The following is a 56900-nucleotide window of genomic DNA, read 5'->3' as shown; positions in this document are numbered from 1 at the left end:
ACCTCGACATCCAGGTCGACGAATTGTGTTTCGCCGGTGTCGATATCGCGGCGGGCCAGCACGTCGAAGCGGCTCACGGTGACGGGGCGGGCCGCCAATTGCACGTCCTCACCGGCGCGGGCGCGGGCGTAGGCGCGTTCACCATTAACCTTGATGGCGCTGACAGTGGCCGGGACCTGCTGGATGTCGCCGGTCAATTCGGCTACCACAGCGGCGATTTCGGCATCGGTGACGTGTCCGGCGGGAGTGGTGGCGGTGGTCTCGCCCTCGGCGTCGTCGGTCACGGTGGATTGGCCGAGGCGGATGGTCGCCGTGTACGCCTTGCTGGTCAGGATGAGCTGGCCGAGCATCTTGGTGGCGCGTTCCACACCGAGCACCAGCACGCCGGTGGCCATCGGATCCAGGGTGCCCGCATGCCCGATCTTCTTGGTGCGCAGCAGCTTCCGCCCCTTGGCCACGACATCGTGACTGGTCCAGCCACCATCCTTGTCGACGATCAGCAGGCCGCCGAGCGCATCGACCAGCGGAGTCTTCTTCTCGCTCATCAGCCCTCCACGATCGCGGTCAGGATCAGTCCGTCGGTGATCACCCAGCGGCCGTCGAAGAACTTCAGCGGCGCGCCGCCGTCGGTGGTCTGGCCGGGGATGAGCAGTTCGGTGTGGAAGGTGCCGGAGCCACCGGCAGCGGACTCGTCCTCGACGGTGAAGGTGATGTGCGCGTCCTCGAAACCGAGCCAGCGGCCGGTCAGGGGCCGCCAGGTCTTGTAGGTGGCTTCCTTGGCGCAGAACAGCAATCGATCCAGATGCAGGCCGGTGCCGGGCAAGGCCGCCCGCAGCCAGGTGCGTTCCGCGGGCAGGCTCACCGAATCCAGCACGCCGTCGGGCAACTGCTGATGCGGTTCGGCGTCGATGCCGACGGAACGGAATCGCAGCTTGTGCGCCAGCACCGCCCCCTTGTACCCCTCGCAGTGCGTGAGGCTCCCGACGATGCCGCGCGGCCATATCGGTGAGCCGTCCTCGTTCTTGCCGATGGCCACGGCGGGCTCGCCGAGCTCGGCGAGGGCCTGCCGTGCGCAGTACCGTGCGCCGATGAAATCACGCCGCCGCTTCTCCACGGCCCGCTCGATCAGATGCGCCTCACCCGGATGCGGCTTCAGGTCCTCCGGGTACGCCACCAGTTCGGCCGCGGCCACCCCGCTGGGAAGAATCCTGCTGATCAAGCGCGCCGACTCCGTCGCCGCGACTGCCCGCTCCTCGATGACCGCCTCCTGCTCGCACCACACCACTTGCCGCATCGAGACTACCGGCCCGGCGTGATCGCGAATGCCCGCGCATGCGGGTCCGGCGTTCGCCACGCGCACTTCCTCGATGATTGCTAGGCTTTTGCTGGTTCATGGCCATGCGCAGTCCGGCAACCATCGCGATATCCCTGCGGATTCGTGAGGCGAGGAGGCGGGGTAATGACGATCGAGTCTTCGAGAAATCGGACCGGGATGTCACCGGCCGAGTTCATCGGGCCATGTCGCACGATGAGCACGCTTCGAATCAATGGGCACGACTATTACGCGGTGCTGGAAGCGCGCACCAGTCTGCTCGACGCACTGCGCGAGCATCTACAGCTCACCGGCACCAAGAAGGGCTGCGATCAGGGCGGCTGCGGGGCCTGCACGGTGTGGATCGACAACCGGCGAGTACTGGCCTGCCTGACCCTCGCACTCGCCGCCGAGGGCCGCGAGATCACCACCATCGAAGGGCTGGCCGACGGTGAGGTCCTGCACCCGGTGCAGCAGGCATTCATGGAGTCCGACGGCTTCCAGTGCGGCTATTGCACGCCGGGGCAGATCATGTCGGCCGTCAAATGCATCGAGGAGGGGCACGCCGAATCCGATGCCGATATCGCCGAATGGATGAGCGGCAATATCTGCCGGTGCGCGGCATATCAGAACATTCGGGATGCGGTGCGGGACGGCCGCGATGCCATGCGCCAGGCCGAGGGAGAATTGCCGTGAAGCCCATCGCCTATGCCCGGCCGACCAGCGTCGAACAGGCCGTCAGCACCGTAACCGCCAGGCCGCGAACGGTTTTCCTGGCGGGCGGGACCACGCTGGTGGACATGCTCCGGATCGGCTCCATGGAACCCGACAATATTGTCGACATCACCTGGCTGCCGCTGGGCGGCATCGAGCACACCGCCGGTGGCGGACTGCGGATCGGCGCGCTGGCCAAGATGAGCGAAGTGGCCGCCGAACCCGGTGTGCTGGAACGCTATCCGTTCCTGTCGGTGGCGCTGTGGAAGGGGGCGTCTGCGCAGATCCGGAATATGGCGACCATGGGCGGCAATCTCATGCAGAAGACGCGCTGCGCCTACTTCCGGGAGCCCGGAACCGCCTGCAACAAGCGCGATCCCGGCTCGGGCTGCGCGGCCATGGACGGAATCCACCGCGGGCACGCGATTCTCGGGACGAGTTCGAATTGCTTCGCCACCCATCCCTCGGATGTGGCGATCCCCCTGGTGGCCCTGGACGCGACGGTCACCGTGTGGGGGCCGCGCGGGGAGCGGACCATCGCCTTCGACGACTTCTTCCTGCTGCCGGGGAACACTCCGCACGTGGAACATCCCTTGGGCGAAGATGAGCTGATCACGCGAATCGATGTGCCGCCCTTGCCATTCGCCAAGAATTCGCACTACCTCAAGGTGCGTGACCGTGAGTCCTACGAGTTCGCCCTCACCTCCGCCGCCGTCGCCATGAATGTCGCCGACGGCACGGTCGTCGATGTGCGGATCGGGCTCGGTGGCGTGGCGACCAAGCCGTGGCGGGCTCGCACCGCCGAGTCCCTGCTGATCGGAAAGTCCGCCACCCCGGCCAATTTCGCGAAGGCGGCGGCCGCCGAACTGGAGGCCGTCGACTCCTCGCATTCCATGAACGTCTTCAAGGTCGAGCTCGCCCAGCGCACCATGGTGCGCGCACTGGAAGCGGTTCGGCCGCAGGTGAATCCACTGGGAGGCACGCGATGACCGCCACCGTCCCCCGCCCGCTGATCGGCCGGGGCTTCGATCGGGTCGACGGCCGCGCCAAGGTGACCGGCGCCGCGCACTACACGGCCGAGATTCCACTGCCCGGCGTGGCACACGCGGTCCTCGTCGGCGCGCAGATTGGCAGCGGCACAGTGCTTTCCATCGATACCGCGGCCGCCATGGCCGCCGGGGCCGTCGCCGTCTTCACCCACGAGAATCTCCCGAAGGTCGCGGCCATCCCGCCGCTCTTGCCGTCCGGAATGGGCGGAGCGGCACCCGGACAGACCTTCTTCCCCATGCAGGACAATACGATTCACTACTTCGGTCAGCCCATCGCGGTGGTGCTCGCCGACACCTTCGAGGTGGCCCAGTACGCGGCCGAACTCGTCACCGCCGACTACGAGCGGCGGGAGCCGCTGATCGACCTCGCGGACGGCCGCGACGACCAGTACCAGCCCGAACGGATCTTCTGCGATCTGGTCCCGTCCGCCCAATCGCGCGGGGATTTCGCCGCCGCCGCGAAACAGGCCGCGCACACCATCGACGCCACCTTCCATTTCGCCGCAAACCACCACAATCCGATCGAATGCTCGGCGACCGCCGCGGTCTGGGACGGCGACACCGTGACGGTGTACGACGCCACCCAGGGCGTCACGGCAACCCAGGCCACCGTGGCCGCCTACCTCGGCATCTCCCCCAGCAATGTGCGGGTGATCGCCCACTATGTCGGCGGTGGCTTCGGAGCCAAGGCCATGATCTGGCCGCACGTGACACTCGCGCCCATGCTCGCCCGGGAATTGGGCCGACCGGTCAAGGTGGTGCTCGACCGGGAGCAGATGTTCTATGGCACCGGGCTGCGCGAGGAACAGGAGCAGCACGTCACGCTGGTCGCCGACGACGCGGGCACGTTCACCGGCCTACGGCACCACAAGCTGTCCGTCACTTCGCCTTTCGACGATTGGGCCGAGCTGTCACTGGGCGTGGCTGGGCAGGCGTACGGCATTCCCAACTGGGACGCGCAGTACAAGCTGATCCGCGGCAACACCATGACGCCCACCTTCATGCGCGGGCCCGGCGAGGCCTCCGGCATGGTGGCGATGGAATGCGCCGTCGAAGCCATGGCCGACCAGCTGGGCATGGACCCGATGGCCCTGCGGCTGCACAATCACGCCGCCATCGACCCGGAGAGCGGGCATCCCTGGAGCTCCGACGGTTACGTGGACTGCGTGAACCTGGCCGCCGAACGCTTCGGCTGGTCGGCCGACGCGTATCGGGACGGTCCCCGCACCGACGGGAACTGGCTGATCGGCTGGGGCATGGGTACCGCGGGGTATCCGGTCTTCACGCCGGGGCAGCCGCAGCGCGCGCACGCCCGGCTGCTGGCGGACGGATCGCTGATCGTGCAAGCGGGCACCCAGGATTTCGGCACCGGTGTCGCGACCACCATGGCACAGGTCGCCGGAGACGCGCTGGGCATCGAATTCGACCGCATCCGAGTCGATATCGGCGATACCGACTACCCGAATATCGCCGCGGCGGTCGGCTCCATGGGCGCGGGCATGATCAGCGCCGCCGTCCACACCGCGTGCACGGATCTGCTGGCACAAGTGGTTTCGCTTGCCGTCGAGGATGCGGATTCGCCGCTGCGCGGGTGCGCCCCGAGCGATATCGAGTGTGACGCGGGCGCGCTCCGGGCGCGCACGAATCCCGCTCTCCGCGAGGACTATTCGACCCTGCTGCAACGCAATCACCTGAACGATATCGAGGCTATCGGCACCTGGCAGCCGCCCGCCCAGGATGAGCCCTACGGCCGCATCAGTTTCGGCGCGCTGTTCGCCGAGGTGGCCGTCGATCCGGAGCTCGGACTGGTGCGAGTGCGCCGGATGGTGGGCGCGTACGCGCCGGGCCGGGTGCTCAATGCCAAGCTGGCGCGCAGTCAGGTGCTGGGCGGCATGAATTGGGGACTGTCACAGGCGCTCATGGAGGCCACGCTGCCCGATCCCCGCGACGGCAGCTGGGCGAATCCCTCACTGCTGGAATACCTTTTGCCGGTCAATGCCGACGCACCCGAGGTCGACATCTCCTTCGTGGAGGTCGAGGATCGGGTGGTCAATCCACTCGGGGTCAAGGGCCTCGGCGAACTCGGCATGGTCGGTGCGGCGGCGGCCATCCTCAATGCCGTCTCGCACGCCACCGGCAAACGCATTCGTGAGATTCCGGTGCGCATCGAACACCTGATCTGAGCATCAGTGGTGAATCGGGCCGTTCGTCTCGGCGAGCGGGCGGCCCGACGCACCCCCGGCCTCGGCAATGATCTGCGCGGCAATGGCCACCGCGGTCTCATCGGGCGTAGAGGCATTGAGATCGAGCCCGATCGGGCTGCGTAGCCGCCGTAGATGCTCGGGGCCGATACCGGCCGCGATCAGGCGTTCCATCCGATCGGTATGAGTACGCCGGGAGCCGAGCGCGCCGACGAATCCGATGTCCTCGATCCCCAGCGCCTCGGCCAGCATCGGCACATCGAACTTGGTGTCGTGGGTGAGCACGCACACGACGGTCCGGCCGTCGATGCGCCCGCTCTCGAATTCGGCACGCAGATACCGGTGCGGCCAATCCACCACCACCTCGTGCGCGGCCGGGAATCGCGCTGCGGTGGTGAAGGTTTCGCGCGCGTCGACCACGGTGACGCGATAGCCGAGCTGTGCGCCGAGTCGGCTGAGCGCGCGCACGAAATCATTGGCTCCGGCCAGGATCATGCGGGCGGGCGGTCCGAAACTCTGGACGAAGGCGCGCCGCGGCAGCACCGGCTCGCATTCGTCGGAGCCGACCGTGCCGGTGCGCCCGGCCCATGCCAGATGCAGTGCGTCGCGGCTGATCTCGGCGGCCACCGAGCTGTCGGCACTCCGGGATCGGACGAGTTGCCACGCGGGTGCGCCGGTCAGCGTGGTCACCAGGGCGACCGAGCGACCGTCGTCGATATCGTGGGACAGGGTCTCGAGGTCCGCGCACCGTCCCCGATCGACGGCCTCGATGAAGACTTCCATCTCACCGCCGCAGGTCAGTCCGATGGCGAACCCATCCGGATCGGCGATCCCATAGCGCTCGAGCACCGCGTGCCCGGTCGCCAGCACCGTGCCCGCCGATTCCACTACGGCCGCCTCGACGCAGCCGCCGGACAGCGATCCGATGACTTCGCCCGACCCGGTGACCAGCATGGCCGCTCCGACCGATCGGGGTCCGGCCCCGGTCACCGCCACCACGCGAGCCAATGCGACCGGGCCCTCCCGGACCCGATCGATCAACTGGGGCAGCACATCACGCACCCTGCCATCATCACAGTTCAGCGCCCGATATGCACGTTTCGCACGAAGTTGGCTACATCAGGGCAACTGCAGTCGTCCGGCCCGGCGATCAGGCCAATCCGCGCCGCTTCTGCGCCTGCTCACGCATCTGCATGGCCGCCTCCGCCATCTCCGGAGTGACCTTGAAATGGCCGCCCCACTCATTGAGCGTGTCCCCGTAATCCGGCACCGGCAGGATCTGGCGCAGCAGCTTGTCCGGCAGCCCGCGACGCTGCCACTCACGCGGATAACCCAGCGACACCTCTTCGAAGCGGACGCCGTCATACCAGGTCGTGCGGGGAATATGCAGGTGCCCGTAGACCATGCACACCACGTTGTAACTGGTGTGCCAGTCGGCGGTCAGCTCGGTGCCGCACCACAGGGAGAACTCCGGGTACCACATCATGTCGACCGGCTTGCGCAGCAGTGGGAAGTGATTGATCAGCACCACCGGGGTCTCGGCGGGCAGATCGTCGAGGCGGCGCTGGGTGTACTGCACGCGGGCGTGACACCAGGCATCGCGGGTGAGATACGGCTCGGAGGAGAGCAGGAATTCATCCGTGGCAACAATATTGCGATCCCTGGCAATGGTCAGCCCCTGCGCCTTGGTGGTGGCCCCTTCGGGCAGCCACGAATAGTCGTAGAGCATGAACATCGGCACCAAGGTGACCGCGCCGCCGTACTCCTCGGCACCCGCGCCTGTCCACACCGGGAACGGATCCTCGGGCGTGACCACATCCACGTCCCGGCACAGCGAGACCAGGTAGTCGTAACGGCCCGCACCGTGCATCTGCACGGGATCCTTTGCCGTGGTCCACAATTCGTGATTACCGGGCACCCAGATGACCTTCGCGAACTTGCTGCGCAGCGTCTCCAGGGCCCACCGGATATCGTCGGTCTTCTCCCCGACGTCACCGGCGAGGATCAGCCAATCCTCGGGTGAATCCGGCCGAATCGCCTCGACCACCGGTTTATTACCCTGATGCCCGACATGGATGTCGCTCACCGCCATCAGTTTCGGAAGCACCCAGTTCCGCCTCTCTGCTCAAGACCAGTTCCCGCAACAACGCCGTGTCATGCGAACCGCACCGTCATGTGAACTGCACCGGCCGCACACAGATTCCCATGCGGCATCGGACCCCTCGCGGGCAGGGAGTTACTACAGCCGTCAGCCCACCCAGCGATGAGTATCGGGGGCGAACCCTGCGGCCACGGCCAAGGTCCGCCGCTTAACAGGGCGCGACCGGGAGACGACAATCGCGCGGGAGGTCAGCCCACCCAGCGAATGCGGGCATCGGGGGCGAAGCCCGCGGCCACGGCCAGCGTTCCGGTGGCATCCCGCTTACAGGATGCGACCGCGAGATGACATGGGCGCGGCAGGTCCGCCGGAATCCGCGCGCCGCCGTCGATCTGATAGCGACTATTGGTGACCTTCCATTTGCGGGCCTGCGGATCATCCGGCTCGGTGGGCGGGGCATCGGCGCGGGCGACCAGCATCACCTCGGTGATGCCGGTGGGCCATTCGAAGGTCAGCAGGCCATCGCGGACGGTCAGGCGGGTGACGGTCGGCATGCCGCTGAGGTTCGGAGCGCCGGGCGCGGCGGGCGGAGCCACCTCCGCGCGCGAATCCCCATCGGAGCGGCGCACTTCCGAATTGCGGCCCGAGACCGAGGCCACCACGCCGTAGACGGGCACCGGCCCGGTGACCGTTCCCCCATCCTCGAGCGCGGTGCCGCGAGTGCGGCCGACCACGCGCCAGGAGCCGTCCGTCAGTAAACGGGTGACGCGGTACTCCACCTGCTCGGTGGCCGACGGCGTCCAGGTGATGACCACGGTGCCATCGGGTTTGCGGCTCGCCGTCACCTGTCCCGGAGCCGTGACCGGGAGTTCGGCCAGCGCCGCAATGGCACCGGCATGATCGGTGCACGCTTCGAGAACCGCCAGCAGAGCGCGCATGCGAGCCGCCGGTGGCGTGGCCGGGGCCGCCGCGAACTGCCGATCCGCGTCCGCGAGCGCCCCACGCGCCTGGGTGAGCAACTGTTCCAGCTCCGGACCGCTCCCGGCAGGGTTGGGCACATCGGAGGCCTTGCGCTGCAAGAACTCCAGATGTTCCAGCACCTCCATGAAGCGACGTCCGGCAATGCCGGAGGTGGCACCGCGCCAATGCGCGGCGGCCTCCGCGAGGATCCGATCCACCTCTTCGGCCATCGGCCGCACCGAGGTCATGCCGAGGCTGTCGCCCCCAACATTCCGGCGCGCCAAATCCACATGCCGTGCGGCCTCGCGAGGATGCCCGGCGCGCAAGGCAGCACGCGCCGCCCGCAGCGGCGCTTCCCAGGGCCTGGACTGCGGCCTGCTCCGATCGATCGTGCCGCCCGCGGTCGAACCGCCGCGCGAGGTGGAACCCGCGCCCGAGTCATTGTCACCACCGTAAGCACCGGCCCGCTGACCGCCTGCGGTCGAACCAGCGCCGCCCTGTGCCGGGCCCGATGTCCGACCGGTGGTGTCCGAGCCTGCGCGTGAACCCACTCCACCGGGACCATCCGTGCGCGTGGACGCACCTGAATTCCGTTGCGCCGAGCCGGAACCCGCGAGGTGCTCGCGCCCCTCCACGGTGGTGCCGAGCTCGTCGGTGAGGCCGATGAGCACCCGTTCGGCGGTGGCACGATCGAGTCCTGCCGCCATGCCCTCACCGAGGAGATAGTCGAAATCCGCTGCGACGAGGTGATCTTCGACCAGTACCGCGGCGGCCACTTGGGGGCGCAGCATCTCGGTCACGTCGTCGGTGACGGCCCGCAGGTAGTCGTCGACCGCGCTGCCACCGGCTTCCAGCAGATCGCTGATGTGCACCAGCAGCTCGTCCAGCACCACCCGCGTGCGCCCGGGCGGCAGTTCACGAGCGCGGGCCCGCAAGGCTTCCGCGCGTAAACGGATCTCGCTGGTCTCGCGGGCCTTGCTGAAATCCAGCCGCAGCAGTGCGAGCAGGGTCGGCACGGGATCGCCGGGTTGCAAGCGCTCGAATTCGGCGAGCAGCTTCCGAATCTGCTGCCGCCGTTGGGTACTCACACCCGCGGCGGCGGGCACCGGGGCGGCCTGCACCTCGTCGATGATCCGATGCCGCCGCACGCGCGCCGCGATTTCGGAGGCGGACAGCCCGCTCATCTTGCCGATGTCCTCCAGCCCGGGAACCTTCCCGGCCGGGATTCCGCCGTGCCGCTCGACGAGGCGGTCGATGGCGGTGTCGATCATCTCGTAGCGCTCGGCATCGCGGCGGGCGCGAATCTGCGTGACCCGCTCGGCTTCCACACGCCGCGAGGAGGCCGTGCGCAGCGGTGCGGACAGCTCATCGTGCTCGTCCACCAGCAGCCCGACCAGCACCCGATACTTCGGATGGTCCCGCTGCTTCTGCCAGAAACCCCAGACCTCCTCGACGCGCGCCGCGATCTCGGCATCGCTCAGCCGGGCGGCTTCCTCGAGCGGAATGTCATAGAGCTCGAACACATCCGAGTGCTCGATGCCGCCGCGGCGTTCCACGGCGGCGAGCACTCGCTTGCGATAGTCATTGGGGTCGAAGGCGCGCATGGGAATTCAGACGGTAGTCGCTCAGGCGGTTCGACGCCTAGTGCGCTGCAACTGATCCAGCTCGCGCGCCACATCCGCCTGCGACAGGGTCGCGCCGGTCTGCACCGACAGGGCCAGCGGCATGCGGGCGTCCACGTGGAAGCAGGTCACGTGCAGCACCCCGTCGAAGCCCATCTCGAAGGTCACCTGCACTTCACTGCCGGCCGGATATCCGGGCGGAATATCCCGAATTCGTCCCTCCATCAAGACTTTCGAATCCTCGGGACGAGTGGAGGCCGCCTGCCCCTGCTGTTCGACAATGGTCAGCTCGATCTGATCCTGATCGGCGCGCACGGTGCCGTAGGACTTGCGCACCTTGATCGGCAGGGTCTGGTTGCGATGCACCAGCCAGCTCGCGGACAGGCCATTGAACGGGTCCAGGGCGAGCACGCCGAAGCCACGCGACACCACGGTGTCGACCTGGATCTCCAGCATGCGGCGCACCAGGCTCACCGGCTGACCGAACGAGGCCGCCACCCGGGCGAGGGACTGCTCCAGCTCGCGCGGATCGGCGTCGCGCAGTTCCGCGCCGTCACGTAGTCGGCCGCGGGTCACCAGATCCGCGAGAACGAGCCGCTCCATTTCGAGCTTCTCGCCGTACAGGGCCGCGCCGCGCGCCACCGAGAGATCCGGATCGCGCAGTTCACCGAAGAGCCCAAGTTCCTTCTGTAGCTGTTCGGCCACCATCGGCATGCGCGAGGATCCACCGACCAGCAGTAGCCGGTCCACATGCTGGATGCCGCGCTGCCCGGCGGCGGTCACCACGGCCTTGGTCAGATCGATGGTGCGGCGCATGAGCGAGGCCGTCATGGCCTCCATCTCGGTGCGGGTCAGCGTGATGACGGCGCGTGCGCCATCGTGCGCGACAACCACTTCGGTGCTGTCGGCGGTGGTGAGCTCCATTTTGGCGCGCTCGGCGGCCAGCACCAGCATCTGCGATCCGGCCGAATCGTCCAGGGGATCCTCGGCATCCGGATTGGCGGCGCAGAACTGCTGGGAGAGATGCAGTGCGATGCGCTCATCCCAATCGGCTCCGCCGAGCTGATGGTCGCCCTCGACCGCCAGCACCGAAATGCGCCGATCGGCCAGCTCGATCACCGTGGCATCGAAGGTGCCGCCGCCGAGGTCGTAGACGAGCACGGTCTCCCGCGCCCCGCCCTTCCCGATTTCGACGCTGCCGTCCAGGCGTCCGAACCCGTAGCTCAGGGCCGCGGCGATCGGCTCGGACAGCACGCCCGCCACATCGAATCCCGCATAGGTGCCGGACTGAATCGTGGCCCGGCGTTCCTCATCACCGAAATACGCGGGCACGGTGATGACCACGCGCTGCACGGTCTCACCCCCGCCGAACTCCGCATCGGCCGCGAGACTCTTGAGGATCAGCGAGGACACCGCCGGCGCCGACCACATCTGGCCGTGCGCGGCGAACCGCCACTCCGCATCACCCATGCGCCGCTTCACCAGGGAGCACACATGCTCCGGATCCAGCCGCGACTGCCGCCGCGCACCCTCGCCGACCACATGGTCGTGCGCGGACGCGAACAACACCACCGACGGGACCGTCGGCTCACCATTCATACCGATCAGGACTTCGGGACGGCCGTCCGCGTCGATGCGCGCAATGGCCGAATTCGTTGTGCCCAGGTCAATTCCAAAGACCCCCATGGCGGCGATCGTAGCAGCCTGCACCGACCGCCGGGGCTATGGTTCGAGCATGACCGAACCAGCCGCAGCGACCGGCGATTCCGGCACCGCAGCCGAGCCCGGCATCGATGCCCCGCCCGCGCCGGACACCGAACCGGACACCGCGCAGCTCGCCGACCGGATCACCGAACGCCTCGACGATCTCACCCGAGTCATCGCCCGCCAGGCCGCCACCATCGACCGCCTCGCCGACGATGCCAAGGCCCGTGCACAACGCGAACGCGCGGGCGCGGACGTGCCCTTGGTGGTCGAACTGTTCTCCCTCTACGGCGAGGCCCGAGCATTCGCGTCGACGGCCCAGTCCGAGGCCGAGCAGACCGCATTCGACACCTTCGCCAACCGAGTGGAGCGCCTGCTCACCGGCCGCGGCGGCCAGGTGGTCGAACCGAAGCCCGACACCGTATTCGACGCCCTGACAATGGAAGCCGCCGACACGATCACCGCCGACGCTCCAGACCTGGATCGCACCGTCGATTCCATCGTCACGCCGGGCCTCCTCATCGCCGATCGCTCGGTACGCCCGGCGCGAGTCGTCGTCCGCCGGTACAAGGCAGCCCCCGCGGAAGCGGCTCCGGTGCAGGAGGACGACGCCGCCACGCGACAGCACCCGCCTCAATAGATCTGAGCGCGGGCAGAACTCCCGGCCGCCATCCCTGCACGCCCAGGGCCGGGATCTCCGATAGCGGCGCGGATTCCGGCGACGGCCACGCCGGAATCACGCGGGGGAGAACTCCGGCCGGACGCTCTGCTGCCGGATCAGTTCCCGTATTGCTTCGTCTCCGGGCGCTCGATCAGCAGCACATGCGCGGGCTCGTCGGCGACCGGCCGATGCTCGACTCCCCTGGGAACGACGAACATCTCACCGGCCGTGAGGACGACCGGCGACCGGCCCTCGAGCTCGATCCGGAAAGTGCCGTCCCAGCACAGGAACAGCTCGTCCTCATCGTGGTGATGCCACGGGAATTCGCCCAGCAGCTGGGCGACCCGCACCACGGTGTCATTGACGACCGTCAGATCCTGCGGCTGAAAGGGGCCCGACAGTGCGGCAATCGCGTCGGTGATGGAAACGGTTGGGGTGGCTGTCTTTTCGGTCATACCGGCAATCCTTCGCGTCGCCGACTCGCGGGGACAGAGCCAATCCGGCAGAATTGGTTTGGTCATGGAGCCAATTGATGTACCGGAACGGTTGGGCCGATGGTCCTCGGGCCGGGGACCGCTGTATGTATTACTGGCCGCCCGCTTACGCCAGCTGATCGACGATGGTGAGCTGCCGCCGGGCACACCGCTGCCTCCGGATCGGGTGTTCGCCGCCAATCTCGCGGTCGGCCGCAGCACGGTGGTCGCCGCCTACGATCTATTGGAGTCCGAGGGGCGGATCGTGCGCCGCCGGGGCAGCGGCACTCGCGTCGCCGGAGCACCGGCCTCGACTCCCGATACGACCAGCGCGCCGATGTTCCTGCACCTGCTGGAACCGCAGCCCGATGTGATCTCACTGGCCTGCGCCGCACCGGAGTGCCCGCCGACCGAGGTCACCGACGCGTACGCCGCGATCCTGCCCGTGCTGGCTTCCATGACGGCCGATATCGGGTACCACCCCGCCGGAATCCCGCAGCTGCGCGAAGCCATCGCCGACCGCTACACCCGGTTCGGAGCGCCGACGCACGCGGATCAGATCCTCGTCACCAATGGCGGGCAGCAGGCCCTCTCGCTACTCGCCCGCGCTCTGCTCCGCCCCGGCGATCACGTGCTGGTCGAAACCCCCACCTACCCAGGCGCATTGGAGGCGTTCCACGAAGCCTCGGCGGTGCTCCACCCGATGCCCTTCGGCCTGCCCGGACTCGCGGCGGTCGCTCGCGCGCATCATCCGAAGCTCGCCTACCTGACACCGACCTTCCACAACCCCACCGGCGCAATACTTCCCACCTTGCTCCGGCGCGGAATCGCGGAATCGGCCGAGGCAGCGGGCATTCCGCTTATCGCCGACGAAGTCGTGGCCGATCTCGGCTTCCCGGGCGAGCAGCTTCCCCGCCCCTTCGCCGCCGATGCGGACAGCGTCATCTCGGTCAGCTCACTGAGCAAGAACATCTGGGGCGGCCTGCGCATCGGCTGGGTCCGTGCGACCCCCGCACTCATCGCCCGCCTGACCCGCCTGCGCGCGGTCCACGACCTCGGCGGCAATATCCCCGCTCAACTGGCCGCCGCCGAACTGGTCCCGCAGATCGAATCGATCTGCGAAGCCCGTGCGGGACAGCGGAAGTCATGCCACGACCAGGTGATCGCGGCCCTGGCCCGCGATCTACCCGACTGGGTCGTGCCACCCGTGCCCGGCGGCCAAACGCTGTGGGTGCGCCTCCCGTACGGCGACGGCGGCTCCTTCGCGCAGACGGCGCTGCGCCACGGCGTCGCGATCCTGGCGGGCAGCGGGCTCGACGCCTCGGGCGGCAGCGAGGAGTACATCCGCATCCACTTTCGCCATCCACCGGATGTCTTGGCGCAGGCCGTGGAACGACTCTCGGCCGCATGGCGCGCCTATCACCCACCCGTGCGATCCACCGCCACACCGCCGCCTCTCGCCATGTGAGCCCAGAGTCCGGGTAATCCCCAAACCTTGTCGATTTAAGCGTTAACGCTTAATCTCGGCCCATGAGCTCCTCCACCGCGATCGTCACGGGCGCTGCCTCCGGAATCGGGCATGCCCTCGTGACGCGGCTACTCCAGCGCGGAGACCGGGTGTACGCGATCGACCGAGACGCGGAGCGGCTCAATGGCATGGCCTCGCCCGGGCCGGGCACGCTCACGACGGTGGTCGCCGATGTATCCGACCGCGATGCCATGGCGAAGGTCGTTGATCGGGCGGTCGCCGAGACCGGGCAGCTCGACCTCATGTTCAACAATGCGGGCATCGTGGTCGGCGGCGAATTCGCGGAGATGACCGATGCGGCGTGGCAGAAGATTGTCGACGTCAATTTCTGGGGTGTCGTGCACGGCAGCCACGTGGCCTACGCGCGCATGCTCGAGCAGGGCTCTGGACACATAGTGAATACCGCCAGCAGCGCGGGCGTCATGCCCGTCGCGCGGTCGACGGCGTACGCGGCCACCAAGCACGCCGTGGTCGGCCTGAGCACCTCATTGCGCATCGAGGCGGCCGAGCGCGGGATTCGAGTGAGCGTCGTGCTGCCCGGGGTCGTCGATACCGGAATCTTCGACAGCGCGGTCAATCTCGACGGTTACGACTATCGCCGCACGATCGACAAGCTGCCCTTCGCAAAGGTGAAGCCCCTCGACGCGGCCGACGCCATCCTGCACGGCGTCTCGAAGAACAAGCAGTACATCGCTTTTCCGGCCTACAACCGGATTCTGATCGGCCTGAACCGGCTCATGCCCGATGTGATGGCGCCGATAATCAATCGCGGAGGACGCAAATGACCACGCATGCCACACACCAGATCCGGACCATCGATGTCGGAGAACCGATCACCCGCTTCGCGCGCGGCTGGCACTGCCTAGGCCTGGCCGACACATTCCGGGACGGAAACCCGCACTCCGTACAGGCTTTCGGCACCAAGCTGGTGATCTGGTCCGACAGCAAGGGCGAGATACACGCCCTCGACGGCTACTGCCGACATATGGGCGCGGACCTCAGCTACGGCAGCGTCAAGGACGACAATATCGCCTGCCCCTTCCACGATTGGCGCTGGCGCGCTGACGGCAAATGCGCCGGAATCCCTTATGCCAAGCGGGTTCCGCCGCTGGCCCGCACCCGCGCCTGGATCACCTGCGAGGAGAACGGCCAGTTCTTCGTCTGGAACGATCCCGAGGGCAATCCCCCGCCGCCCGAGGTCGCCATCCCGCATATCGAGGGCATCGAAACCGACGAGTGGAGCGACTGGAGCTGGAACTCCCTGCTCATCGAGGGCGCGCATTGCCGCGAAATCATCGACAACAACGTCGATATGGCGCACTTCTTCTACATTCACTTCGCGTATCCGGTGTTCTTCAAGAACGTCTTCGAGGGCCACGTCGCCACCCAATTCCTGCATTCCAAGGGCCGTCCGGACGTGCACTCGAAGTCCAATTACTCGACCGAAATGCAACTATTGCGTTCGGAGGCAAGCTATTTCGGCCCCTCCTATATGATCAACTACCTGCACAATGACTTCGGCGACAACACGGTCGAGGTGGTCCTGATCAACTGCCACTACCCCGTGAGCCCGAACTCCTTCGTCCTGCAGTGGGGCGTCAGCGTCCAGCGCATCCCCGGCCTTCCGCCCGAGAAGTCCGCCAAGCTGGCCACATCCTTCGGCAAGAGCTTCGGCGTCGGCTTCCTGCAGGATGTCGAGATCTGGAAGCACAAGACCCGCATCGACAACCCCCTCCTCACTCAGGAGGACGGTCCCGTCTACCAGCACCGCCGCTGGTACGAACAGTTCTACGTGGATGTGGCCGATATCAAGCCGGATATGACCGCCCGCTTCGAATTCGAGGTCGACACCACCCACGCCAATGAGAATTGGCAGGCCGAGGTGGCCGCCAACCTCGAAAAGCAAGCGGCCGAGCAGGATTAGCGTCGACCGGGCTCAGGCCGCCCGCCGAGGCACCTCGGAACCGACCTGAGCCCACCGCCCCGACAGCGCCCGCCAGCAGACGGCGGCCAGTCGCAACACCATGAATGCGACCAGCCCCGTCCAAATCCCGCCGATCCCCCAGTCGTAGGCCAGCGACAGCCAGATCGCGGGCAGGAATCCGAGCAGCGCCGACCCGAGCGTGGCATTCCGCAAGAACGCCGCATCCCCCGCGCCCAGCAGCACCCCGTCGAGCGCGAACACCACGCCCGCGATCGGGATGATCCCCACGAAGAACCACCACACCACATGCGTGCGATCCAGCACCGAAGGATCATCGGTGAACAACCGTGGAATCACCCGATACCCCGCCGCGAACACCACGGCCAGCACCACCGCGAACATCGTGGACCACCCGGTAATCCGCCGCGCCAGCCCCTTCGCCCCTCGCGCATTCCCCGCTCCCAGCGCCGCCCCTACCAGCGTCTGCGCCGCAATAGCCAGCGAATCCAGCGTCAACGCCAGGAAATTCCAGATCATCAACACCAGCTGATGCGCTGCCACGGACGCCGCCCCGAACCGCGAAGCCACCGCCGCAGCCGAAACAAAGCACGCCTGAAACGCAAGACTCCGAGCAATCAAATCCCGCCCGAGCACCAACTGCGCCTTCATGATCTCGATATGCGGAGCCAACGGCACCCGCTCCCGAACCAACGCACTCACGAACAACCCCGCAGCCACCACCTGCCCCGTCACATTGGCGACGGCGGACCCCTCCAACTCCAGCCGCGGCGCACCAAGCAACCCATGCACCAAAACGGGACACAACACCCCCGAAAGTGCCAGCCCCGCAACCACATACATCAAAGGCCGCCGAGTCTCCTGCACCCCCCGCATCCACCCATTCCCCGCCATCGACAACAAAATCAACGGCACCCCGAACGACGCAATCCGCAACCAGGGCAAAGCCTCCCCCGCAATCTCCTCCCCACCCGCAATCCCCCGAGTAACCGGCCCCGCAAACACCTGCACCACAACCAGAATCGCAACCCCCACCCCCATCGCAATCCAACTGGCCTGCACCCCCTCCCCCACGGCCCCCCGCTCATCCCCCGCCCCATGCCGCCTCGACGCCCGCGCTGTCGTCCCATAACTCAAAAACGTCAACTGCGAACTGACCTGCGCCAAAATCAACCCCCCAACAGCAAGCCCCGCCAGCGCCAGCGCCCCCAACCGCCCCACCACAGCCATGTCGAACAACAAATAAACCGGCTCGGCAACCAACACCCCCAACGTAGGCACCGCAATCCCCAAAATCCGCCGAGCCCCCACACTCCCCACGTCGACAGGCCCCGCCACCCGCTCATCACTGTGCACCCGATCACAATCGCACACCGCACCGTCAACTCCTTTGATCCCGTCAGCCGTAGATGCCACGCCAGCGGCGAGGGAGCACTGGTGGCGGAAAAACGCCCGAATTCCCGCCACCACAGCTCCCTGATCTTGATCCAGCTCCCCTGCGCAGATGTCTGCCACGCCGCATACGTCTCGAGGCGTACGTCCACTGTCGCTTCTCGGCGGATGTGTGCCGGTGGCATGCCCACGCAGGCTGAGTTCGTAAGGAACCCAGCGCAATTGGTGGAGGAAACCATCTATGTCGACTACAGGTCTCGTATCGGAGTTGCGGCGTCCGCGGATCGCCGCGTTCGCCGGAACCTGCTACGTACTTTTTTTCATCGTGTCCCAGTTCGCGCCCGCGATTGTGGGGCAGCAGCACAATGGCCCGATCATCACGCCGTATTCCTCCGACGAGGTCGTCGCGCGCTACTTGGCCGAGACAAGCCATGACCTGATCGCGGTCGGAGCCTTCTGCCAGGGGATCGCGGCGATCGCGTTGTTGATCTTCGTGCCGTACGCGGCAGAGTATGCGCGCCAACAGGTTCCACACGGCCTGGCACCCGATCTGATTCGAGCCGCAGGCACGGTCGCCGCCGGGTTGTTGTTGCTGTCGTCCTCCCTGCAATGGGTCCTTTACCGACCCAGCGTCGCCGACGACCTGCACACCTACCGGGCCGTGCTGGACATGGTCTTCATCACCGGCGCCGCCCCGCAGGTCGCGACGACCGGACTCCTCGTCGGCGCCATCGCCACCGCCGCCCGCAGTGCTCGTGCCCTGCCCGCCTGGCTGAACTGGTTCGGGCTCCTCGTCGCGGCATTCTCGCTGGCATCGATGCTGTCGCTGCTGTTCGAGCCGGCCACCCTGTTCATTCCCCTGGGCCGGTATTTGGGGATGGTGTGGTTCCTCGTGCTCGCCGCGATGTTGTTGCTGCGCCGCACCCCCGCACGGACCGACGGCACTCACCCCACGGAACCTGTTGCGCGCCGGTGAGATTGCCGATCAAGGAGATCTGTGGTGCGTCGCTGGTTGTTATGGTCCTGGCTCGGTGTTCTCGGGCCGCTCACGGGTTCGCAGGCAATCGGTGGAGCCCTTCCGCCTCACCAGCGCCATCGTCTCGGTGGCTGCGATCGCCGTGTCCTTCGTGGCGCTGATCATCATCTCGGCGATCAGCGGGATGCGGGCCGGTCGGCGAAGTCTGGCGTACCGCGCCGCATCAGGCGGCGAATGACTGTTCACGCGCAGGCCGGTCGTAGGCCTTCGAGGATGTAGCCGACCAGCTCGGCGCTGGCGCGTACCTCGTCGTCGGGGGCGCCGAGCAGGTAGCGGTAATAGACTGGCCCGTACAGCATTTCGACCATGGCGCGGGTGGGGATGTCGTCGCGGATCTGTCCCAGGGCGATGGCGTGGTCCAGGCGCTGGCGACACGCGGTGATGCGGGGTTCGACAATGGTGTCGCGGACGGCGGCGGCGATGCGGGGGTCGGTCTGGGCTTCGGCGATCACGCCGCGGTAGATCGCGCCGATGTCGCCGGTGAGAGCCTTGGTGAGACTGGCGATCTGGGTTTGCAGATCGGCGACGATATCGCCGGTGTCGGGGAAATCGGTGGCGGGGTTCATCCTTTCGTTGACCGCGTCCAGAGCGACCGCCGCCTTCGACGGCCACCAGCGGTAGATGGTCTGTTTGCCGACTCCGGCCGCGGCGGCGATGGTGTCGACGGTGAGTTTCGCGTATCCGCTGCGCACCGATAGCTCGTAGGCGGCATCGAGGATCGCGCGGTGCGAGCGCGGGTTCCGCAGCTGAGGGTTCGGTGTGTTGGCCACGGGGCGAAAGCCTACCCCGAACGAGACAATTCGTCTCGTCTTGACGTGGTCCGATCGGCAGGCTAGCTTGAGGAGACGAGACGAATTGTCTCGTTCGCTTCGCCGCAGCTCACAGCCAGAAAGAAGCCCGCATCATGACCAGTTCCGTCCTGTCCACCGACATCACCGCCATCGACGATCGCTACCAGCGCGGCCTGGCGCTGCTGGCCACCGTCGGTGGCAACGCGTCCACCGCGGCGCTCGACCCCATCGCCGAACTCGCACCGGACCTGGCCCGCCTGACTGTCGAATTCGGCTACGGCGACATCTACGCCCGCCCCGGCCTGACGCTGCGCCAACGACAGCTCATCAATGTCGCCGCCCTCACGGCCATGGGCACCGCGGCCCCGCAGTTGCGCTTCCACATCGACGGTGCCCTCAATGTCGGCGTCACCCCCGCCGAGATCGTCGAGACGATCATCCACATCACCGTCTACGCCGGAGTCCCGGCCGCCCTCAATGGCATGGCAGTTGCCAAGGCCGCCTTCGCCGATCGCCCCGACGTGGCCGACCCGATCATCACCATCGGCCCCGCCGGTGAGGAGACCGCCCGTCAACGCTACGAGCGTGGCCTGGAAGGTATCGCCCGGATCGACGGCGAAGCAGGCGAGCAAGTCGTCGCCGCACTCGAAGGCATCGCCCCCGACCTGGCCCGGTACCTCATCGAATTCGCCTTCGCCGACGTCTATTCCCGCCCCGGGCTGGACCTTCAGACCCGCGAGCTCGCCACAGTCGCAGCCACCACCGCCATGGGCACCGCCGCCCCGCAACTACGAGTGCACCTACACGGCCTACTCAACGTCGGCGGCACCCGCGAACAAGCAATCGAAGCGATCACCCAAATGGCCGTCTACGCAGGCTTCCCAGCCGCCCTGAACGGAATCGCCGCTGCCCGAGAGGTTTTCGCAGCCCGCGACGCCGAGCACGCCGCCGACACCCACCACTGACCACGACTGGTCTCGATGGGCGTGACACCGGCTTACCCGCCACAGTCTGCGGCCAGTCGATCGAACTAATCGCAGATGACTGCACCAATTCCGTCGGAACGGTTGGCGTCCCGCGTCTTCCGCCGCTCAACAACTCGAGGGCCGGTGCCGGAGCGGGTGAGGGAGCACTGGTGGCGGAAAAATGTCCGAATTCCCGCCACTACAGCTCCCTGATCTTGAACGAGGTCACCGGCGTAGCGAGTTGATCTAGCTAGGCTGCGAGCCATGCGACTCACCCGCATCTGGGCCATCCTCGGCGCGCTCGGCTCCGGCTTGCTCGTCGGCGGCACCGCACTCGCCGTCTACAGCCGCTTCTTCGCGTCGACCTGGCCGCTGGACGAGATATGGATCCGAGGCGAGCGCTGGTTCAGGTCGGAGCCTGGCTGGAATGCCTCGGCTGTGCCCGGGTATTTCGCGACCGCATCGGTGTGTGTCGGCATAGCAATGTTGATCGCGCTGGTGATCCTCATTGTGAGGATCGACAGGAACTGGGACTCGTACGGAGACCTGACCGTTTACGTGGTGAGTGCCGTGTCGGCCACGCTGCTCGTGTTGTCGATCATGGCGATCAAGTACCCGGTGACCGAGTCTTACCACCGGCTCCAGCGCGAGGCCCCGCTGTTCGCGCAGTTACCCACAGCGCTGGCCGCCGCTGCGCTGGTGGTGGCCGGAACGATTCTGGTCATCGGAATCCTCTTGCGGCCCGACCGTATTCGTAGCCTGTCGCGGCGAGCCGTGGCTATCTCTGCCGTGGCCGGCCTGCTGGTATCGGTGACGGTCGGAGTCGTCGCGGTGCGAGCGGGCGACGATCGACGGAACGTCGATCACGTGACAGCTTCCCGTGTCGAAGCTCCCACGGCGCCGGATCGGCTCGGTTCCGAACGCTATCGGGTGCCGATATCGTTGGCTTGCGGCAGCAATAGCCGATGCTCCACCGACTTGGTGGCGGCGGGTGCCGGGTTCGTCATGGCGTCGACGGCAGGCCTGACCGCCTACGACGGGACGACCGGGGCACAGCGCTGGCACTATTTGCGCAAGAACACCGAGCCCGATCAGCAAGACGGCGTCAGCTATGTCGGTGATTCTCTCCAGTCGCTGGACGGTGGAAATATCGTCCTGGCCAAGTGGAACCAGCTGGGCTGGATCGCTTTCGACGCTTCGACAGGCGAGATCCTCTGGCAGAACTCGGATTTCATCCGGGATCTACAAGACCCGGAGCTGAAGTGGAATGTCGAGGGAAACGGTTACCGGTCCGCTCCGGGTCTTCTGACACTCGCAAGCCACGATCGCGTACTCGGATACGACCCTCGCACCGGGTCCCGGAAGTGGTCGGCAGATACGTCTGGACCCGAATGCCGGGGCAGTAGGAACAACTTCGTCGTCACCGCGACAGCAATCTACCGAACCCTGGAGTGCCGCAACCAGACCGAATCCTGGCTCACCGCGATCGCTCTGGACCTCCAGACCGGTGTCGTGGTCGGTTCCCGTGAACTCGAGCGGACATCGGATATGACCCATGAGCTGTACTCCCACATCCGACGGTATTCGAACACCGTCGCGATCGAATGGTCGTACCGAAACCGAATCGTCGTCGGAACCCCGGAGAAACTCACCACCGCTGTCACCATCAGCGACCGAGAGCACATTCCGCTTGCCGCCGACCCGGACGGACCGGACGTGGTGGTTCAAGACTCCGTTCGAGATCCGAAGCCCGCCTGGCATTTCAGCGTGCTCGACTCCGATAACGGCGCGGTGAAGTACGCACTACCCGGAATGCGGGGCGACAACGGCAGCAGAATCTTCCTGACCTCAGAGATTGTCGAAGCGGCGTTCTACTTCCCCGACGACGGCTCGTACCGACGTGAGATACGAGCGTGGAGTCGCACCGACGGCAGTCCGACGCTGACCCACCCGCTCCAACGCGACGACGCGAAATGCTCGTCACCAGGGGCTCTCGTCGCGCCCGGAGCAGTTCTCGTGGTCTGCGGCGAAGAACAGAGTGCCGAGCTGATCGGCTTCGGCATATCTCGTTGACACTCGAGGCAGGCTGTAGTGATGACCTCTCTTGAAACTGCCATTACTGCGGCCACGGTCTATCCGGATCGGGCGCGGGTTACACGGTCCGGTAAGGCGAATTTGGTGGCGGGTGAGCATCGGATACGGGTTGCGCCGCTGCCTTTGGGGCTGTTGCACGATTCGATTCGGGTTGCCGGGCAGGGGGAGGTGACTGTGCTTGGGGTGGATCTTGTGACCGAGCGGCAGCCGGCGGCCACCGATGAGCAGGTGGCGGGGGTGCTGGAGCGAATGCGGGAGATCGAGGGGGCGATGACCGAGCTTGCCGATGCCGACCGGGGGGCGGAGGCTCGGGTCGCGTTTTTGAAGCGGCTGGCGCAGCAGTCGGCGGAGCGGTTGGCGAAGGCCGATCAAGAGCGGGTGATCGAGTTCGCCGACAGTCTCGAGGCGCAGTATGGGTCGATTCATTCGGCGCGGCGGGAGCGGGAACGGGTGCGGCAGGAGCTCATTCGTGAGCAGCGCGCACTGGAGCGGCGACTGTCGGACCTGCGTGGCAAGAACCGCAGCGATACGCAAGTCGCGGTGATCACCGTGGAGGCGGTTCAGCCGGTGACCGTCGATCTGGAGATCTCCTACGTGGTGCCGGGCGCAAGCTGGAGCAGCAGTTACGATCTGCGCCTTGCCGATGCGGGACTCACGCTGCGCTGGTTCGGGCTCGTGCGGCAGAGCACGGGTGAGGACTGGCCGGAATGCCGGTTGCAGCTGTCGACCGCTCGCCCGGCGCAAGCGCTCGATGTCCCCGAGTTGAATCCGTGGTTCATCGGTGCCGCGGCACTGACCAGGTCCCGTTCCCGTCGCGGCGTGGATCGGGCCTTCTCCGCATCGGAGGAGATGGATGGCGCTGCGCCGATGATGCTCGGCGCCGCACCAGGCTCGGCGATGCCGGCGCCTCCTGCTCCGGTGCGCGAATCGGTCGCCACCGTCGAATACGGTGTCACCGCAGCGACTTACACGCCGCAACGCACCGTCGCGGTCCCGTCCGATGGCACGGCCCACCGCACCGTGATCACGGCTCTCGATCTCGAAGCGGAGCTGGATCACGTGACCGCCCCGGTCCAATCTCTGGAGGCAGTCCTGCGCGCGACCGTCCGCAACTCCTCCGACCACACCCTCCCACCCGGCCGCGCAGCCCTGTTCCACGAGTCCGAGTACGTCGGAGCCACCGACCTCGAAACCTGGGTCCCCGGCGAGGAACGCGAACTCGCCCTAGGCGTCGACGACCGCATTCGCATCGAACGAGAGTTGGTGCGCCGCAACGCGACCAAGGCCACGCTCGGCTCGACCCGCCGCACCGAGGTGGAGTACACGATCACGGTCGCCAACCACGGCACCCGCCCCGCCACGGTGACCGTCCTCGACCGCCTCCCGGTCTCCCGCGACGCGTCGATCACCGTCAAGGAAACAGCCGCCAAACCCGAGCCCGCCGACCGCGACGAACTCGGCGTCCTCACCTGGAAAACAAACCTCGAGCCACAGGCTCAGACCACCATCACCTTCGGCTACCGGGTCGAATCCGGAAAGGGCGTAACCGTTTTCGGCCTCGACTGACTCAGATCAGGTTGAGGGCTTCCAAGCCGTTGAACACGGTCTCGGCCGTGTTGTAGAGCTCGTGCATGCCGATCTCGGCGGGCTGGCGGGTAACCGGCTCCTGCATGGCGATGCCGGAGGCGAGGGCCGTGCCGCGCACGCTCTGGAACATGACGTAGCTCGTATTGCCCTGGCCGATAATCAGATCCGCGCCCTTGCCGAGGAAGTACAGGTGGAAGAAGCCCGCCAGATTCGCACCGTAGACCGACTGGAGTTCGTCGGTGATGTGGCTGGTGGTGTTGATCAGGGAATCGCCGATGGCAAGGAAGTCCCTGGTGTGGTCGATGCCGGTGTCCGTCGCGGCAATGGCCTGAGGGAAGTCGATGAGCAGGTGCGCGTCCAGGCCCGCTGCGGCGACTCGACCGGCCGAGCGGGACGGGTCGGCAGCCATCGCGTAGTAGCGCTGCCAGGTCGGGGTGACCGTGCCACCGGTCAGGTTCCCGTGCAGGTTCTCCAAATACCGGTGGAAGAACTCGGCGCTCACGGCGCGCGCCCACTGCGGATCATCGAAGCGGCCCGCATCCAGCAGCGGGTTCGCGTCGCGCAGGATATTGCGATAGAAGATCGCGAAGATCCCTCGCCGGTCCTTCTTGGCCGCGAAGATGTCGGCGATGCGCTCCATGCGCTGCTGACCTTCGTGCAGATCGGTGAGCGTGGCGGGATCCGAGAGGCGGATCAGCTCGGCCAGCTCGGCATTGTCGACCGTTGCTGTGGCGACTGTGGGCTGCTGCGGGTTGACCGCGGCCGCCGGGCCCGCCGCTACTCCGATGATTGCGGCCGTGGCCACGAGAATGCTCGCGATACGCGAAACGTGCATGGTGGTGCCTCGAACTTCCGATCAAAAACTCCTGAACAAGAACAATTGCCAAGCGGAGTTTGCCAGAGGTTCGCCGGATAGCAAAACCGGATAACAGCTGTTCAGGCGGCATGCAAACGCAGTCGAGACCGCCTGGCCGCACAATGCTTCCGGCACAGTCGGATACGGTGAACCACATGACGACAATGGCCGGACGGCAATACGGTGGCCGAGCGGTGACCGACCGTCTGGCCGAACGTCGGCAGCGATTCATCGACGCCGCGATCGCACTCTTCGCCGAACACGGGTACGCGAATAGCTCGCTGGCCGATCTGTGCGCGGCCGCCAAACTGTCCAAGCGCCAGTTCTACGAGAGCTTCGATTCCCGCGAGGTCCTGCTCTTCGCGGTCTACGACTTCATCCAGGACGGCGCCGCCGAGGCGGTCACCGCCAAAATGGCCGCACTGGGACCGAACCCGGACATCCACGAGGCCATCGCCGCACTCGTCTCCGCGCACCTCGGATACTTCGGCGCCGATCCGCACCGCGCCAAGGTCGCATTCGTCGAGGTCGTCGGGATCAGCGACAAGCTCGAGCAGTATCGCCGCGAACGGCGGCTGCGCTGGGGATCAATGCTGCAGCTCATGCTGAAGACGATCGGCGGCCCCGACTCCCAGATGCGATCCACCGCGGACCTGGCCATCAGCGCACTCATCGGTGCCACCAATGGCTTGGTGCACGAATGGCTCTTGACCGATCCGCGCCCACCGATCGGCAGACTGGTCGACATCCTGGCCCCCATGGCGGAGACCTTCATCATTCCGGCGGATCAGAGCCGATAAACCGACCCACCTATCAGCCATCGCGTTCGCCGCGATGGCTCCCGCGGTCTCGGCCAGCCCATACCCCACGTAACAGGCAGACCGAGACCACGGAAGAAATGGTCCAGGCGCACATTCTGAAACTGGCTGGGCTCACAACATACCTAGATAGCCCCGAGTCGTCTACCTGTGTCACATATGAGCGCGATTGTGTCGCGCGGCACTATCTGCTTAGATCTGCTATCTGAGACCAGTAGGTTTCACTCAGTTTTGCCGAGGAGCCGTTGATCGATGTCGATTCGCCGCCGCAGCGCATGGGCGACCGCCCTGACCGCCACCACCCTGGTGCTGCTTCCGTTCACCTCCCCGGCGGCCATCGCCGACCCGACGCCCGAGAACGGATGCACCGATCCGGCGGCCGGGCAGCTGTTCGATCGGCGCGGTCCCGCCGACGTCGGGATGGATCCGGCCGCGGTGAACAATGCACTCGACTTCGGTGCGAGCGCCGGTGGCGTGGCGGTCCAGATCTATCGGCACGGCTGCCTCGTCGGCGATCGCACGCCCACCGGCAATGTGCCGCTCCCGCTGGCCAGCGCCACCAAGGGAGTGACCTCGGTCGTGGTGGGACGGGCCATCACAATGGGATATTTCGGGCTCGACGATCCGCTCGTGAAGTTCTTCCCGCAGGCCGATCCGGCCCACGCCCAGCTGACCGTGCGCCAAGTGCTCAACCAGACGACGGGCCTGCACTTCAGTTGGACCGCCGATCTCGCTGGCCTGTACACAGATTCAGCGCTCCAGTCGCTCGCCTCGCCCGCGGACTACGCACCGGGCACCACCTTCCAGTACGCGCAGAACGTGATCGAACTGCTGGTCAAGATTGTCGAAACCACCACGGGCACCGACTTTCAGGGCTTCGCACAGCGCGAGGTGATGCAGCCGATCGGTATCGACCGCGGGAATTGGATCTGGCTGCGCGACCGCAGCGGCAATACCGCCGTCAATGGCGGACTCGCCATGCGCCCCTCCGACATGGCTCGACTGGGTCAGCTCATGCTGCACGAAGGACGCTGGGACAACCAGCAACTCATCGATGCGGACTACATCGGGCAGGCCCGCACCGGCACCGACGCCAACCCCGGCTACGGCCTGCTGACCTGGCTCAACTCCGGTGACACCTACAAGGGCACCGAAGTCCCGCGCGCCTCCAGCTACAACCACCCGCAATTCCCGGGCTCCCCGCGCGACATGTACTCCTTCGAGGGGGCGCTCGGGCAATTCATCACCATCGTGCCCAGCCGCGACATGGTGATCGTCCGCATGGGAATCCCGCTGCGAGTGGACCTCAGCAATCCGATCGCCCTGCTCACCGGCAGCGGGAATCCGGATACCAAGGAGCTCTACCACCGGATCACCGCGGCGGTCACCGATATGCCCGCGGAGCCCTACGTGAATCCGTACACGCTGCAGAACCCCGGCCTGCCGATCGAAAGCCTCGATGACATCGGGAAGGTGCTCGATCCGGTCACCGCCGCCGAAATCCTGCTCGGCGTCGGGCCTTTCGCCTCGACCAGCTGCAATATCCTGTGGTGCAACGGAAAACCCGTCCCAGTGGATGTCTTCCGGCTAATGCTCGATGTCGGCGGGCAGCTCGTGAACGCGATCCAGTCACTCGGCAATACGCCGCGCTGAGGTCAGCCGATCCGCCAGGTATTCAGTACGCGTTCAGCTCGCGCAGCAGCCCGGCGATCAGGTCCTCCGGAGTGCCGCCGGTGGAATAGCCTGCGGCATAACGGTGTCCGCCCCCGCCGAGAGCGGTCGCGACCTTGGCGACATCGACTCCCGGTGTGCCATCGGCACAATCGTGAGAACGCAGCGAAACGGTCCACTGCTCGGGCTCGCTGCGGGATTCCTTGAACACCGCGGCGACCTGCGCCTCGGAGGTGGTCCGCACCAGGTCGATAATGCTTTCGACCTCCTCGGAGCGGACCCCGGCGGTGTCCTCACGCCGGACGAAAACATAGACGAGCCCCGCACCGTCGGCGGCCTCGCGATCCAACTGCGCCGACGCCAACACCCGAGACAACATCGGCAGCCAGCCGAAGGGATGGGTGTCCATGAGCGTGCGAGTAATGCTCGCGGGATCGATACCGGTAGCGATCAGCCGCTCGGCAAGCGCATGCGAGCCGGGCCGCGGCCACTTGAAAGACCCTGTGTCCGTGACCAATCCGGCGTAAAGACAATGCGCCACAGCACGATCGATGGGCTCACCCCACGCATCGAGAACGCGCGCGATCAACCCCGCGGTCGATTCCGCGGCCTCGTCGATGACATTCACATCGCCGAATCGGGTATTGGATCGATGATGGTCGAGTACGAGGCTCACCCGAGCCCCGTCCAGCCGATCCCGCAAGGAACCGAGCCGCCCCGCGCTGCCGCAGTCCACGGCCACCAGCACATCGACTTCACGCGGAACCTCGCCCGGCGGAACCAGAAACTGGGTCCCCGGAAGCGACCGCATGGAGGCGGGCAACTCGGAAGGTTCGGCGAAGGAAACACGCACGGGAACCCCGCGCCGATGCAGCACCTGGGCCAAGGCCAGCCCACTGCCGATCGTGTCGGCATCGGGCTGCACATGGCAGAGCACCGTCACCGACCGTGCGGTGTCGAGCACCGACACCGCCGCGGTCAGATCGAACGGTTCACTCACCGGCGCGTCTCCTCCCCCGGCTGCCGCGAACGAAGATCAGTCTTCGTCTTCGTCGTCGGCCTTGTACGGGTCGGCCTCACCGGCGTAGGTGGCATTGACGGCCACCTGAGCCACCCGCTCATCCACCTCGCGCGCACGGGCCAGCAGTTCTTCCATCTGCTTGGCCGCGTCCGGCACGGTATCGAGCACGAACGACAGGCTCGGGGTGAACTTCACCCCGGTGCCGGCGCCGACCTTGGAGCGGAGAATGCCCTTGGCCTTCTCCAGTCCGGCCGCCGCTTCGGCGTAGTCGGGTTCGGTGTCGAGGGTTTCACCCATCACCGTGTAGTAGACGGTGGCCTCGCGTAGATCTCCGCCGACCTTGGTATCGGTGACGGTCACGAAACGCAGCCGCGGATCCTTGATCTCGCTATCGATGGCGGTAGCCACGATCGTAGAAATCCGCTTCGCGAGTCGGCGTGCCCTGGCTTGATCAACCATGGCCGTGCCCTCCTAACTCGTCTTTCAGTCTTCGGGTCCGAAGACGCGGCGGCGTACCGCTAGCAACTCTAACTCCGGACGGTTCGCGACGTGCCGTTCGCACTTGTCCAGCACCTCGGTCAGGTGATTCATGCCGTAACTCACCATTGCCACACCGAGCAACGTACGCCGATATCGGTCATGTTCCCCGCCCTCGGTCACACTCACGTCGAACCTCTTCAGGTCCGCGATGATCGGGCGGATGACGGAGCGCTTCTCCTTCAGTGATTGCACATCACCGAGCAAGATATCGAACTCGAGCGCTCCGAAAAACAGTTTTTCAGTCATATGAACGCGCCCCGGGAAATGCGCGTCGGTTACCCGGAAAGGGAAGGGGCACAGTCCTGCCGGGCCCACGAGGGACCCGGCAGGACTGTGTACTGCAACCTAGTCGCGCGGCTTTTCGCGGAGCTCGTAGGCCTCGATGATGTCGCCTTCACGAATGTCGTTGAAGGTCAACGTGATACCACACTCGTAACCCTCGCGGACCTCGGTCGCGTCATCCTTCTCGCGACGCAGGGAGGCGATGGTGACGGTCTCGGCGACCACGACATTGTCGCGGATCAGGCGCGCCTTGGCGTTGCGCTTGACCGAACCCGAGGTCACCCAGCAACCGGCGATATTGCCGACCTTGGAGGAGCGGAAGATCGCGCGGATTTCCGCCCGGCCCAGCTCGACCTCTTCGTAGATGGGCTTGAGCAGACCCTTGAGGGCCTTCTCGATCTCGTCGATCGCCTGGTAGATGACCGAGTAGTAGCGGATGTCCACGCCTTCGCGGTTCGCCAGCTCGGTCGCCTTGCCTTCGGCACGGACGTTGAAGCCGATGATGATCGCGTTGGAGGCCGACGCCAGGTTGACGTTGGTCTCGGTGACGCCACCGACACCACGGTCGATGACGCGCAGGCGCACCTCCTCGCCCACATCGATGCCCAGCAGGGCCTCTTCGAGGGCTTCGACCGTACCGGAGTTGTCGCCCTTGAGGATCAGGTTCAGCTCCGAAGTCTCCTTCAGAGCGGCATCCAGATCTTCCAGGGAGATCCGCTTGCGGCTGCGTGCGGCCAGCGCATTGCGCTTACGCGCATTACGACGGTCCGCGATCTGGCGAGCGATGCGGTCTTCCTCGACCACGAGCAGGTTGTCGCCTGCACCCGGTACCGAGGTGAAACCGATGACCTGCACCGGACGCGAAGGCAGCGCCGCGATGACGTCTTCGCCGTGCTCGTCCACCATGCGGCGGACGCGACCGTAGGCATCGCCGGCGACGATCGAGTCGCCGACCCGCAGGGTGCCGCGCTGGATCAGCACGGTGGCGACCGGGCCACGACCGCGGTCCAGGTGGGCCTCGATGGCCACACCCTGCGCGTCCATGTCCGGGTTCGCCCGCAGATCCAGGGTGGCGTCCGCGGTCAGCACGACAGCCTCGAGCAGGGACTCGATATTGGTGCCCTGCTTGGCCGAGATGTCGACGAACATGGTCTCGCCGCCGTACTCCTCGGCGACCAGACCGTATTCGGTCAGCTGCTGGCGAATCTTCTGCGGATTCGCGCCTTCCTTATCGATCTTGTTGATCGCCACCACGATCGGCACATCAGCGGCCTGCGCGTGGTTGATGGCCTCCACCGTCTGCGGCATGACGCCGTCGTCGGCCGCGACCACGAGGATCGCGATATCGGTGGCCTTGGCACCACGGGCACGCATGGCGGTGAACGCCTCGTGACCCGGGGTATCGATGAAGGTGATCAGGCGATCGAGCTCGTTGACGTGCGTCAGCACCTGGTAAGCGCCGATGTGCTGGGTGATACCGCCGGCTTCGCCCTCACGGACGTTCGCCTTACGGATGGTGTCCAGCAGTCGGGTCTTACCGTGGTCGACGTGACCCATGACGGTCACGACCGGCGGACGGAACTGCAGATCGTCCTCGTCGCCCTCGTCCTCGCCGTAGGTGAGGTCGAAGTTGGCGAGCAGCTCGCGGTCCTCGTCCTCCGGAGAGACCACATGCACGATGTAGTTCATCTCCGAACCCAGCAGCTCGAGGGTCTCCTCGTTCACCGACTGGGTAGCGGTGACCATCTCGCCGAGGTTGAACAACGCCTGCACCAGCGAAGCCGGGTTGGCGCCGATCTTCTCGGCGAAGTCGGACAGCGACGCGCCACGAGCGAGGCGAACGACCTCGCCGTTGCCGCGCGGCAGCCGCACGCCACCGGCGATGGGCGCCTGCTGGTTCTCGTACTCGGCGCGCTTCGCCCGCTTCGACTTACGACCCTTACGGGGAGCGCCACCCGGACGTCCGAACGCACCCGCGGCACCGCCGCGACCGCCACCGGAACCGGGACGGCCACCGCCGCCGCCACCCGGGCGACCGCGGAAACCACCGGGAGCACCTGCACCCGCACCGGCACCCGGAGCGCCGCCACCGGCACCCGGAGCGCCGCCACCGCGGTAGCCGCCGCCACCGCCGCCGCCACCGGGACGACCGGCACCCGCACCGCCCGGACCACCCGGACGAGCCGGACGGCCTGCGCCACCCGGACCGGCCGGACGCTGAGCGCGAGCGGGCATGGCACCCGGGTTAGGACGAGGAGGCATGGAGCCGGGGCTCGGACGCGGGCCACCGGGACGGGGACCGCCCTGGCCTGCTGCGGGACGAGGTCCACCCTGACCCGGAGCCGGACGGGGACCGCCCTGCCCCGGAGCCGGACGCGGACCACCCTGACCCGGACGCGGGGCACCCTGGCCCTGGCCCTGGCCCGGACGAGCACCGCCCTGAGCCGGACCCGGACGCGGGCCACCCTGACCCGGAGCCTGGCCCGGTCCACCCGGACGGGCGGCCGGACGCGGAGCGGGACGCTCGGGCGCGGAAGAGAAGGGGTTATTGCCGACGCGCGGGGCCTTCGGACCCGGCTTCGGGCCACCCGGACGCGGCGCCGGAGCGCCACCGGCCTGCTGGGCAGGACGCGGAGCCTGAGCGGCGGGACGCTGCTCGGGAGCCGCCGGAGCCTCGGAAGCCGCTGCGGGAGCAGGGGTTTCGGGGCGCACGGGGGGCTTCGGGGTGGGCGCGGGGCCCGGCTTCACGGCCGGTCCCGGACGCACGGCCGGAGCTTCTGCGGCGGCGGCCGGAGCCGGGGCAGCGGGCTGCTCCGACACGGCCGGGGTAACCGGCTTGGGGGCCGGTGCCGCGGGGGCCGGAGCGGCCGGACGCGGAGCGCCGGGACGCGGGCCTGTGGTGGCACCGGAGGTCGGCTTCGCTGCCGGGCGCGGGCCCTGGCTGCTCTGACCGGAAGCGGCGGCCGGCTTATTGCCGTTCGCCGGGGAGCTCTTCGACGCGAAGGACTCCCGAAGACGACGCGCGACGGGTGCTTCCACCGTCGAGGACGCCGACTTCACGAACTCGCCCTGCTCCTTGAGCCTTGCGAGTAGTTCCTTGCTCGTAACACCGAGTTCTTTCGCCAACTCGTGTACGCGGGCCTTGCCTGCCACTGCTCTCCTCACTAAGAGGTCGAGCGCGGCAGCCCGTCTTACGACTGGGCGCCCGCACGACCTCGACTAATTTCGATGGTCGATCATCGCTGGGACTTCACGGTGTGCTCATGAGTGCTCGTGCCTGTTCTCTACGTAATGCTCCAGGGCTGAGATATCCAGATGTCCGGACACTCGTAGTGCTCTGCCGAATGCTCGGCGCTTCACTGCGTTGCTCAGACAAGAAGAAAGGGGGTGCAACGACGCACCCCTTCCGGGCAGTCTGCGCTGCGGATCGGGAATGACCGCAAGTTCCTGCCCTTCGGCAGAAGCTTGTGCCACGACTCGCAACAGATCGGCGGCCAGTGCTTGCTTACGACATCCTATGCAGGTCCGCACGGGTGCTGATCTTGTTTTCACCCGAGCAGCGCGCAGAGAAGCCGGAGACTCGCACTGAGCCTGCGTCCACTCTACCGCTGCCACGTCCCGATCTCCGCATCCGTACCCCTTGGAAGTTATCAACCTGTCATCCGAGGGGTCTGTTTCACAAATCTTTTGATGACCGGCCGGACGACTCCGGCAAGATCAGCTCCGGTGCGCCTCGGTCCGAGCCGCTCCGGTCACATCAGGGGCCGCATCACTGCGAATGTCGATTCGCCAGCCCGTGAGACGGGCTGCGAGGCGGGCATTCTGGCCCTCCTTGCCGATGGCGAGCGACAGCTGGAAGTCCGGCACCACGACCCGTGCGGCACGCGCCTCGGGGTCCACGATGGTGACGGATACAACTTTCGAGGGCGAGAGTGCATTCCCGACGAAGGTCGCCGAATCCTCGGCGTAGTCGATGATGTCGATCTTCTCGCCGGCCAGTTCGCTCATCACATTGCGCACGCGCTGACCCATCGGGCCGATGCACGCGCCCTTGGCGTTCACGCCGGGCACGGTGGAGCGGACCGCGATCTTGGAGCGGTGTCCGGCCTCGCGGGCCACGGCCACGATTTCGACCGAACCGTCGGCGATTTCGGGCACCTCGAGCGCGAACAGGCGGCGCACCAGGTTCGGGTGCGTGCGCGAGAGGGTGATCTGCGGGCCGCGCGGGCCGCGGGAGACGCCGACCACGTAGCACTTGATGCGGTCGCCGTGCTCGTAGGTTTCGCCGGGCACCTGCTCGGCGGGCGGGATGACGCCCTCCGAGCCGTGCGCCTCACTGCCGATGCGGACCACGATGGTGCCGCGGGCGTTCATGCGCGCATCGCGCTGCACGACGCCGCCGACGATTTCGCCCTCGTGGGTGGCGAATTCGCCGAAGGACTTCTCGTTCTCGGCGTCCCGCAGGCGCTGCAGCACGACCTGGCGGGCGGTGGTGGCGGCGATGCGGCCGAAACCCTCCGGGGTGTCATCCCACTCGGAGATGACATTGCCGTCCGGATCGACCTCGCGGGCCATCACGCGCACGACACCGGTCTTCTGGTTGATGTCGATGCGGGCGGTGGGCTGGTGGCCCTCGGTATGCCGGTAGGCGGTGAGCAATGCGGATTCGATCGCGGAGATCACGGTCTCCATCGAGATCCCCTTGTCGGCGACAATCGCGCGCAAGGCTTCGATTTCGATGTTCATTCCACGATCCCTTCGGTCGATGAATCGGACGCAACTTCTGCCGCATCTGCTTCTGTGGCTTCTTCGGTAACTTCAGGTCCCTCCTGAGCTCCCGGCTGGGGCCGGCCGGGCGCTACTCCCCCTGCCAGTTCGAGCTCGGCGGCTCCCGGTGGCGAGAACTCCACCTGCACCACCGCGAACTCGATATCGGCCAGCGGCACCGTCACCCGGTGTGGCTTCCGCTTGCCGCCGAGGACCAGCGCCACCTCGGTGTCGGTGGCGGCTCCCACGCGGGCCTCGAAACGTGACTTGCCCTTCTCCTCCGGAGATTCGACGCCCGGGCGGAGCGTGACCTTCACCTTGCGGCCGCGAGCGCGCCGCCAGTGGCGTAGCTCGATCAGGGGCCGGTCGATGCCGGGACTGGTGACCTCGAGTAGGTACGGGGTATCGCCGAAATCGCCGGCTTCGTCGAGCGCCTCGGAAATCTGCGAACTCAATTCCGCGACGGCGTCCAGAGAGGCGGTCTCATCGCTGTCGACCGTCACCACCACCCGGGTGTGAGCTGTACCGGCAGCCGAAATGGCGACGCCTTCGAGGTCGAATCCTCGGCGTTCGACGAGCCCAGCTACTAACTGGCTCACCCTTTCCTCGGTCGGCAGCGGCATGTGGGGCGGCTCCTGGTTCAGTTGTGACGGGTTGAGTTGTCGGTATCGATGCGGGTGGGGCTTGGATCTACAAGTCGGCGAAATACCGCACCGAAGGTCTAGCGTAACGCGCTGAAAGAGTGTAAAGGACCAGCCGATGCTCTCGAGTTCGGCCCGGTCCACCCGAGCGCCGCGGCGGCGTGTCCAGGGACGACGCGCCCGCACCGGTGGCATATCGATCGAGATCACAGCCTATCCGACGGCCCTGGCGCGGCAAGCCTCCCGCGACGGCTGGCACCATGTACCCGTGCCCAGCAGTCAGAGCGGCCATCCGGCCGGTGTCGTGGTCCTCCGGGACCGAACAGTGGACCGTCGCGCCGTCTTCCGGTTGGCCGGTGGCGGCGTACTAGCCGTGGCCGCGCTCGGCGCGGTGAGCGCATGCTCGGAGGCCGAGGACACCGCGGCCCCGGATCCGCTTCTGCCGCTGGAGGAGTCGGCTCGCGTCGATGCCGCCATCGCGACCGCGGCCATCGCCACCACCCCCGACCGCGCGGGCGCACTGCAACTCATCGCGACCCAGCGCACCGCGCACGCCGATGCCCTGCGCACCGAAATCGACCGCGCGATCGGCGTTTACGGTGACGGCACCACCCCCAGCCGCCGCACCCCGCCGGTTACCCCGACCGTCCCGTCCGCCCCGCAGTCGATCACCGACCTCCGCACCCGCCTCACCCAGGGCCAGCGCTCGGCCGCCGACCTCTCCGCCACCCTCTCCGACTACCGCGCCGGACTGCTCGCCTCGATCAGCGCCGCCTGCGCCACCCACGCGGGGGTTCTGCTCGCATGACTACCGCCGATCAGCAGGCGCTCACCACTGCGTTGAGCGCCGAATACGCCGCGGTCTACGCCTACGGTGTCATCGCCGCCTACGCGAACACGGACCGCGCCAAGCTCGTCTCCGAATACGCCGCCGCCCACCGCGCCCGCCGCGACGCCACCGCCGACGCCCTCTCGGCCGCGGGCGGAATCGTCCCCGCCCCCTCCGCCGCCTACACCACCCCCTTCCCGGTGAACGACCCCATCCCCGCCGCGAAGCTGGCGGTCACCGTCGAAGGTGACTGCGCCATCGCCTGGCGCTCCGCGGTCGAACAGGCCACCACCGACGAGATCCGCCGCACCGCCATCACCGCCCTCACCGATTCCGCTCTCCGCCTAGCCACTTGGCAATCCATCCTCGGCACCACCCCCGCCACCCTCCCCTTCCCCGGCCAACCCTGACCGATAACACCGGAAGATATTCATAGCCCCGATAGCATTGCCGCATGTCGATCCCCGATATCGACCAACCACAGCTGCCGGAGTCCATGACCTGGGAGGAGCTCGAGCGCCTACCCGAAGAGATCGCCGGTGAGATCGAGCTTTGGGCGGGGCGTCCCGTTTGGGTTCGACGGGGCCCTGCGGAACATCAGGACTGCTCGGGACAGTTCTGGGCCGTCCTGCGCCGCTGCGCTCGCCAGAACCTGTCGATTCATCCCGAACCGTGCTGGCGTGCCTCGACCGAGACGAACGTGTTCTTCGGAGTTGACGGCAAATCCGACTTCGCGACTCCTCATTTCCTCGTCTACAGGTGTCTCGAACGGGAGTACCAGGATCTTCGTGCGGCCGACCTGCTACTCGTCGGCGAAGTGCTGTCTCCAGTCAATACCGCACGCAGCGGGGAGGCACGGAAAGCCCGCTACGCCGCCGCAGGGATCCCCTGGTACTGGGAAGTCGTCCTCGGACGAAACCCACGCCACATCAGCGCCGTTCGCGCATACGGCCTGGGGATCGGCGGCCACCTTCCGAATGGCATTGCGCCCCTACACCCTGCCAACTATCTCCTGGCGGGCGAATGGACCACCGCCGACAAAGGCATCGACTTCGACCACCCGTTCCCGATCCACGTTCCCTGGGCCGAACTCGAGTTCTGAGACGGGTTTGGCGGTACGGGGAGCGGGCATTCGGATTGGGTGCATCTTCGTGTTGTGACCTTGAATGTGTGGAATAGCCAAGGGGATTCGGGTGCGCGGGGTGCCGTGATCAATGCGGGGTTGCGCAGGCTGGATCCGGATTTGGTTGCCTTGCAGGAGGTGTTGTGGGAGCCGGGGGGCGGGCAGTTGGGTGAGTTGGTGGCGGGGACCGGGTTGCGGGGGACTCATCAGGCGGAGGTGACTGCCGGTGTGGCGCCGGGGGCTGACCGGTATGGGGGGAATGCGATTGCGACCCGGTGGCCGCATCGGATTGTGGAGACGCTTGACCTGCGGGGTGTGGGGGCGCCGGATGTGCCTTGGGAGACACTGGCCGCGCTCGTCGAGCTTCCGGGGGTCGGGGAGGTGTTGTTTCTTGCGCCGACTACCGCTTTTCGGATGGAGGCGGAGGGGGAACGGGAGCGGGAGGTGCTGGCGCTCACGGATCTTGATGCGCGGCATCGGACCGCGCTGCCCACGGTGATCGCCGGAGACTTCAATGCCGCGCCGGATGCTGCCTCGCTCCGGTATCTGACAGGGCGGCAGTCGCTGGCGGGGCGGGGTGTGCAGTATCACGATGCGTGGGAGATCGCCGGAGACGGGCCCGGGTACACGTGGAGTGACGAAAACCCCAATGCGGCACAGGACATCGAGTATCTGGTGCGGCAGCCGCGGCATCGACGGCGGATCGATTACGTGCTGGTCGGGTCGCCGTATGCGCATCCGAAGGCGTATGCGCGGGTGCGGTCGGCCGTGCTCGCGTTCGATACTCCTTCCGGAGATATCTGGGCGAGTGATCATTTCGGGGTTGTTGTCGATCTCGACATCGGAATGCTCGACTGAATTCGGGCGGGAGTGTGAAGTCGTCCGCTCCGGTCGGAATTGATCGGTGATGCCGGTAGGGTCGGGTCGGCGCGGCTTTTTGCGTATCTTTCTGCCGCGCAATCCAATTCGGTGTGAGGTCTAGGAGAGACTGTGGCGGTCGATACTGCCCGGGAAGAAAAAGCGCTGCTGAATGTGACGAATCGCCTGGTGGATGCCTATGGCGAGGCGCATACGGTGGAGCGGGTCGAGGCCGTGGTGGGGGCGGTTCGGCGGCGATTCGATGGGCATAAGGTGCGGGAATTCGTGCCTATTCTGGTCGAGCGGATCGCGCGTCGGGAACTTGCTCCGGCAGTTGCCAATTCCAATATCGGGCACGTGAATATCGAGAAGACATCTGCAATTCCATTGGGGGACAATTCGAATTCGGGAGAAGGTAACCTTCCCGACACCTCGAGCAGGTTGAAGGCGCTGGCGCGCGATAAGCGGGTGCTGGGCGGAGTGGCCGCGGCGGTCGTGCTGGTGGTCGTGATCGCGGTGGCTACGACTGGGCGGGAATCGAATTCGGGACCGGTGACGGCGGGCCCAGCGCAGTTGACCACGGTGCGCGGGGTGGTGGGGTCGGAGAAGCTGGGGTTCTTCGAGGATCCGAAGGTGGCGGAGGCGCTCGCCAAGCATGGGGTGAAGGTCGAGGTGGATCCGGCGGGGTCGCGGCAGATCGCCACCTCAGTTGATTTGGGGCGCTATGACTTCGCGTTTCCATCGAGTGCGGCCGCGGCCGAGCGGATTCAGCGGCAGCGCGGAGTGAGCGGGAAGTACACGCCGTTCTCCTCGCCGATGGCCATCGCGACCTTCAAGCCGATCGCCGATCTGCTCGCGCAGGCCGGGGTCGTGAAGCCCGGGGCCACCACCACTTTCGATGTGGAGAAGTACCTGGCGCTGGCGGAGAAGGGCGTGCAGTGGGATCAGTTGGAGGGCAATACCACCTACCCGGTGCGTAAGAACGTCCTGGTCTCCACCACCGACCCGCGCACCTCCAACTCGGCCGCCATGTACCTCGCGGTGACCGCGTATGTGGCCAATGACAATACGATCGTGCGCGGCGAGAAGGCCGAAGACTATGCGGTGTCCCGCATTTCGCGGCTGTTCACGCGGCAGGGGTTCACCGAGAGCAGCAGCGACAGCCCGTTCAAGGAGTATCTCGCGGGCGGTATGGGTCCGACGCCGATGGTGTGGATCTATGAGGCGCAGTACGTGGATGCCGCCGCACACGGGCAGCTGAAGCCGGACACGGTCCTCATGTACCCGTCCCCCACCGTGCTGTCGCAGCACACGGTGGTGCCGCTCAACGACAATGGCGACCGCATCGGCAAGCTGCTGTCCACGGACCCGGAACTGCAAGGCCTGGCCGCCGAACACGGCTTCCGGCCGAGCGATGCGAGCCTGTTCACGAAGGTCGCTGCCGACCATCAGGTTCCGGTGATCCCGAACCTGATCGACGTGGTGGACGCACCGAACTACGACACCCTGGAGCATCTGCTCGACGGCGTCGCGAAGGCGTACAACTGACGAACAGAGAACGGGCCGCGCATCACAGTGTGATGCGCGGCCCGTTCTCGTCGGAACTGGATCAGCTGCGAACCTTCGCAATGATCGCATCGACGATCGCGTCGGCGGGGATCTCCTCGCTGGTGCCCGCGAAGCGGTCACGCAGTTCGGCCTTACCCTCGGCCCAGCCGCGGCCGATCACGACGACCAGCGGCATGCCCAGCAGCTCGGCATCCTTGAACTTGACGCCCGGCGAGGCGGTGCGGTCATCGAAAAGAACCTCGAGGCCCTGCGAGTTGAGCTTGGCGACAACCTCTTCCGCGCCGGCGCGCGCCGCGTCGTCCTTGTTGGCGATGACCACGTGGACGTCGAACGGGGCGACTTCCTGGGGCCAGCGCAGACCCTTCTCGTCGTGCATCTGCTCGGCGATCACCGCGACCATGCGGGAGACGCCGACGCCGTAGGAGCCCATGGTGAGGCGGACCGGCTTGCCGTTCTCGCCGAGCACGTCGACCTGGAAGGCGTCGGTGTACTTCTGGCCGAGCTGGAAGATGTGGCCGATCTCGATGCCGCGGGCGGCTTCCAGGACGCCGCGGCCGTCGGGCGAGGGATCGCCGTCACGGACCTCGGCGGCCTCGATGGTGCCGTCGGCGGTGAAGTCACGACCGGCGACCAGGCCGACGTAATGCTTGCCGGGCTCGTCCGCGCCGGTGATCCAGGCGGTGCCGGAGACCACGCGCGGGTCGACCAGGTAGCGAATGCCATTGGCCAGCAGCGCCTTCGGGCCAATGTAGCCCTTGATCAGGAAGGGGTTGGCCTTGAAGTCGGTCTCGTCGAGCATCTCGACCTCGGCGGGCTCGACGGAGGCGCCGAGGCGCTTCTCGTCGACCTCACGGTCGCCGGGGACGCCGACGCCGAGGATCTCGGTCTTGCCGTCGGGGTAGCGCAGCTTGACCATCACGTTCTTCAACGTGTCGGCGGCGGTGACCGGGCGGCCCAGGACATCGGCGACGCCCGCGCCATTGGCCCAGTCGACGAGGGTCGCGATGGTGGGGGTGTTCGGGGTCTCGTGCGCGACGGCCTCGGCCAGACCCTCGAGGGCGATCTCCGGCGGAGCCGCGGTGACCACGGCCTCCACGTTTGCGGCATAACCGGATTCGCGGCAGATCACGTAGGTGTCCTCGCCGGAGGGGCTGTCGGCCAGGAATTCCTCGGAGGCCGAGCCGCCCATGGCGCCGGCGGTAGCGGCCACGATCACGTAGGTGACGCCGAGGCGGTCGAAGATGCGCTGGTAGGCCTCGCGGTGGGCGTTGTAGCTCTTCTTCAGGCCGTCGTCGTCGAGGTCGAAGGAGTACGAGTCCTTCATGATGAATTCGCGGCCGCGCAGGATGCCCGCGCGGGGACGGCCTTCGTCGCGGTACTTGTTCTGGATCTGGTACAGCGTGACCGGCAGGTCCTTGTACGAGTTGTATTCGCCCTTCACGGTGAGCGCGAACAGCTCCTCGTGGGTGGGGCCGAGCAGCATGTCGGCGCCCTTGCGGTCCTTGAGCCGGAAGAGGGTGTCGCCGTATTCGGTCCACCGATTGGTGGCCTCGTACGGTTCACGCGGCAGCAGCGACGGCAGCGAGATCTCCTGGGCGCCGATGGCGTCCATTTCCTCCCGGACGATGTTCTCGACCTTGCGCAGCGTGCGCAGGCCGAGCGGCAGCCACGAGTAGACGCCCGGGGCGATGCGGCGCACGTATCCGGCGCGAACCAGCAGCTTGTGGCTGGGCACCTCGGCATCGGCGGGATCATCGCGCAGCGTGCGCAGGAACAGTTGTGAGAGGCGGGTGATCACGGCTCCACAGACTAGCCGCTGCGAACACGATGCTCACAAGGCATTACCGTGTTGCCTCGTGCTGGTGCTGCTGCCTCCTTCCGAAACCAAGTCCGACGGTGGCTCGGGCGGTCCCCTGAACCTCGATACCCTCGCGATGCCGCAGCTCACCGCGGTGCGCGACAAGCTGGTCACCGAGTTGACCAAGCTGGCCGCGAACCCGGACGCGTCGCGGTCCGCGCTCGGCCTCGGCAAGGGGGCTGACGCGGAGATCGCGCGCAATGCGGCGCTGCGGTCCTCGCCGACCCGCGCGGCGCTGGATCGATATACGGGGGTGCTGTACGACGCGCTGGACGCGCCGGGGTTCACCAAGGCCCAGCGCGCCAAGGCGGATGCGCGGCTCGCGATCGGGTCGGCCTTGTTCGGTGTCATTCGCGCGGGCGATCCGATTCCGGCCTACCGGCTCTCGGGCGGTTCGAAGCTGCCCGGCCTGCCGACACTGCAATCGGTGTGGAAACAGGTGCTGCCGCAGGCGCTGCGCGCGGAGACCGACGGGCAGCTGATCGTCGATCTGCGCTCGGGGACCTATCAGAATCTCGGCCGGATTCCGGGCGCGGTGACCGCGACCGTGCTGACCGAGCGACCCGATGGTTCGCGGACCGTGGTGAGTCACTTCAACAAGCATCACAAGGGGCTGCTGGCCCGCGCGCTGGTGCTGTCGCGGACCGAGCCCTCGGATCTCAATGGTCTGGCTCGGGTGGCGGAGAAGTCCGGCCTGCGAGTCGAAATCGCCTCGCCGACCGAACTTCTCGTACTCACCTGAGCGCTACTGCGTGCGCTGGTAGCCCCGGAACGCCGAGACGGCCCACCAGAATACCAGCGCCGCAAGGACTGTCAGATATCCGAGGTGGGCGGCCACGAACCCGGCGTCCACCCGGTCCGCGAGTCCGCTGCGCCCGATATCCACTGCCCACGACACCGGGTTGAACTTCGAGATGCCTTGCACCCAACCGGGCATGAGGCTGGGCGACATCATGCCGGAGGACAGGAATGTCGCGGGCAGGATGATCATCTGCGATAAGCCGATGAGGGCGATCTGACTGCGCGCCGTCAGGGCGATCGCCACCGATCCGGCACAGAAGATCGTCGCCAATACCGTTGCCGCGCCGAGCGCCAGCACTATTCCGCTGAGGCCGCCCGGATACCGTGCGCCGCCGAGGAATCCGATCCCGAGCACCAGCCCGGACTGGACCAGGCCGATGACCAGCTGGACCGCGAGCTGGCCCGCGATCACCGCGCTGCGCGAAATCGGCGCGGTGAGCAGCTGATTCATCACACCATTGTCGATGTCCTCGATGTATCCCGTCCCGGCCCAGACCCCGGAGTACAGCACGGTCATCATGAGCACGCCCGGCGTCAGGAAGGTGATGTAGCTGTCCGAGCCGAAGCCCGGAATGCTGCCGATCGATTTGAAGACCTGCCCGAACAGCAGAATCCACACGATCGGTTGCATCAATCCGATGGCGACACCCCAGGATTCGCGAATATTGTTCAGGCCCCAGCGCCGGAAGATCTGTCCCGCCGCGACCGGCCAGCTGGTGTCGTGGGCCTCGTAGGTGCCGATTGCCGCCAGGGTGCTCATGCCGCCACCTCCGCCGGAGCGCCATCGGTGGCATCGGCCCGGTAGGAGTGCCCCGCATAGTGCAGGTACACGTCATCGAGCGAGGGTCTGGATACCGAGATCGCACCGAAGGATATTGCGGCGGCATCGAATTCGTTGATGACCCGGCCGACTATGCCGGAGGGATCGTCGGTGCGGGCGAACAGCCGCCCGTTCGGCCCGTGCGTCTCCACGACCACATCGCGTAGCGCCGGAATCGATTCGCCCAGGGCGCGCACCGCATTCACATCCGGCTCGATGAGCTCCACGGTCAGGGTGTCGCCCTTCAGAGTCGACTTCAATTGTGCCGGAGTGCCTTCGATGACCGCGCGGCCATGATCGATGATCAGCAACCGGTCGGCGAGCTCATCGGCCTCGTCGAGATAGTGCGTGGTGAGCACGACGGTGAGCGCCGCCTCGGTGGCCAATCGCCGGATCTCGGTCCACATTTCGGCGCGGGCCTGCGGATCGAGTCCGGTGGTCGGCTCGTCCAGGAACAGCACCGACGGGGTGTGCACCAATCCGACGGCGACATCCAGCTTGCGCCGCATACCGCCGGACAGCTTGGCCACCTTGCGATCTCGCGCCTCGGTGAGCTGGAACTGGTCCAGGAGTCGTTCGGCGCGTTCGGCGGCATCATGGCGGGTGATGCCCCGCAATCGCGCGGACATCATGAGGTTCTCGAACGGTGTCTGCCGCGGGTCCGCGCCGGAACCCTGTGACACGTAACCGATACGGCAGCGGATCGCGGCCGGATCGGTGCCGACATCGAATCCGGCCACCCGGGCGGTGCCCGAATCGGCGCGGGCGAGGGTCGTGCAGATCTTGGTCGTCGTGGATTTCCCGGCTCCATTGGGTCCGAGCATCCCGTAGACGGTGCCGGGCGCGATGCTGAAGCCGAGGCCGTCGAGCGCGCGGACGCTCGGTTTGCGGCGGCCGCCGGAATAGGTTTTGACGAGGTCGAATGCCTCGACGGCGGCCGGTTGCGGGGATAAGGGCATGACTGTGGAAGGCATGGTCGTTCCTTGTGGTTCGGGAATCGAACGACCGCAGACCGACAGTTATGCTGTGAGTGCAGTTCGAGCATCGGCGGTCATCCGCCGGTCGTTCGGATCCGGTGACGGCTCGGGTGTTGGCGCACTCGGGCCGTTGCTGATTTCAGGTGAAGCTCAGTTCGGTGGTTTGGGCAGCCCCCATTTCTCCCAGAGTTCGTCGGCATGGTCTCCTGGTACGCCGTCGGGGAAGCGCGCCAGCAACTCATGCATCTGCCGCCAGATGTCCAAACCACCCAGTGCACCGGATTCGATGCGGGCGACGAGATCGGCGGCGAAGTCGCGTTCGGTCTCGGTCAGGCGGAGTTCGTAGGCGGCCTCGATGAGCAGTGCCTCCGGAAGCCAGGCCACGACGGTGTCGTACTCGGCGCGCATATCGGCGATCCTCTTGTCCAGCAGGCCGATTCGGCGATGCAGCAGCTGGGTGGCCTCGGCCGGATCCAGCACACCCATGAAGGACAGGGCCGCCGTGAACTTCGGATATTCCTTCTCGGGCTCGCCGAGCCAGCCGCGTACCCAGTCGGCCATCTCGGCGCGGCCGCTATCGGTGATCCCGTATACGGTGCGCGCCGGGCGATTACCGTCCTGCTCGGATCCCACGACCTCGATGAAGCCTTGCGCCAGTAAGGATTCCACGACCGCGTAGAGCGCGCCGAAGTTGATCCGCACGCTCGCCTCTTTGCCGCGCTGCTTGAGCGTCTGCGACATCTGATAGGGGTGCATGGGCCGCTCCCACACCAACACGAGGACAGCCAGCGAGAGCGGATTCACCCGTCGGAAGGCCCGCTTCTCGGCCATGGCTCGCCTCCTAAATACTCTGATCAGAGTAATCTCGTCAGAGCACGCAAACAAGAGTCTCGATCAGTGAAAACGGCGATTCCCCCATCCCCCGCCAGGTGGTCCACTGCTGTGATGGACTGCATTGCGATCGAGGAGATCCGCGCCCTCAAACACCGCTACCTGCGCACGCTGGACCTGAAGATCTGGGACGAGTTCGCCGACACCCTCACCGCGGATGCCAACGCCTCCTATGGATCCCCCTCCGGCAGCCGCCCGCTCGATTTCACCAGCCGCGACGAGATCGTCGGCTATATGAGCGAATCGCTCAGCGGCAATATCATCACCGTGCACGTCGCCAACCACGCCGAGATCTCGGTCGACGGCGAGACCGCCACCGGCAGTTGGCTTCTCGAAGACACCGTGATCATCCCCGACCACGACTTCCTCATCCGCGGCGCGGCCTACTACAACGACACCTATCGCCGCGAGAACGGTGTCTGGCGCATTGCGAGCACCGGCTACAAACGCATCTTCGAGGCCAAGATGTCCACCGGCGCACTCCCGGGCTTCGCCCTGACCGCCAATCGCTGGGCCCCCGTAGCCTGATCGGCATGGCCAGGAATTACGCCCAGTACTGCGCGATCGCCCGCTCGCTCGATGTCGTGGGTGAGCGGTGGGCGCTGCTGGTGGTGCGGGAACTCGTGGATGGGCCGCGCCGGTACACCGATCTACTGGCCGGGATTCCGGGAGTCACCCGGGACATGCTGGCGGATCGATTGCGAAACCTGGAGCGGGACGGTGTGATTCATCGCGCGGCGCTGCCCGATGGGTCGAAGGGATACGAACTCTCCGATCTCGGGCAGGAGCTCGGCCCGGTGCTGCTGACGCTCACGAAGTGGGGTTTGCGGGTGCTCGGCGAGCAGCATGAGGAGGATTCCTTCCAGGCGCGCTGGCTGATTCACCCGCTGCGGGCGGCGTTCCGGCGCGAACGGGCCGGGGATGGCGCGGTCACCATTCGCTTCGATACCGGCGAACAGCATCTGGATGTCGCGATCTCGGCGGGCGAACTATCCATCGTGGAGACCGGCCTCGAGGCTCCCGAGGTCCTGGTGACCGCGACCGCGCAGACCCTCGCGGAGTCCTGGTCGGATCCGGCGGCCCAGTCGGACGGGCGATTGCGGTTCACCGGCAGCCCGGAGGCGATTCGGAAGATTCAGAGCGCCTTCGGTTTTCCCGCAGCCTGAGCCGTACCGCGGACTCGGGAAAAAGTGGTTGGAAATTCCAACCTAGCTGGCTATAGTCTAGTCATGTCAGAAAACACGCAAGTCCACACCGGCCTACTCGAGCTGCCACTGCCGACCGCGGTGAATGTCGAACACGTCATGGATGTCGAGATCGACCTCGACGGCAACCACACCCTGCAGACCCCGGTCGCGTTCCGGATCATCACCGTCGCGGGAGGCGGAACCTTCCAGGGACCGCGGGTCCGCGGCACGGTGCTCGCGGGCGGCGGCGATTGGGTGGTGCTGGGATCGGACCGGATCAGCCGCCTGGATGTGCGCCTCACCCTGCGCACCGAGGACAACGAGCTGATCTACATGACCTGCACCGGACGCCTCGCCATTACGAACAAGGAAGCGGCACAACGCTATACCGAGGGCGACACCATTACCGGCACCGATCTGGAGGCCCGCGCGCAGACGCTGTTCGAAACCGGTGCGGAGCAATACGCCTGGCTCAACAGCACGGTCAATGTCAGCCTCGTGGAGATGTCACGCACGCGCGTCGTCTACCGCGTTCTCGCGCTCGTCTAGAACGGATAGCCATGTCCACCACAGATATTCGCGCCCTCTTCGACACCTATTCCAAGGCCTGGGCCGACCACGATCCGGACGCCATCATCGCCCTGCACTCCGCCGACACCACGTTCTGGATGCATTCGGGCGGCACTCCGGTCGAGGGCCTGCACCCGGTGCGCGAGGCCTTCGCCGGAATCTTCAAGCAGTGGCCACACTTCGGCTTCGAGGTGTACCGCGTGCTGATCGGCGAGGATCACTGGGTGCTCGACTGGGCACTGACCTCGGTCCGCACCGATCGCGCGGGCAACAGGCACCCGATCCGCTTCGACTGCGTCGATATCGTCACCGTGGACTCGGACGGCCTGGTGGCCCGCAAGGACACCTTCTTCGACGCGGCCCAGCTGACCCAGTCCGTCGCACCGCTCACCGCGAAAGCGAGCTGATCACCCGGCGGCGTGCCCGGGAAGCACACAGACCGCATCCAAGCCGAGCACGTGGTTGAGCCGCCCGAAGGCCAGCCAGGAGCCGAGACACATTGACAGCTCGACGATTTCGGCCTGCGTGTAGTGCTCGAGCATGCGGGCGAAGAACTCGTCGTCGAGACTGTGATGGTCCAGTGCGTAGAGCTCCGCGTACTCGGCGGCCAGGCGGACGCGGTCGTCAAAGTTCTCGGTGGTGCGCCAGTTGGTGACATCGTCGGCGAAGGATTCGTCGACCTTCTCGCCATTGCGGTCGGTGCGCCAATCCAGGCAGAACAGGCAGCCGTTGATCTGCGCGATGCGCAGCCGGGCGGCCTCGAATTCGGGCAGGCCCAGGGTGGTGTGGGCGTAGACGGCCAGTGAGAAGTTGGAGGCGGCGATGCCGATGCCGGGCACCATTTCGCCCCAGACATAGCCGATCGGATCCTTGCCCTCGGGGATGTCGATGATCATGGTTGACTCCTGTCGAGTGTGCCGAAGCGGAGGGGAATGTCCAGTGCGTCATAGAGTCCGGGATCGGCGTCGGTGAGCCAGTCGACGGCGCTCACCAATCTGCCTACGGCGGTGGCGTTTCCGCCCGCGGAGTGATTGCCGTCCTCGTCGGTGGCCTGCACGGTGATCTCGATGCGCGGGCGACCCTCGATGATCACGCGGTGCGCGCCCTCGCCTGTGGGCGGCATGGGCCAGTCGGTGGCGCAGGAGGCGTGAATGCGGGTGACGTGCTCGATGACGATGCGTGGCTCGCCGCCGATCAGGCCCTGCACCTCGAAGCGGATCGCGCCCTGGGTGCCTTCCTCGAATTTGCCCATGCGTTCGGTGGCGACGGTAGATTCGAGCGGGCGGCGCTCGACCACCTCGCGAATCTCCTCGACCTCGACGCCGAGGCCGCGCGCCATGAGGCGAATCTGCCCGCCCCACACCATGGTCGGAATGCCCGGCGCGAGCATGGGCGGCGCGTAGTCCATGGGCTGGCCCATGCCGACCAGCCAGCGCACCGAATCGGGCTGGTCGTAGGTGGTGTAGTCGAAGATCTCCTGGCAGCGAATGCCGTCGACGGTGCTGCCGAGACCGCTCATGAGCAGGGGCAGCACGTCATTGCCCCAGCCGGGGTCCACACCGGAGACGAACAGCGAACCGCCGCCTGCGGCAATGGCTTCGAGCACCTGCTCGCGCATTTCCGCGGGGGCGCTGCGGTGGTCGTAGAGCGGGTAGAGCGCGGGCGTGACCACGACGGCTCCGGCGCGAATGGCCCGGAGAATTTCGGCGAGCGCATCGTCGGGCCGAATGTCCCCGGAGGCCGCGTACACCACGGCCCGCGGCCCGGCCGCCAGCACGGCGGCAATGTCATTGGTGGCAGCCACTCCCAGAGCCGCGTCGAGCCCGGCCAATTCGCCCGCGTCGCGGCCGACCTTCTCGGGATTGTTGACGATGACCGCGGCGAGTTCCAGCCTGGGATGAGCCGCGACGGCGCGAATGGCGGCCCGGCCGACATTGCCGGTGCCCCAGACCACGGTGGCAATCATCCCGGGAGGGTAGCAAGTGCTTGGTTGGCTCGTGAGTGGTTTGCCCGGATCACTGTCAGCGCGAGGCCATACCCCGTAGGCGCTCGTCGAACACCGCCACCCAGTCCACCCGATCCAGGTCGTAATGACCCACGAAGACCACGTTGTACAGGTCGCCGCCCGCGCTGAGCAGACCGCTCTTGCGGTCACCCTCGAGGACCACGTGCACACCCTCGGCCCCCGCGACGAAGGTGACCTCGAGCTGCTTCAGGTTCGGATACAGGTGCGAGCGGCCGAATTCGATCTCCTGATAGAACGGCAGCTCCTGCGGGATCCCGCGCAGCAGTCCCCATTCACAGTCGGCGGAATGCAGGGGGAAGCCGAGTTCTTCGATGGCCGAGAGGATTACATGCTGCGCGGGCAGCGCGCCGATGCCGATCGGGTCGCTGTCACCGGGGTCGACCGCACCGGCGATCTCCACAATGGTGCGGACCGCGACCGCCATACCGGGCAACTGGCGGCCGTGGAAGAAGGTGATCGGCGCTTCCAGCGGGGTGTACAGCTCGAATGGAATCTCATAGGACGCACCGGGCGACAGGTATACCGGACCGTGGACGTCGGTGAGATAGAACCCGCGGGCGCGGTCGTACTCGTCCTCGGCGTGCTCGAATTCGACCCGGGTCACGAATTCGACCGCCACGCGCGAGATCTCCTGTGCGACACTGCCACCCCGCAGGCGGACGGTGCCGTGCACCGTGCCTCCGGGTTGGACGCCGGGCGTGTGCACTATGGTTTCGACCTCGGCTCCGCCCACCCCGGCGGCTGCCAATAACTTCTTGAACATCAGACCAGTGTGTCCCGGCCGTCTTGGCAACCGCTTGGTATGGGGGTCAGAGGCTTCAGCGCTCGGCGGCGTCCACGGCCTTGCGGATGCTGCCCGCGTCGGCGGGGGTGCCGGGGTGCGACCAGAACGGGGCGTCGGCCGCGTACGGCGCGCCGTAGACCGGGGTCTCGGGCTGGGTGCGCCAACCCTCGGCGAGCGGCCCGATATCGACCGTGTCATAGCCGAGGTCACTGATCAGCTGTGCCGCAGCGGCTTTCGCCTCGGAATCGTCACCCGCGATGGGCAGCGCGGTGCGATCGGCCGCACCGGCGTGGCGGGCCAGCACGGCGAGGTGCTCGAAGTAGATATTGTTGAACGCCTTCACGACGCGCGAGCGCGGCAGAAAGCGTTGCAGCAGTTCGCTACTGGTGGCGACGCCGGATTCGAGGTCGGGCATTTCGCCGTCCCGGCCCTTGGAGTAGTTGGTGGTGTCGATGACCACCTTGCCGACCAGCTGATCGGCGGGGACGGTCTGATGGACCCGGAACGGGATGGTCACCACCACGATGTCGCCCGCTGTCGCGGCCTCTTCCGGAGTGGCCGCACGGGCCTTGGGCCCAAGCTCTTTCACCAGGTCGGCCAGTGACTCCGGCCCACGCGAATTACTGAGTACTACGTCGATTCCCGAGGCAATGGCGAGCCGGGCAAGCGTGCCGCCGATGCGCCCGCTCCCGATCAATCCAAGCGTTGTCATGCCCGGCTGAACGCGGCGGGCCCGGCCGATGTTCCCGGTCTTGAAGTCGCCACAGTTCGTTCTCGCGGCCGCCGCACGCCGACGGCCGCGAGAACTCGCCGGATGGCCTAGGGGACGCCGATATCCTCGTTCCAGAGTTCGGGCTGGTCGGCGATGAACCGGGTCATCATGTCGATGCATTCCGGGTCATCCAGGACGGTGATCGAAACCCCGTGCGCGGCAAGCCATTCGTGGCCGCCGCTGAAGGTTTTCGATTCGCCCACGATCACCGTGCCGATGCCGAACTGCCGCACCAGGCCGCTGCAATACCAGCAGGGCGACAGGGTGGTCACCATGATGGTGTCGCGGTAGTCGGGGCGGCGTCCGGCGTCGCGGAAGGCGTCGGTCTCCGCGTGCAGGCTGGGGTCGCCGTCCTGCACGCGGCGATTGTGTCCGCGGCCGAGCACGTTTCCGTCGGTGTCGAACAGTGCCGCGCCGATCGGGATGCCGCCCTCCGAGAGGCCGATCAGCGCCTCCTCATAGGCGGTGACCAGCATTTCCTGTGCCGTCATCATGTCGATCATGCTGCCACCGCGACTCTCGGATCGTGCTCAGCGTTTGTCAGCGTTCGTGGGTTTCTTCCAGCACCGTGCGGCCGAGCAGCTGGTACCGCTCGGGCGCGTTGCGCTTGAGATAGGTCGCGTATCCGAGGCCTGCCAGTACGACCGCGGCCACCAGCCACGGCGTCGCCTTCAGCACCAAGGATCCGGCTTCGGTTCCGGCGGCGGTGTCCATGTTCATCACCAGCAGCAGCACCACGCCGAGCATGGCGACACCACCGACCAGCGGGGCCACGAAGGTCTTGAACCAGTGCCGCGTCTCCGGGTGGTTATTGCGGAAGTAGGCGATCACCGAGAACGAGCAGACCGCCTGCACGATCAGGATGGCCATGGTGCCCAGCACCGCGAGCAGCGTGTACAGACCGGCGTAGGGGTCCTTGCCCGCCAGCGCGAAGGCCAGCACGAGCACGGCGGCGAAACCGGTCTGCACCAGGCCCGCGATGTGCGGGGAGCCGTTCTTGGGGTGGGTGCGGCCGATCGTCTTCTGCAGGGACGGCACCGCGCCTTCACGGCCGAGCGCGTACAGGTAGCGGGCGGCGCAGTTGTGGAAGGCCATGCCGCAGGCCAGCGATCCGGTGATCATCAGCCACTGCATGGTGTCGACCGCCCAGTGCCCGACATAGGTTTCGGTCGGGAAGAAGAAGACGTTCATCGGATTGTCCGAGGCGGCGAGTTCGAGGGCCTTGCCCTGGCCGCTGCCGGAGATCGCCATCCACGAGACGAACAGGTAGAACACGCCGACGCCGAGCACGGCGATCATGGTGGCGCGCGGGATGATTCGCTTGGGATCCTTGGATTCCTCGCCGTACATGGCGGTCGATTCGAAGCCGACCCACGACCAGAAGGCGAAGAACAGGCCCAGTCCGGCGGACGCGCCATGGAAGGCATTGACCGGGTTGATCGGGTCGAGGGAGATGCCCTCGGGTCCACCGCCGTGGAACAGCACGGCCACGGCCATGATGAACAGCACGGTCACCTCGGTGCCGAGCAGCACGACCAGCAGGCGTTCGGCCACCGCGACGCCGAACCAGGTGCCCAGGCCATTGATGACCAGCATGACGATGGCGAAAATCCACCAGGGGACGTCCACGCCGATCTGATCGGACACGGTGTTGTGCGCGAAGCTGGAGAAGATGCCGATGAGCGACGGCTCGAACACCATGTACGCGAAGGCGGCCAGCAAACCGGCGGCCAATCCGGCGGTGCGGCCCAGGCCGAACGAGATGAATCCGTAGAACGCGCCGGTGGCGGTGATGTGCTTGGACATGGTGGTGAAGCCCACCGAGAAGATCGCCAGCACGACCATGGCGATCAAAAACGCCGCGGGCGTGCCGATTCCGCTGCCCGAGGACATCATGAACGGCACATTGCCGGTCATGGCGGTAATCGGGGCCGCGGTCGCGACCGCCATGAACACCACGCCGAGCAGGCCGATGACATTGGGTTTGAGCCGGGACACCTCAGCGTTCGACGTGTCGGATCCCCCCGAAAGTACGGTTGGCGCACTCGGTTCCATATGTGTAGCTCCTCTATCTTGGTCACTTGACCGTGGGAGGAATTGTGCGGGCTGGAATGTTGCGGAGATATGAAACGGAGTTACCAGCGGAAACCAAAAATGTGACTCAGGTCACTATCTTTACAAGCGTGGCCAATCCGGCTGCCGCGCTTTACGGTTCGTTCGATGATCTAGCTATGGTCGGATAGATCCAGTTGCTACCGTCGGGGCATGGACACTGTCATGGCTCGCGATATCTGGCGGGTGCTCGAACCGCTGCACTCGGTCACCTATTTCGCGCCCGAGTGCCGGGCGGCCAATAAAGCGGCCGGGTACCGCGGTTACTGGATGGGCTACTTCGGCACCCGCTCCGCCCCGCTCGGTCCGGTCGGGCCCGGGGTCGTCGAGGCCACCTTCTACAACTTCAATCCCGCCATGATTCGACGCGCCATTCCGGACGCCTGGAGTTATGTCCCGGCCGAGGTGGCGCTGACCACCCGCGTCAGCTCGGCGGCGGCCGCACTGCGAAACCTAGTGCCCGATATCGGCATTGCCGCGGGTGAGGCGCTGCCGGGACTGCACGCTGCGATCGCCGCCGCACCCGCCCCGGGCCGCTCGCTGTTCGCGGCGAACCGCGAACTCCCCGAGCTCTACGATCCGGTCGAAGCGCTGTGGCAGGCCGCCACCACCCTGCGGGAGCATCGCGGGGACGGGCATGTCGCGTGTCTGCTGGCCGAGGGGATCGACGGCTGTGAGGCGCATGTGCTGTTCGCCGCGTATACCGGCGGTCCGGGCGCGATGTGGCGGGAGAACCGCCAGTGGACCGAAGACGATTGGGCCGCGGCACAATCCCGTCTCGAACAGCGCGGATTGCTGACCGGCGACGCCATCACCGAGTCCGGGCGGGCCCTGCGCGAGCACATCGAGGCCCGCACCGACGCCCTGGCCCTGACCGCCTACCGCGATGTGCCGGGCATTGCCGAGACCCTCGCGGTGCTGACCCCGGTCGCGAAGGCCGTCGCACAGAGCGGCGCGGTCCCCTACCCCAACCCGATGGGCGCGAACCCGGCCTGAATCGACTCAGGTTAGCCAATCCAGCTCGGCGGCGACCTCTTTCGCGACCGCGCGGATGCGCCGGTGTAGCGGCGACGGCTCGCGTGGCAGCACCAGGCAGGTGGTCACCGTCGGCGCTCCGCGCAGGGGTCGCCAGGTGAGGCCGGACGGATAGGCGGACACTGCGGCTTCTCCGGCGAGCGACACCATCGTGCCGGTCCGCAGGGCGCGTTGCGAGCTGTCGAACGAGACTGCGGGCGTGACGAATTCCGGTGTCGGGATGCAGTCGCGGAAGAGCGCGACGAGTCCGTCGTAGGCCGCCGGATTCGCCGCACGCTCATGCAGCTGGATCCGGTAGGCGGCCATCTCCTCGATACCGATCTCGGACGCATTGGCCAGCGGGTGATCCGTCGCCAACCGCACGCCTATGCGCTCCTGCCGCAATGGAAATCGGCGCACTCCGTGGCCGGGCTGCTCGGCGCGGGTGATGCCGAGATCGATGCGGCCCTGCGCGACGGCGGGTGAGATTTCCGGGGTCGGCATCGGGGCGGCGGTGACGGCGAACTCGGGACAGCGCCGAATCAGCCCGTCCACCAGTGCCGGAGCGGTTTCCGATCCGGCGCTGAGGCTATATCCGATCCGCAGTGGCCCGGCTTCACCGGCTCCTGCGCGCCGGGCGATTTCCCAGGCTCGGTCCAATGCGGACAGCGCTGCCGGGGCTGCCTCGGCCAATGCCACACCGGCCGTGGTGAGTTCGACCGTGCGTGTGGTTCGAATCAACAGCTGGGTACCCAGATCGGACTCCAGCCGCCGAATCCGGGCACTCAAGGCCGGTTGCGCAATCCCGATCCGCTCGGCCGCGCGAGTGAAATTCCGCTCGGCCGCCAGCACCAGGAAGTACCGCAGACTCACCGTATCCGGCGCCACCCGACCTCCCGCCGATTGATAACGAACCGTTCTGAGTCTAGTCCGCATCGGTCTTTCCGCTACCCGCCCGGCCAGGCCTAACGTGCGACCATGCCCACAATCCAACTCTCGGCAGTCATCGACGTCCGCCCCGAGCACGCCGCCGAATTCGACGCGGTTGTCACCGCTCTCATCGCCTCCGCCGCCACCGAACCCGGCTGTCTCGCCTACAACTTCTGGCGTGATCCCACCGACCCGCACCGCTTCCTGCTCTTCGAGCGCTACGCCGACGAGCGGGCCTTCGAAGCCCACCGGGCGATCCCGGCCGTGCGGGATTTCGTCTCCGCTCTACCCGGCTGGCTGAGCGCCGACACCTACGTGGAGCTGGAGAACACCACACAGTTCGGCCGAATCCCCTTCGCCTGCAAGGATCAGTGACTCACCACACTCCGGGAACGAGACGCTTGGTGCCTGCCCGATAGTCCTCATAAGGGCGGCCCAGCGTTTCGATCAGTGCCTTCTCCTCCACGTCGATCCGGCGATACAGCGCGATCGCCGGGACCACGATCGCGATGGGGAGCGAAATCCAGTTGGCCGCAGCGAGACCGAACCCGACCGTCAGCAGGAGCACTCCGATGTATGAAGGGTGCCGAATCCACCGGTACGGGCCACTGTCGACCACCGCCTGATCCGCGTCCACCTCGACGGTGGTGCGAAATGCCTTGCCCAGCACGGCAATCGCCCAGACGCGAACGGCCAGACCGAACCACATCACCGCGACGCCGAGCACCACCCAGAAGCCGTAAGGACCCGGCAACCACAACGGGCTGTCCGTGGGTAGCGCGAACGCGATAACAGCAACCACGGCGTTGGCCGCCGCGATCAACACCATGATCGTCGCGCGGGTGCCCCCGTCGCGGGCGGTGGACCCGATCCCGCGCACCCGGTCCCGAACCCGCAACCCGATCTCCAACGCCAGCCACACCCATGTAGTGACAATGGCAATCCCCACGACCGTCTCCCTCTATCCCATTCCACAACCTGAGATCCCAACCCAATCACCAAGCGATCCACCGCACATCAGGGACGACCCTGACCCCCGATCAGACCGAGGGCGTACACCACTTCGATCCCCCTACGCCTGCATGTCGACATCACCGGCATGGACCAACTCCTGCGCATCCTGGCCCTCCGCGACATCCTCCGGAGTGAACCGCATCAGCAGCACAACCAATCCGGTAGCCACGGCGATCGCGGCACAGCAGAGGAATGCCAGCCCATACCCGCTCGCCAGCGTGGGCCTGGACGCCGCCGCAGCACCCACCGCGACCAGACCCACCGCGCCACCGAGGTTCTGAGCGACCTGCGCGAGCGCGGTGAGCGGCCCGATCTCGGACGCCTCGACGCCCGCGACGATCGACAGTGTCAGCGGAACCACCGCGAACCCCACACCGAATCCGACCGCCAATACGGGGATCGCGATGTCCGGGAAGTAGGCCGGTGTCCGCGCGGTGATCGCGGCGGCATAGACACAGCCCAAGACAATGACCGTGCCACCGGCTACCACCAGCCAGCGCGGCTGAACGCGCAGCGCCAGCTTCGAGGAAATCCCGGCCGCACTACCCAATCCGAGCGCGAACGGAACCACGGCCAGCCCGCTCCGCAATGGCGTATATCGCAGCACCCCTTGCAGATACAGGGAGATGAACACGGCCAGGCACATGATTACCGCTCCGGCGAGCACGGTGGCCACCAGTGCGGCCACGCGACTGGGATTGCCGAATAGGGCCAGCGGCAGTAGAGGATTCGAAGCCCGGCGCTCCACCGCCATGAATGCCACCAATGCCACGACGGCCACGATCGCGGGGGCGATCACTACCGCCCGCGTCCAACCAGCCGGGCCTCCGTTCACCGCGAATACGAGCAATGTGACTCCGACGGTCGCGAGAACCGCACCGGCGACATCCAGCTCAGCCCGCGTTCCCTGCGATTCCCGCAGGCACAGGACCGCACCGAGGCTCACCAGAACTCCGATCGGGACATTCACCAAAAACACCAGCCGCCAGGACATCTCGGTCAGGAGGCCGCCCGCGATCAACCCGGCCACCGACCCTGCCCCGCTCAATGCCGCATAGACAGCGAACGCCTGACTTCGAGCCTTGCCTGGCGCGTATGTGGTTGCGACCAACGCCATGGAGGCCGGTGCGGCGACTGCCGCGGCCAGTCCCTGCAATGCGCGGCCGACCACGAGAACCGCTGGGCTCCAAGCGATTCCACAAAGCAATGAGGTGAGAGTGAAGAGCGCTACACCTATTGCGAATACGCGCTTGCGACCGTAGGTGTCACCTAGTCGGCCGCCTAGGAGCATCAGGCCGCCGAATGCCAGGACGTAGGCGGTGATGATCCAGTTCGAGCTCGACTCCGAGAGGGATAGTGCCTCACGGATTTTGGGGAGGGCCAGGGCTACCACGGTGCCGTCCAGGACTACCAGCAGTTGCAGGCCGCCCAGGACGAAGATCGGGAGGCCCCAGACCTGGGTGTGGGTGGGGGTCGGCTTGATGGCCGAGGGGGAGGTCACGAGGACCGACGGTACCTGGGGGGCTGGGGATGTCAGGCGTGGAGAAAAGGAACAAATGCCGCGAATGGCTGTGGATGAATAGCCTGGTTGCGAACAACGAGATTGTCTGAATATGCGCAGATCAGATGCTGTATTCGCTTCTCTTGCTTGATCATTCGCGGTAGAATTAGCACATGAGTTCGAACAGGGAAACATTCACCGCATCGGGGGCCGGTACGCTGGCCACCGCGGTGAATGCCCTGCTCGACACCTCCCTCACCGCCCTGCCGGAAGCCGATCTCACCGCCCTGCTGCACGAGATCGAAACCAGCACACGCCAACTGGCCGCGCTCGGACACCGACTGCTCGTGGAGGCGTGTGAGCGGTCGCTGCCGCAGCGCGTGGGCGCGGGCTCACCGGTGCGGTTCCTGGAAGAGACCCTGCGCCTGTCGCACGCGGATGCGATCGCGCGGGTGAACGCCGCCAAGCATTTGGGCACCTGGCATGACGTGGCGGGGCGGGCGTTGGCGCCGATGTTGGCGCATACCGCGAACGCGCAA

57 protein-coding genes (2 of these 57 cut by a window edge) are annotated in these 56900 nt (G+C 66.5%); 27 read left to right on the top strand and 30 right to left on the bottom strand.

Annotated features, from left to right (window positions below; translation table 11 throughout):
• Both truB and npt read right to left on the bottom strand, forming a co-directional pair.
• A protein-coding gene (truB, locus tag AB0N05_RS06590) for a tRNA pseudouridine(55) synthase TruB (protein ID WP_364688313.1) crosses the window boundary here: on the bottom strand, positions 1-545 show its 5' portion. Its footprint begins 391 nt before the window's first position; only the first 545 of its 936 coding nucleotides appear in the window; the start codon lies at positions 543-545; its stop codon lies off the left edge, out of view.
• Positions 545-1219, bottom strand: a complete 675-nt coding sequence (gene npt, locus AB0N05_RS06585; RefSeq protein ID WP_364689550.1) for a 4'-phosphopantetheinyl transferase Npt — start codon at positions 1217-1219, stop codon at positions 545-547. The genes truB and npt overlap by 1 nt, the downstream gene beginning before the upstream one ends.
• Positions 1220-1528: 309 nt before the next feature.
• Here npt and AB0N05_RS06580 point away from each other — a divergent pair, with 309 nt between their 5' ends.
• The 3 genes from AB0N05_RS06580 to AB0N05_RS06570 are packed head-to-tail and all read left to right on the top strand — an operon-like array spanning position 1529 to position 5258.
• Positions 1529-2008 carry a (2Fe-2S)-binding protein gene (locus AB0N05_RS06580; RefSeq protein WP_364688311.1) on the top strand — a complete coding sequence of 160 codons (480 nt, stop codon included), beginning with the start codon at positions 1529-1531 and terminating at the stop codon, positions 2006-2008.
• Positions 2005-3015, top strand: a complete 1011-nt coding sequence (locus AB0N05_RS06575; protein WP_364688309.1) for a xanthine dehydrogenase family protein subunit M — start codon at positions 2005-2007, stop codon at positions 3013-3015. Before AB0N05_RS06580 ends, AB0N05_RS06575 begins: the two co-directional genes overlap by 4 nt.
• Entirely contained in the window at positions 3012-5258 is a 2247-nt protein-coding gene (locus AB0N05_RS06570; protein WP_364688307.1) for a xanthine dehydrogenase family protein molybdopterin-binding subunit, read from the top strand. Before AB0N05_RS06575 ends, AB0N05_RS06570 begins: the two co-directional genes overlap by 4 nt.
• Before the next feature lie 3 nt (positions 5259-5261).
• Here the strand turns inward: AB0N05_RS06570 and AB0N05_RS06565 are convergent, their stop codons facing one another.
• The 4 genes from AB0N05_RS06565 to AB0N05_RS06550 form a co-directional block, all read right to left on the bottom strand.
• A complete protein-coding gene (locus tag AB0N05_RS06565; RefSeq protein WP_364688305.1) occupies positions 5262-6338 on the bottom strand; it encodes an XdhC family protein in 1077 nt (358 codons plus the stop codon).
• 88 nt (positions 6339-6426) lie between these two features.
• Positions 6427-7383 carry a metallophosphoesterase gene (locus AB0N05_RS06560; RefSeq protein ID WP_364688303.1) on the bottom strand — a complete coding sequence of 319 codons (957 nt, stop codon included), beginning with the start codon at positions 7381-7383 and terminating at the stop codon, positions 6427-6429.
• Positions 7384-7625: 242 nt separating this feature from the next.
• Positions 7626-9938, bottom strand: coding sequence for an Ig-like domain repeat protein (locus tag AB0N05_RS06555; protein ID WP_364688301.1), 2313 nt, complete (start codon positions 9936-9938; stop codon positions 7626-7628).
• Between the two features lie 21 nt (positions 9939-9959).
• Positions 9960-11642 (bottom strand): Hsp70 family protein, encoded by a 1683-nt coding sequence (locus tag AB0N05_RS06550; protein ID WP_364688299.1) that lies wholly within the window; start codon positions 11640-11642, stop codon positions 9960-9962.
• A gap of 49 nt (positions 11643-11691) precedes the next feature.
• Between AB0N05_RS06550 and grpE the strand changes: the two genes are divergently transcribed.
• A complete protein-coding gene (gene grpE / locus AB0N05_RS06545) occupies positions 11692-12300 on the top strand; it encodes a nucleotide exchange factor GrpE (protein WP_364688297.1) in 609 nt (202 codons plus the stop codon).
• 137 nt (positions 12301-12437) lie between these two features.
• On the opposite strand, the gene AB0N05_RS06540 is transcribed toward grpE, so the two are convergent.
• Entirely contained in the window at positions 12438-12776 is a 339-nt protein-coding gene (locus AB0N05_RS06540) for a cupin domain-containing protein (RefSeq protein ID WP_364688295.1), read from the bottom strand.
• A 64-nt stretch (positions 12777-12840) separates the two neighbouring features.
• Between AB0N05_RS06540 and AB0N05_RS06535 the strand changes: the two genes are divergently transcribed.
• From AB0N05_RS06535 to AB0N05_RS06525, 3 genes are all read left to right on the top strand, one after another.
• On the top strand, positions 12841-14262 hold the full coding sequence (locus AB0N05_RS06535) for a PLP-dependent aminotransferase family protein (protein ID WP_364688293.1): 1422 nt from the start codon (positions 12841-12843) through the stop codon (positions 14260-14262).
• A gap of 62 nt (positions 14263-14324) precedes the next feature.
• Positions 14325-15107, top strand: a complete 783-nt coding sequence (locus AB0N05_RS06530; protein WP_364688291.1) for an SDR family oxidoreductase — start codon at positions 14325-14327, stop codon at positions 15105-15107.
• Positions 15104-16246: a Rieske 2Fe-2S domain-containing protein gene (locus AB0N05_RS06525; protein WP_364688289.1), complete on the top strand. Its 1143-nt coding sequence runs from the start codon at positions 15104-15106 to the stop codon at positions 16244-16246. The genes AB0N05_RS06530 and AB0N05_RS06525 overlap by 4 nt, the downstream gene beginning before the upstream one ends.
• Positions 16247-16258: 12 nt before the next feature.
• Here AB0N05_RS06525 and AB0N05_RS06520 read toward each other — a convergent pair whose 3' ends face one another.
• The gene (locus AB0N05_RS06520) at positions 16259-17602 is read right to left on the bottom strand and encodes an MATE family efflux transporter (RefSeq protein WP_364689548.1); all 1344 of its coding nucleotides are present in this window, start codon (positions 17600-17602) and stop codon (positions 16259-16261) included.
• Between the two features lie 295 nt (positions 17603-17897).
• Here AB0N05_RS06520 and AB0N05_RS06515 point away from each other — a divergent pair, with 295 nt between their 5' ends.
• Positions 17898-18632: a hypothetical protein gene (locus AB0N05_RS06515; protein WP_364688287.1), complete on the top strand. Its 735-nt coding sequence runs from the start codon at positions 17898-17900 to the stop codon at positions 18630-18632.
• Positions 18633-18723: 91 nt separating this feature from the next.
• Positions 18724-18870, top strand: coding sequence for a hypothetical protein (locus tag AB0N05_RS06510; RefSeq protein ID WP_364688285.1), 147 nt, complete (start codon positions 18724-18726; stop codon positions 18868-18870).
• Between the two features lie 4 nt (positions 18871-18874).
• On the opposite strand, the gene AB0N05_RS06505 is transcribed toward AB0N05_RS06510, so the two are convergent.
• The gene (locus tag AB0N05_RS06505; RefSeq protein WP_364688283.1) at positions 18875-19462 is read right to left on the bottom strand and encodes a TetR/AcrR family transcriptional regulator; all 588 of its coding nucleotides are present in this window, start codon (positions 19460-19462) and stop codon (positions 18875-18877) included.
• A 134-nt stretch (positions 19463-19596) separates the two neighbouring features.
• Here AB0N05_RS06505 and AB0N05_RS06500 point away from each other — a divergent pair, with 134 nt between their 5' ends.
• From AB0N05_RS06500 to AB0N05_RS06490, 3 genes are all read left to right on the top strand, one after another.
• Positions 19597-20448, top strand: a complete 852-nt coding sequence (locus AB0N05_RS06500; protein WP_364688281.1) for a carboxymuconolactone decarboxylase family protein — start codon at positions 19597-19599, stop codon at positions 20446-20448.
• A gap of 264 nt (positions 20449-20712) precedes the next feature.
• The gene (locus AB0N05_RS06495) at positions 20713-22521 is read left to right on the top strand and encodes a PQQ-binding-like beta-propeller repeat protein (RefSeq protein WP_364688279.1); all 1809 of its coding nucleotides are present in this window, start codon (positions 20713-20715) and stop codon (positions 22519-22521) included.
• Positions 22522-22542: 21 nt separating this feature from the next.
• On the top strand, positions 22543-24108 hold the full coding sequence (locus AB0N05_RS06490) for a DUF4139 domain-containing protein (protein ID WP_364688277.1): 1566 nt from the start codon (positions 22543-22545) through the stop codon (positions 24106-24108).
• A 1-nt stretch (position 24109) separates the two neighbouring features.
• Here the strand turns inward: AB0N05_RS06490 and AB0N05_RS06485 are convergent, their stop codons facing one another.
• Positions 24110-24964, bottom strand: a complete 855-nt coding sequence (locus tag AB0N05_RS06485; RefSeq protein ID WP_364688275.1) for a DUF5995 family protein — start codon at positions 24962-24964, stop codon at positions 24110-24112.
• A gap of 176 nt (positions 24965-25140) precedes the next feature.
• On the opposite strand from AB0N05_RS06485, the gene AB0N05_RS06480 reads away from it, so the two are divergent.
• Positions 25141-25785 carry a TetR/AcrR family transcriptional regulator gene (locus tag AB0N05_RS06480; RefSeq protein WP_364688273.1) on the top strand — a complete coding sequence of 215 codons (645 nt, stop codon included), beginning with the start codon at positions 25141-25143 and terminating at the stop codon, positions 25783-25785.
• A gap of 270 nt (positions 25786-26055) precedes the next feature.
• Positions 26056-27456: a serine hydrolase gene (locus AB0N05_RS06475; protein ID WP_364688271.1), complete on the top strand. Its 1401-nt coding sequence runs from the start codon at positions 26056-26058 to the stop codon at positions 27454-27456.
• Between the two features lie 22 nt (positions 27457-27478).
• On the opposite strand, the gene AB0N05_RS06470 is transcribed toward AB0N05_RS06475, so the two are convergent.
• From AB0N05_RS06470 to rimP, 7 genes are all read right to left on the bottom strand, one after another.
• Positions 27479-28474 (bottom strand): bifunctional oligoribonuclease/PAP phosphatase NrnA, encoded by a 996-nt coding sequence (locus tag AB0N05_RS06470; protein WP_364688269.1) that lies wholly within the window; start codon positions 28472-28474, stop codon positions 27479-27481.
• A 36-nt stretch (positions 28475-28510) separates the two neighbouring features.
• Positions 28511-28954, bottom strand: a complete 444-nt coding sequence (gene rbfA, locus AB0N05_RS06465) for a 30S ribosome-binding factor RbfA (RefSeq protein ID WP_364688267.1) — start codon at positions 28952-28954, stop codon at positions 28511-28513.
• 24 nt (positions 28955-28978) lie between these two features.
• On the bottom strand, positions 28979-29269 hold the full coding sequence (locus AB0N05_RS06460; RefSeq protein ID WP_364689545.1) for a DUF503 domain-containing protein: 291 nt from the start codon (positions 29267-29269) through the stop codon (positions 28979-28981).
• 111 nt (positions 29270-29380) lie between these two features.
• Positions 29381-32470: a translation initiation factor IF-2 gene (gene infB, locus AB0N05_RS06455; RefSeq protein WP_364688265.1), complete on the bottom strand. Its 3090-nt coding sequence runs from the start codon at positions 32468-32470 to the stop codon at positions 29381-29383.
• 108 nt (positions 32471-32578) lie between these two features.
• A complete protein-coding gene (locus AB0N05_RS06450; RefSeq protein WP_364689542.1) occupies positions 32579-32884 on the bottom strand; it encodes a YlxR family protein in 306 nt (101 codons plus the stop codon).
• A gap of 150 nt (positions 32885-33034) precedes the next feature.
• Positions 33035-34063, bottom strand: coding sequence for a transcription termination factor NusA (gene nusA / locus AB0N05_RS06445; protein ID WP_364688263.1), 1029 nt, complete (start codon positions 34061-34063; stop codon positions 33035-33037).
• On the bottom strand, positions 34060-34935 hold the full coding sequence (gene rimP / locus AB0N05_RS06440; protein ID WP_364688261.1) for a ribosome maturation factor RimP: 876 nt from the start codon (positions 34933-34935) through the stop codon (positions 34060-34062). Before rimP ends, nusA begins: the two co-directional genes overlap by 4 nt.
• A gap of 58 nt (positions 34936-34993) precedes the next feature.
• On the opposite strand from rimP, the gene AB0N05_RS06435 reads away from it, so the two are divergent.
• The 5 genes from AB0N05_RS06435 to AB0N05_RS06415 all read left to right on the top strand — a co-directional run bounded on the left by AB0N05_RS06435 (position 34994) and on the right by AB0N05_RS06415 (position 39083).
• Positions 34994-35533 carry a hypothetical protein gene (locus AB0N05_RS06435; protein WP_364688259.1) on the top strand — a complete coding sequence of 180 codons (540 nt, stop codon included), beginning with the start codon at positions 34994-34996 and terminating at the stop codon, positions 35531-35533.
• On the top strand, positions 35530-35964 hold the full coding sequence (locus AB0N05_RS06430; RefSeq protein ID WP_364688257.1) for a ferritin-like domain-containing protein: 435 nt from the start codon (positions 35530-35532) through the stop codon (positions 35962-35964). The genes AB0N05_RS06435 and AB0N05_RS06430 overlap by 4 nt, the downstream gene beginning before the upstream one ends.
• Positions 35965-36008: 44 nt before the next feature.
• The gene (locus tag AB0N05_RS06425; protein ID WP_364688255.1) at positions 36009-36656 is read left to right on the top strand and encodes a Uma2 family endonuclease; all 648 of its coding nucleotides are present in this window, start codon (positions 36009-36011) and stop codon (positions 36654-36656) included.
• A gap of 54 nt (positions 36657-36710) precedes the next feature.
• Positions 36711-37535, top strand: coding sequence for an endonuclease/exonuclease/phosphatase family protein (locus AB0N05_RS06420; protein WP_364688253.1), 825 nt, complete (start codon positions 36711-36713; stop codon positions 37533-37535).
• Between the two features lie 132 nt (positions 37536-37667).
• The gene (locus AB0N05_RS06415) at positions 37668-39083 is read left to right on the top strand and encodes a three-helix bundle dimerization domain-containing protein (protein ID WP_364688251.1); all 1416 of its coding nucleotides are present in this window, start codon (positions 37668-37670) and stop codon (positions 39081-39083) included.
• 61 nt (positions 39084-39144) lie between these two features.
• On the opposite strand, the gene AB0N05_RS06410 is transcribed toward AB0N05_RS06415, so the two are convergent.
• Positions 39145-40902 (bottom strand): proline--tRNA ligase, encoded by a 1758-nt coding sequence (locus tag AB0N05_RS06410; RefSeq protein WP_364688249.1) that lies wholly within the window; start codon positions 40900-40902, stop codon positions 39145-39147.
• A gap of 58 nt (positions 40903-40960) precedes the next feature.
• On the opposite strand from AB0N05_RS06410, the gene yaaA reads away from it, so the two are divergent.
• Positions 40961-41704, top strand: a complete 744-nt coding sequence (yaaA, locus tag AB0N05_RS06405) for a peroxide stress protein YaaA (RefSeq protein WP_364688247.1) — start codon at positions 40961-40963, stop codon at positions 41702-41704.
• A 3-nt stretch (positions 41705-41707) separates the two neighbouring features.
• On the opposite strand, the gene AB0N05_RS06400 is transcribed toward yaaA, so the two are convergent.
• The 3 genes from AB0N05_RS06400 to AB0N05_RS06390 form a co-directional block, all read right to left on the bottom strand.
• Entirely contained in the window at positions 41708-42523 is an 816-nt protein-coding gene (locus tag AB0N05_RS06400) for an ABC transporter permease (RefSeq protein ID WP_364688245.1), read from the bottom strand.
• Positions 42520-43557 carry an ATP-binding cassette domain-containing protein gene (locus tag AB0N05_RS06395; RefSeq protein WP_364688243.1) on the bottom strand — a complete coding sequence of 346 codons (1038 nt, stop codon included), beginning with the start codon at positions 43555-43557 and terminating at the stop codon, positions 42520-42522. Before AB0N05_RS06395 ends, AB0N05_RS06400 begins: the two co-directional genes overlap by 4 nt.
• 153 nt (positions 43558-43710) lie before the next feature.
• A complete protein-coding gene (locus tag AB0N05_RS06390; protein WP_364688241.1) occupies positions 43711-44391 on the bottom strand; it encodes a PadR family transcriptional regulator in 681 nt (226 codons plus the stop codon).
• A gap of 114 nt (positions 44392-44505) precedes the next feature.
• Here AB0N05_RS06390 and AB0N05_RS06385 point away from each other — a divergent pair, with 114 nt between their 5' ends.
• The 4 genes from AB0N05_RS06385 to AB0N05_RS06370 all read left to right on the top strand — a co-directional run bounded on the left by AB0N05_RS06385 (position 44506) and on the right by AB0N05_RS06370 (position 46615).
• Positions 44506-44979, top strand: a complete 474-nt coding sequence (locus AB0N05_RS06385; RefSeq protein ID WP_364688239.1) for a nuclear transport factor 2 family protein — start codon at positions 44506-44508, stop codon at positions 44977-44979.
• A 5-nt stretch (positions 44980-44984) separates the two neighbouring features.
• Positions 44985-45617 (top strand): helix-turn-helix domain-containing protein, encoded by a 633-nt coding sequence (locus tag AB0N05_RS06380; RefSeq protein ID WP_364688237.1) that lies wholly within the window; start codon positions 44985-44987, stop codon positions 45615-45617.
• A gap of 63 nt (positions 45618-45680) precedes the next feature.
• Positions 45681-46187, top strand: coding sequence for a DUF3237 domain-containing protein (locus AB0N05_RS06375; protein WP_364688235.1), 507 nt, complete (start codon positions 45681-45683; stop codon positions 46185-46187).
• A gap of 11 nt (positions 46188-46198) precedes the next feature.
• Positions 46199-46615: a nuclear transport factor 2 family protein gene (locus AB0N05_RS06370; RefSeq protein WP_364688233.1), complete on the top strand. Its 417-nt coding sequence runs from the start codon at positions 46199-46201 to the stop codon at positions 46613-46615.
• Here AB0N05_RS06370 and AB0N05_RS06365 read toward each other — a convergent pair whose 3' ends face one another.
• From AB0N05_RS06365 to AB0N05_RS06340, 6 genes are all read right to left on the bottom strand, one after another.
• Entirely contained in the window at positions 46616-47104 is a 489-nt protein-coding gene (locus AB0N05_RS06365) for a carboxymuconolactone decarboxylase family protein (RefSeq protein ID WP_364688231.1), read from the bottom strand.
• On the bottom strand, positions 47101-48174 hold the full coding sequence (locus tag AB0N05_RS06360) for a dihydrodipicolinate reductase (RefSeq protein WP_364688229.1): 1074 nt from the start codon (positions 48172-48174) through the stop codon (positions 47101-47103). Before AB0N05_RS06360 ends, AB0N05_RS06365 begins: the two co-directional genes overlap by 4 nt.
• A gap of 55 nt (positions 48175-48229) precedes the next feature.
• Positions 48230-48997 carry a sporulation protein gene (locus tag AB0N05_RS06355; protein WP_364688227.1) on the bottom strand — a complete coding sequence of 256 codons (768 nt, stop codon included), beginning with the start codon at positions 48995-48997 and terminating at the stop codon, positions 48230-48232.
• A gap of 55 nt (positions 48998-49052) precedes the next feature.
• Positions 49053-49730: an NADPH-dependent F420 reductase gene (locus AB0N05_RS06350; protein WP_364688225.1), complete on the bottom strand. Its 678-nt coding sequence runs from the start codon at positions 49728-49730 to the stop codon at positions 49053-49055.
• 107 nt (positions 49731-49837) lie between these two features.
• Complete coding sequence (locus AB0N05_RS06345; RefSeq protein ID WP_364689539.1) at positions 49838-50266, bottom strand: nucleoside deaminase; 429 nt, start codon at positions 50264-50266, stop codon at positions 49838-49840.
• 64 nt (positions 50267-50330) lie between these two features.
• Positions 50331-51845 (bottom strand): APC family permease, encoded by a 1515-nt coding sequence (locus AB0N05_RS06340; protein ID WP_364688223.1) that lies wholly within the window; start codon positions 51843-51845, stop codon positions 50331-50333.
• A gap of 210 nt (positions 51846-52055) precedes the next feature.
• Here AB0N05_RS06340 and AB0N05_RS06335 point away from each other — a divergent pair, with 210 nt between their 5' ends.
• The gene (locus tag AB0N05_RS06335; RefSeq protein ID WP_364688221.1) at positions 52056-52898 is read left to right on the top strand and encodes a hypothetical protein; all 843 of its coding nucleotides are present in this window, start codon (positions 52056-52058) and stop codon (positions 52896-52898) included.
• 6 nt (positions 52899-52904) lie between these two features.
• Here the strand turns inward: AB0N05_RS06335 and AB0N05_RS06330 are convergent, their stop codons facing one another.
• Positions 52905-53804, bottom strand: coding sequence for a LysR family transcriptional regulator (locus tag AB0N05_RS06330; protein WP_364688219.1), 900 nt, complete (start codon positions 53802-53804; stop codon positions 52905-52907).
• A gap of 90 nt (positions 53805-53894) precedes the next feature.
• On the opposite strand from AB0N05_RS06330, the gene AB0N05_RS06325 reads away from it, so the two are divergent.
• Positions 53895-54221 (top strand): putative quinol monooxygenase, encoded by a 327-nt coding sequence (locus tag AB0N05_RS06325; RefSeq protein WP_364688217.1) that lies wholly within the window; start codon positions 53895-53897, stop codon positions 54219-54221.
• A 1-nt stretch (position 54222) separates the two neighbouring features.
• Here the strand turns inward: AB0N05_RS06325 and AB0N05_RS06320 are convergent, their stop codons facing one another.
• Together AB0N05_RS06320 and AB0N05_RS06315 are read right to left on the bottom strand one after the other, a co-directional pair.
• Positions 54223-54795: an isoprenylcysteine carboxylmethyltransferase family protein gene (locus AB0N05_RS06320; protein ID WP_364688215.1), complete on the bottom strand. Its 573-nt coding sequence runs from the start codon at positions 54793-54795 to the stop codon at positions 54223-54225.
• Positions 54796-54918: 123 nt separating this feature from the next.
• Positions 54919-56361 carry an MFS transporter gene (locus AB0N05_RS06315; RefSeq protein WP_364688213.1) on the bottom strand — a complete coding sequence of 481 codons (1443 nt, stop codon included), beginning with the start codon at positions 56359-56361 and terminating at the stop codon, positions 54919-54921.
• A 173-nt stretch (positions 56362-56534) separates the two neighbouring features.
• Between AB0N05_RS06315 and AB0N05_RS06310 the strand changes: the two genes are divergently transcribed.
• On the top strand, positions 56535-56900 hold the beginning of the coding sequence (locus AB0N05_RS06310; RefSeq protein WP_364688211.1) for a DUF222 domain-containing protein. 1137 nt of this gene lie beyond the right edge of the window; 366 of the gene's 1503 nt are visible here — the first part of the coding sequence; its start codon is at positions 56535-56537; its stop codon lies beyond the right edge, outside the window.

Origin of the sequence: Nocardia sp. NPDC051030 (genome assembly GCF_040683015.1) — a bacterium.
Taxonomy (GTDB): Bacteria; Actinomycetota; Actinomycetes; order Mycobacteriales; family Mycobacteriaceae; genus Nocardia.
This window is presented reverse-complemented; position numbering and strand designations above follow the sequence as displayed.

Excerpts from the sequence above, each read along its gene's own strand:
- AB0N05_RS06395 (WP_364688243.1), bottom strand. The coding sequence starts at position 43,557 with ATGCCTTCCACAGTCATGCCCTTATCCCCGCAACCGGCCGCCGTCGAG.
- AB0N05_RS06515 (WP_364688287.1), top strand. The coding sequence starts at position 17,898 with ATGTCGACTACAGGTCTCGTATCGGAGTTGCGGCGTCCGCGGATCGCC.
- AB0N05_RS06345 (WP_364689539.1), bottom strand. The coding sequence starts at position 50,266 with ATGCTGGTCACCGCCTATGAGGAGGCGCTGATCGGCCTCTCGGAGGGC.
- AB0N05_RS06335 (WP_364688221.1), top strand. The coding sequence starts at position 52,056 with ATGGACACTGTCATGGCTCGCGATATCTGGCGGGTGCTCGAACCGCTG.
- AB0N05_RS06340 (WP_364688223.1), bottom strand. The coding sequence starts at position 51,845 with ATGGAACCGAGTGCGCCAACCGTACTTTCGGGGGGATCCGACACGTCG.
- AB0N05_RS06495 (WP_364688279.1), top strand. The coding sequence starts at position 20,713 with ATGCGACTCACCCGCATCTGGGCCATCCTCGGCGCGCTCGGCTCCGGC.
- rbfA (WP_364688267.1), bottom strand. The coding sequence starts at position 28,954 with ATGGTTGATCAAGCCAGGGCACGCCGACTCGCGAAGCGGATTTCTACG.
- AB0N05_RS06390 (WP_364688241.1), bottom strand. The coding sequence starts at position 44,391 with ATGGCCGAGAAGCGGGCCTTCCGACGGGTGAATCCGCTCTCGCTGGCT.
- grpE (WP_364688297.1), top strand. The coding sequence starts at position 11,692 with ATGACCGAACCAGCCGCAGCGACCGGCGATTCCGGCACCGCAGCCGAG.
- AB0N05_RS06485 (WP_364688275.1), bottom strand. The coding sequence starts at position 24,964 with ATGCACGTTTCGCGTATCGCGAGCATTCTCGTGGCCACGGCCGCAATC.
- AB0N05_RS06580 (WP_364688311.1), top strand. The coding sequence starts at position 1,529 with ATGAGCACGCTTCGAATCAATGGGCACGACTATTACGCGGTGCTGGAA.
- nusA (WP_364688263.1), bottom strand. The coding sequence starts at position 34,063 with ATGAACATCGAAATCGAAGCCTTGCGCGCGATTGTCGCCGACAAGGGG.
- AB0N05_RS06540 (WP_364688295.1), bottom strand. The coding sequence starts at position 12,776 with ATGACCGAAAAGACAGCCACCCCAACCGTTTCCATCACCGACGCGATT.
- AB0N05_RS06400 (WP_364688245.1), bottom strand. The coding sequence starts at position 42,523 with ATGAGCACCCTGGCGGCAATCGGCACCTACGAGGCCCACGACACCAGC.
- AB0N05_RS06365 (WP_364688231.1), bottom strand. The coding sequence starts at position 47,104 with ATGATCATCGACATCCCCGAGGGCAAGGATCCGATCGGCTATGTCTGG.
- AB0N05_RS06475 (WP_364688271.1), top strand. The coding sequence starts at position 26,056 with ATGTCGATTCGCCGCCGCAGCGCATGGGCGACCGCCCTGACCGCCACC.
- AB0N05_RS06375 (WP_364688235.1), top strand. The coding sequence starts at position 45,681 with ATGTCAGAAAACACGCAAGTCCACACCGGCCTACTCGAGCTGCCACTG.
- AB0N05_RS06500 (WP_364688281.1), top strand. The coding sequence starts at position 19,597 with ATGACCAGTTCCGTCCTGTCCACCGACATCACCGCCATCGACGATCGC.
- AB0N05_RS06570 (WP_364688307.1), top strand. The coding sequence starts at position 3,012 with ATGACCGCCACCGTCCCCCGCCCGCTGATCGGCCGGGGCTTCGATCGG.
- AB0N05_RS06360 (WP_364688229.1), bottom strand. The coding sequence starts at position 48,174 with ATGATTGCCACCGTGGTCTGGGGCACCGGCAATGTCGGCCGGGCCGCC.
- AB0N05_RS06490 (WP_364688277.1), top strand. The coding sequence starts at position 22,543 with ATGACCTCTCTTGAAACTGCCATTACTGCGGCCACGGTCTATCCGGAT.
- AB0N05_RS06480 (WP_364688273.1), top strand. The coding sequence starts at position 25,141 with ATGACGACAATGGCCGGACGGCAATACGGTGGCCGAGCGGTGACCGAC.
- AB0N05_RS06370 (WP_364688233.1), top strand. The coding sequence starts at position 46,199 with ATGTCCACCACAGATATTCGCGCCCTCTTCGACACCTATTCCAAGGCC.
- AB0N05_RS06555 (WP_364688301.1), bottom strand. The coding sequence starts at position 9,938 with ATGCGCGCCTTCGACCCCAATGACTATCGCAAGCGAGTGCTCGCCGCC.
- AB0N05_RS06425 (WP_364688255.1), top strand. The coding sequence starts at position 36,009 with ATGTCGATCCCCGATATCGACCAACCACAGCTGCCGGAGTCCATGACC.
- AB0N05_RS06535 (WP_364688293.1), top strand. The coding sequence starts at position 12,841 with ATGGAGCCAATTGATGTACCGGAACGGTTGGGCCGATGGTCCTCGGGC.
- AB0N05_RS06430 (WP_364688257.1), top strand. The coding sequence starts at position 35,530 with ATGACTACCGCCGATCAGCAGGCGCTCACCACTGCGTTGAGCGCCGAA.
- AB0N05_RS06530 (WP_364688291.1), top strand. The coding sequence starts at position 14,325 with ATGAGCTCCTCCACCGCGATCGTCACGGGCGCTGCCTCCGGAATCGGG.
- AB0N05_RS06385 (WP_364688239.1), top strand. The coding sequence starts at position 44,506 with ATGGACTGCATTGCGATCGAGGAGATCCGCGCCCTCAAACACCGCTAC.
- AB0N05_RS06525 (WP_364688289.1), top strand. The coding sequence starts at position 15,104 with ATGACCACGCATGCCACACACCAGATCCGGACCATCGATGTCGGAGAA.
- AB0N05_RS06325 (WP_364688217.1), top strand. The coding sequence starts at position 53,895 with ATGCCCACAATCCAACTCTCGGCAGTCATCGACGTCCGCCCCGAGCAC.
- AB0N05_RS06550 (WP_364688299.1), bottom strand. The coding sequence starts at position 11,642 with ATGGGGGTCTTTGGAATTGACCTGGGCACAACGAATTCGGCCATTGCG.
- AB0N05_RS06350 (WP_364688225.1), bottom strand. The coding sequence starts at position 49,730 with ATGACAACGCTTGGATTGATCGGGAGCGGGCGCATCGGCGGCACGCTT.
- AB0N05_RS06380 (WP_364688237.1), top strand. The coding sequence starts at position 44,985 with ATGGCCAGGAATTACGCCCAGTACTGCGCGATCGCCCGCTCGCTCGAT.
- AB0N05_RS06355 (WP_364688227.1), bottom strand. The coding sequence starts at position 48,997 with ATGTTCAAGAAGTTATTGGCAGCCGCCGGGGTGGGCGGAGCCGAGGTC.